Genomic DNA, 44,832 nt, shown 5'->3' on the forward strand with positions numbered 1-44,832 from the left:
TGCTTAGGCTTTCAATTAAATTATTACTTCATTACCTCCATGACGGTTTTATCACCCTTTCAGCCTAATTCATCCCGCAAATATGCAACGCCAAAATTTGTTTGTCATACAGTTTTTTTGCAAAAAAGTAGTACATATATACTAACTTTTGCTCACTATATTGAAGACTTACTCAGCCAAATCACAGAGATTGAATTTGATTTAGAACTATTTGCAAAAGAGTGATCGCATTCTCTTTCTCAATCACATCGGCGAGTCAGAGCTATCACCCAAGAAGGGCAGATTCAGGTTAAACCACAGCTACCGATGGACATTCTAGGCGTTTACATTCATCAGCCTGGAAAAATTCGTCATTCGTAATATTTCGACTGCGCTCAATACAAGTTCGTAATTCGTAATTTTTTAGACAAGTTTTAAGAATAAGGGTGTGAGAGATGAGTGTAGCAGGGATTACTTTAACGGGTGTTCAGATTGAAGGTAATTTGTTAGCAGCAGATATAACTGCCGAATTGCTGGCGGGTAATCTCAAAGGGTAAGCACCAGAGGATTTTGGTTTTAGTAAAAGCGACAAACTAGCAGATGAAATTGCGATCGCTTGGGGTGATGCTAAAGCTTATTGGACAGCATTTCAACGGCAATTAGACAGGTTAGATGCAGATGACACAGCCACCAGCGTTACCCGCGAACTGTGGGTAGTTCCCTTGCTACGAAGTCTCGGATATAACCCTGTTTATACGGCAAAAGCCGAAGTGGTGGAAGGACAAACATACGCGATTTCCCATCGTGCAGAACCTACCCTCATCGGAGTTTAGCGTTTCACCCATAAGACAACTCCATTGCTTTAAATTCTCTAAATACCTAAAGCGACTTCTAATAAAAAGCTGCATCTCTCAAAAAACACATTGGGTTAGGTGAGAAATAGGGGTGAGTTCTAAACCAAAAGCCTGAGCTTTTTTCTTAAGGTTATTAACTACCCGCTCTCGATAGCGTTGGTGATAAGCATCAACGCCAAGGTCAATGAATGTATCTCCAGAAGTCCAAAGTCGATAAAAAATACGTGCCAATTTATCAGCAGCAGCAGTAATAGCTTTGGCAGCGCCCATCTTGGCTTGCATAGGACGGTAATAAGCGCCTAAAGCTGAGTGGCTGCGGCAAAGAGTTTGAGCCGCCATGCAAAAAGCGTTGGCAGCGCGATTAACAACACAGCGAGTTTGAGAACTTTTAACCTTACCACCCGTCACCCGACTACCAGGGCATAAACCTAGCCAGGACGTGAAATGCTTGAGAGTAGGAAAACGAGTCGGATCTAATCCCAACTCAGACAACAAAATCAATACAGTCAAAGCACCAAAGCCCTGAACTTGTGTAAAATCAACGCCACTAATACGGTACAAGTGAGTAGGCAAATCAAATTGGGGAGCGTTCCCTGGTTGCTTTTTACCCCGGCGTTTGGGTTTAGTTAATTGCTTTTTTGTCAGATCAACTTTATCAGCAAATCAAGCCAAGCATTACTCAATTTGGGCAACATTCGGGCGAATACTGCACCATTGATAAGACGGTTTTTGCTGTCACAATACTACTTTAGTGTAATATTTATTGGATTTAAAACTTTCAAGTGCCTGTGTTTCTTCTATATTTTGCTAGTGCGTAGCCGCGCTAGTTAGAGGCTCACATCTTTGGGATAACGAAGAGCTTACCTTTAATGGAAATGACCACAATGCCATCAGTGAGAAGTAAAGGTAATTGCGTTTTATCAAGAGGGCGCAGGAAAAGGGGATAAATCTAGCTTGGAGACTGGTTTTCGCAGCGCTTTGACAACCCCTAAATCTTGATTCTCTTTTGCAGCGAAATACTTAACAGGGTCAAGGGCTGTACCTTTGTCGTAGGCAACACTAAAATGGTACAAACCCCGAAAAATCATCTCTAAAGAAATACGGTCAAAAGGTAAGGATAATTCGTCTGCAACCGCATCTCCCAAATCTACTAATACTGCATAAAATAACCAAGTAGCCTATACTTGTAACTTTACACCATTAATAGAACCAGTCTACAAGTAAGACAATGCCTGCGTTCGTCGAAGACGTTGGCGCAGCCATCGCCTATTTTTTAGGATACAACGAGTTTGAAAACACGTCCTAGCCCTACCTACGTAATCATAGGGCTTTTAGGCTTGGACTTTTGCAACAAGACAGTGGTGCAAGATCTGAGAATAGCAACCGCGACGTGAGGTTATCCCTACCCTGACGTCTGCTGAACTGCCCTCTCGGCGGCAGAGAAACCGAGCTTTGAATGAGTGCCATCACAAAACGGCTTCATGGTTGAACCGCCACAGCGGCACAGCGCAAGCGTCTCCTGGTTGGAGTGGAACTGCTTCCCTTTTGCATCTGTGACTTCGACTAAACCCGTGACTAAGAAGGGTCCGTTATCAAGTGCGGTGATCTTCGTTGTAGAAGCCATGATTATTTCCTTTGAAAACTTAGTTTTAAGACATTCCATTAGTTACTATAAGCGACTCATTTAAAATGTAAAGTAGGTACTTAAAAGTAACCAAAACACGTTTGAGAAACTACTTATGTCATTGCCAGAAAAATCTACCATCTGCTTAAAATTGGGTAACGGGGCGTGAGTAGTAATGGATACTGTTGGCGAAGTCAAAAAACCCTGCTGTCTAGGTGGGTAAGTTTAACGATAAGGGACTTCCAGAAATTAAAATATACAGTAAAAAAGAATGATAATCATTACAAGAGGAAGGGAGAGGCTGCCTGCGGCAGCTTCTCCCTTCCTCTTTTTGTAGTACAGGACTTAGGCAACTGGCACAGGCGATCGCTAAATTTTGGTACATGCGTATTAGCATAACTGATGCAACTGGTACAGGGCGCTCGCTCTTTAGTAGTACATTAGTATTATAAGAAAGAATTTCAGTGATCGGCTTAAGTTTAAATTAGTAATACTAATCAATTGTGTAAAGTTGACTGAAAAATTTTCTGAGAAAATTAATAGATAGTGCATCAAAAAAAGTGGTTTAGCAATGAGATTTACTAAACTTAACTATTGCCAATACTTACTAAGCAGTCAAATTAATTATACTCTCACAAATTCGGCAGAGCAGAAGCGAGCAGATTAGTCATGATCAAATTAACCGCTATCTCAAGATTGATTTGCTAACGCCAAGGTTGCTTTGGGATAATGTTAAAGATATCATCCAAGTTAGTGATAACGCATATTTAGTTTTTGATCATACAGTAATTGATCAACGATATGCCATAGAAACAAGACTTACGCAACTGGCACCATTACTTGTGCCAGTTGCGTAAGTCATGAGTTAATTTGACTGCTCAGTAAATATTGACAATAGTTAAGTTTAGGAAATTTCATCAATAACCAAATTTTTGTACCTTCGATCAATTTTCTCAGAAAATTTTCAACAACAAGATACGTCATTGATTATTATTAATTCGAGTAACGCTAATAAAACACATTCTCGCCAGTTCAATACTTATGTATTAGTGATTAGCGATCGCGCTGTGTCAGTTGCGTAAGTCCTGAATGTTAAAGCAACTTGTGTAATGACAATCACCCCCTTAAAACTTTTCAGACATCCTCTGAGGATAAAGGGCAGGGGGCAGAGAGCAGGGGAGAGAACTCCCTAAGCTGAAGGGGTGACAAATAGGCTAGAAAGCAGACTGGATAAGAGTCATAGCACGTAGACCTTTATGGAAATAAGCTAGTTTACCAGGCTTTAAACGCATGAATTCATGAGCTAAATCAGCCCAAAATTCCATTGCACCCACCCACAAACAGCCATATAAACCAACCCAAAAGGCACTATGTCGGCGGTGCGTAGGCGTAGCCCGCCGAAGGCATCGCTTTAGTTCCTGGAGACGACCAATATATTTTTGTAGTCCCATGTTGCGAGAGTTACGACCAACTAAGATGGCACAAGTATAACCAATAGCAATTAATAAAATCAGTGCGATTAAGCGTTTACCATCAGCATAAGTAGATTCAAGATTATAGCCACCAGTCTTGCAATCTTTGAACATCGCTTCAATACCACTTCGCAACTTAAATACTTTAATGGCATCTTTGAGGCTGTCAAGGTTCGTGAGTAAAAACCAACCAGCAGGCTCCAGTTGTCCACGATATTTCCGCTTATAATATCCAACTAGATTAAATTTAGCAAAACCCTTCTGTTTGGTAAATTGAATACCCTCTAGAAAAAACGAAATCCCTGGATTTAATCCTAAAGATTGCAAGCGTTGGTATGGCTGATGTTCTTGTCGAATATAAGTGCCAAGATTCGCCGTAGCACAAAGTTAATTCTCTTGCTCTGTAACCAATTCGCTTTTTTGTGCTATTAAACTCTCTATCCCCTAGCACCAATATTTGATATCCTTGAAATAATCTTAACAATGGGCGAATTAACTTTTTCTGCTCACAAAGATTTCTACATCCTCTTTTTGGTAACAATAGCCAATAAACAGGGATAGCTCTTTTTTGTTCTATCAGACTAATGACAAATACATTTTCACAACGCCACTGTGTTCTATCAATGGCAAATATCAGTTGTTTCTTTGGCAGTTTTCGGCTGTTTTTTACCCATCGTTTGATTAATGGAAACCAGAGATATTGAATTGATAACTGTGGCAACAATAAAAATCTTTGCATACTTCGTCGCCGACTTTCAAATTTTTTGTAGGGGGAAACACTGTTGCTAGCTTCTCAATTGTTACAGTTTTGTGAAATTGCAACAGCATAATCAAGATTTCTAGCATTTTGTACTGTGTCGGTGTCAGTAGCTTTTGAAAGCAGTTTTGGTAGAATTTAGGTAACATTATCGTTTGATAGGTCTTGTTGAGAATACCTGACCTATCTTTTGTTACCCCAAAACGGTCACACTCTTCTGTTTTCTCGCCTTTTGCCCCTTTGTCACCCCGTCAACTTCCGAATATGTCTTTGATCGCTTACTGGGTCTGTACGATTGGAGTCTGAAAAAAGTCTTAAAATATCACTTTACCACGATGATTTTATCTGTCGTTCTATTCGCGGTGACAGTTGGGTTGTTAGTGGTAGTTCCCAAAGGCTTTATTCCTAGCCAAGATACCGGACAAATTACAGGCATTACCCAAGCAGCCCAGGATGCATCCTTTGATAATCTTGTCCAGCATCAGCAGACAGTTGCTAACCTGATCCGCCAAGACCCGAACGTAGATGCAGTCAACTCCAATATCGGAGCGGGAGCGAGTGCTAATGGCAGTGGAGCCGCAGTTGCAGCCAATTCCGGGAGTTTATTTATTCGCTTAAAACCGCGATCACAGCGCCAACTTGGGGCTGAGGAAATCATTCAAAATTTGCGAACCAAACTCGCCACTGTTCCAGGCATCCAAGTATTCTTACAAAATCCCCCAGCGATACCTATTGGCGCTCAACAAAGCACAGGACTTTATCAATTAGCACTCCAGAGTTCTGATGTCAAACCCTTGCAGGAGTATGTTCCTCAACTTGTTGCTAAAGTTATTTTCCAGTAAGTTATGGTTCTTTTTTTTCCATAAATTATTTCTCGGATCTATCTGGTTTCTGATTTTTGGTTACTAAATGTTCTGGAGAATTCATACCACTTATTCGCCCTAACGCTCTGTCCTGCGGGCAACCAGACTCCATGATTACAACGAAATTGATACAACGTAAGCTAAGTTATATTCAGCTATTTTTCTAGTAAATTGGCTACTTTCACCAGATAAACTATCAGCCAGTACTAATTCAATATTAAACTCTAATTCAACTAGCTCTGTAATAATTTCTGACGTAAGCTCTATTTTTGTTCTATATTTATCTGACTCTTTTAATCTTCCTTTTGGTTTAAATATTTTTACAATTAATGGAAACGTTATGTTAGAGTAAACTCCATAAGCATTGACTGAAACTATCCCATTATCTATTTTTTCCACACTTACCAAATATTGTCTAGCTACATAATCAGTTTTTTTACCTTTCTTCCTATCTCCGGTTTCATCTATTACTAGCGTAATTGCATTTCCATTTAACACTCTCTTGATTTTATTTAATTTTCGGATTTTTAATTCATTTACTGACCAATCTGAATTTGCTATAAAATGAACTAAAGACTGAGTAGAGTTTATACTTACTACTGGGAGCAATTTCTGGTAATGATTTTCTTTTGATTGGCGAGATTATTCCTAAGTGCAAATATTTGAAGCACTGATAATTTCTCACTTATTTAAAGAAATCTTGAGATTCTGTACAATATTCATCTACGATCTGTGCTTGGCAGCAGCGCTTCACTATTGCAACTGTTGGGTGGGCATAAGAAAGCCAAATGTTTCAAGTATTTGTAATTCTACATCCATTGCCCTGCTTACCTCAAGAGAGTTTTTTCTTTTAATCCTTTTATTTAGAATACTCGGAAAGTGACACAAGAGGGATATTAATTTGCGTTCGCCCTGTGCCAGTTGCGTAAGTCCTGTTAGTAATACTTCTGCTGGTTTAGGTTTTGCGAATTCATCTGTCACCAAAAATTTTCTCAAATCTCTGTTAAAAATCTCAGTTGAAACAATTGTTTTCAAAGTTCATCTATGTCGAAAGACAGAATTTTTTCTTTTAGATATATACCATTGATGGGTTGAAAAATTAAAAGCCGATGAAATAAAGTAAAGCGTCCAAGTAAAAACTATCTCAATATTTTTTAATTGAGCGCTTTGGTATAAATTGTTCACAATGTAGAAATAGAAACAAATAGCGTATGGATCTTGGTCTTAAAGATAAAGTCGTTGTAGTTACTGGAGTTGATTCCGGCATTGGAAAAATGACGGCTAAACTGTTTACTGGTGAGGGTACAAAAGTTACTATTATCGATAAGACTTCAGAAACTCTTCAACTGGCGGCTGAGGAGTTAAAAAAGTCAGGAGAAATATTTACGGTTCAGGCAGACCTCACCCAGCCTAGAGAAGTTGATCTGCCAAAGAGCAAATACTTGAGTGCTTTGGAATAGTTCACATTCTTGTCAATGCAGCAGGAATTACAGGTGCTACAGGAGATTTACTGGAGTTAGCGCGTGTAGATGAAACCAGCACCACAAAGCAAAAGTAAAAAGTCAAAAGAATTATATTCCAAGCTTTTGCACCATTTGAAATGGTACGTTTATTTCCGCCGTGTTGTACTAGTACTCGACCAACTCAATAATCATGGGTGAAAGCAAGCTGTTCTTGAGCAGGGAGAGAGTTGTTATATCAATTGGTAATAAAGGGATGTAAGACCTTGCAGCCGTACCAAGATTGTATCTAGTTTTTCAACTTCGAATCTGTAACTGGATTTGAAAGAATTGGTATAACTATTATTCTTAATTTAAAAGCTGATTATGAAACAGATAGAAGGAGTTGTTGCCAAAATCACCAATCTAAAAGATGGTGAAATGCTACAGGTGTCTGTCGGCGAGACAGAAGTTTTGCTAAGTCGTATCGATGGAAAGTATTATGCTGTCGGCGCACACTGCACTCATTATAAAGCATCACTGGCACAGGGGGTGCTGAGTGAACATCATGTTGTTTGCCCTTGGCACAATGCCTATTTTAACGTGACAACTGGCGACCAACTAGAGCCACCTGGCTTGGATGATTTAGATCGCTATGAAGTACGCATTGAAGGTGAAAACGTTATTGTCAGCGTACCAGAGCAAACAACAGGATTCCGATCGCCTGCAATGGCGCAATTTGACCCCAACGTTGATGGACGCACATTTGTCATCTTAGGTGCAGGGGCGGCGGGTGTCCATGCTGCAGAAACTTTGCGAGTGGCTGGATATCAAGGGCGAATCGTGATGATTACTCAGGATGACAAGCTACCCTATGATCGCACCAAGCTCACAAAAGACTACTTCATTGGTAAAACATCCTCTGAGGAAATGCCCCTGCGATCGCCCAATTTCTACAAAGAATACAGTATTGAAGTGCTGTTGAATAAGCGAGTTGAACGGGTGGAAACAACGGCAAAAGCGATCACCTTTACCGATAGCGCCAGCAGTAGCGACGCAGGAACGTCTGGTGATTCATTAACTTATGATGCTTTATTGGTAGCAACAGGAGGAAAACCACGCCAGCTAGATATTCCAGGTGCGGACTTAGAAAATATTGTGACATTACGTAGTTTTAATGATACTGATTATATTTTGACAAGTATTAAGGAAAAAGGACAAGCGGTAGTCATTGGTTCGAGTTTTATCGGCATGGAAACCGCAGCTGGGTTGTGTCAGCACGGCTTACAAGTAACTGTGATCTCGCCGGATTCTGTACCTTTTAAGAAAACCCTGGGCGAGGAAATTGGCAAACTATTTCAGCAAGTCCATGAAGAAAACGGCGTTTGCTTTAAGTTTGAAAGAAAAGCGGTGCAATTTGAAGGTAACGGTAAAGTAGAAACTGTAGTTTTAGATAATGGCGATCGCTTAAAAGCAGATATAGTAATTGTCGGAATTGGTGTACAGCCCGTAACAGACTTTCTTGAGGGTGTCGATTTGCATCCCAAAGATAGTAGTGTTGTTGTTGATGAATACTTGTGTGCAGCTGATGGCATATATGCCGCAGGCGATATTGCCTGTTATCCCGATTGGCGTACCAGCAAATCAATTCGCGTTGAACATTGGCGAGTTGCAGCTCAGCAAGGGCGAATTGCAGCTCATAACATGGCAGGTAAAGCAGTCAAATTTAGAGGGCTTCCTTTGTTTTGGACGATGCAATTTAAGTTTCCGTTGCGCTACATCGGACACGCCCAAAGTTGGGATGAAATAATTGTCGATGGAGATTTGCAAAAACAAGAATTCATTGCTTTCTACGTCCAAAAAAATAAAGTCTTAGCAGTTGCAACTAGCCATAAAGATACGGAAACAGCAGCTATCTCAGAATTGATGCGCTTGAACCAGATGCCAACTGTTGAGGAATTACGAAGCGGTATAATCGATTTGATTCAAAAACAGCCTGAAGCTAATAATCAGCACTAGCTTTGTAGTCAGTGCTTTAGTACTTAATTCAGTACTTTAGTGCTGATAACAAATCAGCCAGACCAATAAATTTGAGATCAAAATAATTTGCAACCTATTACATCTATAGCAATCCTAAATCAATCATGAGAAAACACCATACTCATTCAGCTTTGGTAAGTCAAAAATTTGACAATGAATTGTTAGCTCAAACAACGCCTTGATTACAGTAAAAGAATGACAGAAAAAATAAAACTCTCTAATAAATCGTTTTGCTTGTAGCCAAATATCTTCTACAGGATTCTGTTGTGGTGGCTCAAGAGTGGGCAGGTAAAAGAACAGCAGGAACTAGAAAAACGCTCGGGTAGAGACACTTCAACGGTGACAAGATGGTTACAGAAATATCGATTAGGTGGACTTTCTAGGTTATTGGAAATTAAGAAAGCACCAGGTGCCAACCGAAAAATAAATGATGATGTGATCGCCGCACTCAAAATTGAGTTGGAAACAGGAAAAGGGTTTAGTAGTTATGGTGCGATAGTAGAATGGTTAAAAAAAGAACATGGACTTGAGATTGAGTATGGAACGGTTTTTATCAATTTTAGATGAGGCTGCATAGAAGAATTTCCTTGCTAGGCATGGAGTTTCAACTGTTTTCTTCTATGCATCTTCATAGATAATTAGTATTATCGCATGTAACTTTCTAGAAAAAGCCTGAAACATACTTACTAAACTTGATATAAATCTTTCTGAGGAGGGACGAACTTACTCAAACTTTACGAGAATATTGAAAAAGTCAGTTTGCTTGTGATAACCGATAAAACCTGTAGTCTGGAGTTAATAATAATGGCCGATGTAACAAATATAGCGACTAAGCTTGCTGATCTAAAGCTTTTTCAGAATGTTTTGTTGGAAAGTGAACAAAAATTAATAGCACAGACGGACGACAATACGATTTGCCAGCGGCTCGAAGGAATGATAAACAGCGACCGCGAAAATCTTGGCATCATCGAAGCAGCTATTTCTAGATACGGCAACGCAGCAGAACCTCGCAACATTACTCAACAACATGCCCAGAAGGTAAGCCAAATGATGAGCGGCTCTGAGCTAACTCTGTATGACAAGTACTTACAGCTTGAGTTGCTAAAGCATCAACAGACAATGACTGGGCTGGTTTTACACAAGGTTGCCCAGTCCTTGAATGATGAGCTTCAAGATTTGATGGAACCGCTCAACCGAGTTAATTTTGAAAATCGCGCTCACCAAGAGATTCTTAAAGGCGTTCTTTACTTCGTCGGAACGCGAGAGATAGCCGGTAAAGAACCTGACATGGGTCTGTGGGCTAGCATTGAACAGGGAATTGCAGCCCTTAAGGGTGCTGTAAGCAGCGCGGTAAGCTAGTAGCAATGAGTGGCAGAGGGCGCGTCATTCATGGGAGCGTAATTGATTCAGATGATTTATGCTACATCGAAGCATACTTTTCAATAGTGAATCATCTCTAACTCAAAACAATTATCATCATTAAGGGGATCTCAAATTTGTTGATTGAAACCTTTAATTACGCGACAGCTTTTTTTATAATGAACATCGTTGTAACAATAATGAATGCACGCTTGTAAACGTGAAGCCTAGTCAGAACCATCGGTGATAAGTTAAGATAAAGAGCATTTTGTCAATCAGTTAAAATACTCAAAATCTTTGTAAAGATAATGATAATCGTGTGGGGGGAGAAGGTGAGGCGGCGAGCGATGCTCGTCGCCTCACCTTCAATTTGATTATCATTATTTTTAAGGTCTTTTACAAATTAAAATAGGGTATGAAACAGTATTGTAACGAGAAAATAACTTTGTCAAAAGTGGACTGAATTCTTAAGTAAATTCAAGTTCGCAAACGAGGTAATGAAAAATTTGGTTTACCGCCATGCCAAAGCGACCAAAACAAAACTCTGACCACGCACACCGACATAATACTCCTACTATAGATAATGAAGCGATCTCCAAACATTTAGAAGCTTTATTAACCCTAGCTATTTTTGCTCAACAAAAATATTATAAACAGTTAGGATGTCGAGACATAATTTTCAATTGAGGTTGTAATGTTGCCACTTGTGAAGTGGGGTCTATTAGATGGACAGATGCGCGTGGGCATAAAATGCGTGCATTACGTGGTGATATGCCATTACTAACTTTGTTTAAAAAGCTTGCTAAATTAAAAGTAGAGATTTCTCGCCAGTATTTGAACAGGATGGAGACAAACACAGAAGTCAAAAGCGCTTCTCCAGAGCTTGTCAGTGACTTATGTCAAGTATTTGGCTATACCTTAGCTGAATTACTGTGTTTAAAATCAACTAAAATTGTGCAATTAGGGGTTGATATTTGCGACTTTTAGTTGCAAAAAAGATTGTAAGGGAAAGCGAACTGCCTACCCCCGAACGCAAAAAGGGATCGCAAACTAATTCAACGAACCAAAACTGAAGTGCCGCTATTTAAAGTAGCCGAAGCTAAAACCGGAGTAGCCGAAAGAAAACTTCTAACGCTGGAGCCGGCGGGGAGATGCCGATGACCTAACTAACGTGAGTTTGGGTTAAGCCAGAAGCTCAAAAGCTTATTCTATAAGGATTGAACAAAACTCTGACTGATCGAGGAAACGATTAAAATGGAATCATTTTGTCAATAAGGTTCACAAATGAGACTAATCTCAACAACATGCCTTATAGAGAATAGATTCAAACTAAGCTTCAGACCGAATAACAATAAGTCAAGGCTTTTGAGGATTTCTTATCCGGAACTCAGGTTAACTAAGTCTGAAAACTGATTGTAAAAAATCAACATTCCAGAATCAAGGCGATCACTACTTCAGAAGTATGCGGTTGCCTTTTTACTTCATAAGACTGCACAGAGGTCAACCGCTCAATACCTTCTCTACAGCCTTGTATTGTGAATTCTTGCTAGACAATAACTGAAATTTAGAAATATGAGGCTACGCCAAAGCAATTTGAGAGCGTTGCGGTAAACCACAACGTTATTTACACAAAACAAAAGGCGATCGCTATGTCTAGCAAACTCTGTGATCGCCTTTTTACCCCAAGTTAGAGGTATTTATAATAATGACACAAGTTTCAACCCTTGCGCCAACAAAAGATCCGTTGACGACCTACGATTGCCAAATCATTGTAACCATCGTGAATAAGTCCGATTATTCCCACGATTGCCAGCCCAAAAATGTGGTGACGATTTGGATTAACTCGGATGATATCGTCTGGGTAAAGCCACAGCTTTGTTCGATACCACAAAGAACCGTTCAAACCTGCAGTAGCAGAGGTGAAAGAGGCTATTGTAGCGCTCTTCAAAGTTATGCCTGTGGAAGAAATGCCGGGAGTTCGTTGGGAGTTGGTAGCAGCATAAGTAAAAGGTGGGTTTTCATACCCGCCACATAAGCAATCTTTGTAAAATAAAACACATTTTACGCATTTACAGTAATTGAAAATGATAATTATTATGAAAAGTGTATATTTTATTTTCTGGAAGTCCCTTATTGAAATAACTCATGAAACCCGTTATTATATTTCATCTTTAAGTGAAACTGCTCAAGAATTAGCTGAACGAATTAGAGGATATTGGGGTGTTGAAAATAAAGTCCACTATGTTCGAGATGTTACCCAAGGCGAAAATAAATCTACAATTCGTACTACCCCTCTTCCTCAAAATTTTGGGATCGCTCGCAATTTTACACTCAATTTATACCGTGATCAGATGTTTAAAAATATAGCACAAGCCCAACGACTCTGCTCTTTTGGTTTAGACACACTCAAACAACTTTTTAGAATGAAATAGCCCTGGCTTAGTTACAACTTATTTTAATAACATTCCTATTTAGGGATGTGATTTCTCATGAGTTTTACTATGAGTTATAGAATAAATTTTATGAGTTTCAGAGCCGATGAGACAACTAATATTAAAAGTAATTCGGTGCAATGTTATATCTAATGCAACACAACCTTCTTCAGTCAGAAAATTTGCATCAAAACCAAAAATCTGATGAGTTAGTTTCTTAGGAGAATTTTATGGTGGACTCAATTTACATTAATGCTGGTGGAGGAGCGATCAGAAGCTATGGTGCGGATGCCTACTACAGTGGCGGTCAAAAAAATGTTGTACTTAAGTAAAAGCACTTTTTGATAACTAGCAACTTTTCTCAAAACTCATTTAGGATTTCTACAGGAAGTAGTATATGGATATTTTGGTAGATAACTTGTTCATTGAGCCGGACTATGCTCCAGAATCTCAAAGGATTCCAGGATATCTGATCCGCAGTACAGCAAGAGCGAATGTAGAAGATTTACAAAATATCAAAGAAGATAATACACGCCCAACCATTCAAACAATAATTGATCTCCTTTATGCAAAAAGTAAAAATTGCCCGAAAAATTCTGACCAACTAGGAGTAGTAATTGCTATTCATGGGTACAACACAGGAGGTGCAAATAGTGATTTAAATATATTACCCGTTACCAATGAGGCGATCACAGATGGAATTTGGAAAAACTATCAACAACTTTGTAAGTATGTCAACAGTAATGCCTTAATTTCTCAAAAGTCAGATAGTTTAATGTTTCTTGGTTATCGCTGGCCTTCGGAAACTATTACAGGTCAAAATATTATTACTTCTCTAAGTACTTTACCCTTTCTACTCAAGGTTCTACTATGGGGAAGCTTAATTATGACAATCGCATCAGTGTTATTGTTTTTCTGGTTCTCTTCCCCAATGTTTGTTGTTCCGGTTGTTTTGGGAACATTCGGTTTTAGCATTGTTTTCAGCCTGATTATTTTGCGTGTAATTGTATATTTTCGTGATTCTTATCGAGCAATCAACTACGGAGTCAACGATCTGGTTGAACTGATTCGCCAACTAGATAAAGGTTTGATAGAGCGCTGCTTTGGAGAAGTTAAATCAAAAGAGAAGGCTCAAAACTATTGGAAACAACACCCAATAAAACTCTCGTTCATTGGGCATAGTCTAGGTAGTCAGGTAACTACACAAGCAGTCCGAATTCTCTCTGATGTCTTTGACTCTGATTCTGTAGGAAACATAAATAATAATAAAGATGGGAAAAGACCTTCTTCGCGAATTGGGCAGGTTTTTAGTTTAGGTCGTTTAATTCTTGTTGCACCAGATATTCCTGTACTGACAATTACTTCTGGAAGATCCAATTTCTTACGCTCATCGTTACGAAGATTTGAAGAGGCGTATCTATTCAGTAACGAAGGGGATTTAGCCCTACGTCTTGCTTCTACGGCTGCTAATTACTTTTCCTTTCCAGCAAAGACCCGAACACAAGGGTATCGGCTAGGTAATGTGACTGTTCGTTCCAATAGCTATCACAGCAGTAAGTTAAACAAGGTAGCAAGGCAATCGCAGAGTGAGTATGGAATTGTCAACTGGAAGGATCAGAACTTACGCAAGCCATTATCTGAGATTAGTTCATTACTTAATTATTTAGAAATTAATGTCTTGAACAAAGTGCGAAGCCAGGGATTAGATCCAGCTAACCAAGAATATCATTCCACAGTTGCCACAGCAATTAAAGATCAGGATCAGGAGTCGTTAGCTGATTTATTTACTTACTTTGATTGTACAGAATACAAAGACCTAACAGATTATGCTAATGTACCCAATCACAATCGCTACGTCATGATTCTAGACAAACAAACCTCGCCCTTAACTTTTTTTGAGTACCTGCAACTCGGTTGGGCATATTTTCGTAGGAATACACCAGATGTCCACGGTGGCTATTTTTGGGGAAAATTTAGTCAGCAGTTAATTTTTCAACTGGCCTTTGTTGGCTTCCAGGAGTTTCTGGAGTTTCTGCTGGTTACCCCACCAAAAGATATGGGAATTGAAGAACTGCAACCACCGGAACTTGAGGATAAGATTGTTTGGGCGAATAACCTTCAAATAGGGGCAGTTTCTGACAGACTACGTACTGAACAAAGGCAGATTGCGCTCAACTATCTCTCATGGGTCATTGAGAAAAAACAAATCCAAGCAGTATTATCACCAGAACGTTACCATATTGATGTCATGGGGGAAAAACGCGAAAAAATTCGCTCTGAAATTACCTCAAAAAAATGACAATAGTAGAAATGACAAAAGTTACAATAGCACTGCTAGCGAAAGTACTACTATATTTGTAAAATCAAGTATGATCTGAGTCCAAACCTGCAATTCCTTACTGCAGCTATTCTTTGTGAAACTTTTGCATGTTTTATGGTAAATGTTCAGCGGGTACAAAAAACAGAAAAATAGCCCCCAAAATAAATTAATAAAATTAGGCAGCTCTCAATAACTCAAAATCATCAGAACAAGTAATAACTTATGGATGCAAAGAGAGCGCAGTATTAGCAATAGAGCAGTAATAACAGCTTGAGTCATAAACTCTAAAATATTATGCTTTTGAGATTTGAGTGTTGTAACTACAGTTAACATCCGGGTAACAAAAATACTACCACCTTGAGTCTGAGAACCAAAACTGGTACGTCTCCAAATTACGGTAGGACGAACAGTTCTTTTTACACAATTGTTAGTCGGTTCAACACCAACAGTTGCTACAAACAGTGCAAGTCAATTGATGCAAACGATGCTTGATGACTATGGGACTGATATGAGGAATTTCTATTACTTAATTTATTAGATTGGGATGGTCATTTTTGATCATCTCTCCTACTTCCTTGAACTGTTACAAATTTTGAATGTAATAAAATTTACACAATTGAAAAACTAATTATCTTGTAAATAAACTTAAGTTCATCATTTTAGTATTTTATCAATCCTCCTTTAATAAAATGTAAACACTTACAAAGTGTTGAGAAATAAAGGATTAATGCCTAAAATCAATAACTCTTGTTTGTTTTTTCCTATTAATGCATAAGTTCTAGTTAAGAGTATTTAGTGAGGGGAGTGAATATGCTTTACCGCCATTTTTCTTTTTTGCTAAGTCTATGTGCTATTGCTGTACTTGAAGGTAATTTGCCTACTCAAGCTCAAACAACTCCTATTGTTCTTAATCCAACAACTTCACTGATAGAAAAGAAAGAAGGTAAAGGAACTCAAAGAGTCAAGTTATATTACTTTCGGAATGCAGAGGTTGTAAAGACAATACTTGACAAGGTGAAAAAAGACGAAAATTGGAGTCTCACAATAGAGCCATCAGGGACACCTTCTGACGAGATAATTCTCTATGGTACGAGTGCAGAAAGGAAATCTGCTTACCGAATCATTGCTGCAATTGATCTTCCTCGTCCCGGTATTATGATGCAGATGTGGGGAATCCAGATTTCCAGTAATGATCCCAAGAAATTAGCTCAAGTAATGGTGAGAGTACAGGAGGAAATTAATCAAACTCAACAGTTAGTGCGAGAAACATATGCTCAAGTTGAACAATACGCGAAATCTAATATATCTGAAAATGACTTTGATCGCGAGTTTAAAGCTCTTGTTAACGATCTAGGGTATACATCAGCCCTGAATTCCCATCGCCCTCTAGCTCTGACAGATATAGTCATACGTATGGTGGCAGCAGAAACGGCAAGCAGCCACGTGACAAAAGATATGGCAAATTACCTGATGCAATATTTTGAAAACGATGAACGGTATAAATACTATTTAACTGAAATCAGAAAACAAGGAAAACAGCCACTCGAAAGGTTTTTCTCTCTTCGTGGGCTGAAGCTAAACTGCAAGGTTGAAAACACTAAAAATTCTGCTATTATACCTCCTCAAAATTGTTGGAAAACAGGTTTTGAAGACAACTACGCCGAAGTGAGTCGCGATGTATTGCTTGATTTTGCGTTACATTATGGTCACTTTGTTAGCAAACCAGATCAGTTTAGCCCTTACTATCTTCAACAATCAGCCGATGTCTTGAATAATCGCTTACAAGATACTAGTGATGCCTTAAATAAAGACATCGAAGATTTTTTTGTTGTGCCTACTTTGCTCAAAATCCAAAAGATTGTGAGTGAATATAAGGGCGTAGAATATGCACAGGTGGGTAGGACTAGTGTAGCTAGTTTGAGTGGGATAACAACTAAGGTAACGTCGGATTCGGTTAGTGCTTTCGATGTAACTCCACCCTTGAGGCTTTCAGACTTGCTTACATCAGCTGACGAACTCACAGGTCAGGTTGACAAATTTATTCCACAAGTAAATACAGCGATGGGCAAAACGCCAACGCTTGGCTCTTTGCCGCTTGCTCGAGTTATAAGTCTAGTTGCTGCCTTGGGAGAGCAACAAGCTCAATTTCGTGAGTTGAAAACTGGAATTACATTGACATTAATTCCTAATGTGTTACGAAATATGAATTCTGCTGAACTCGAAGTTGATTTGACTATTGCCGACCCAGTATTTTCTGGTTCAGAACAGAAAGGATCACAAGAACCGCTATCACGTATCGGTCAACAGAAAGTGACAACCACGGTTTACACTAAGGCTGTGGATTTTTTTGCTCTCTCAACATTTTCTAACCAAAGTACATTAAGTGGGGGACGTGGTTACGTACCTATTATCGGCACGGTTTGGAGAGGTATTTTTGGTCAAGTGCCTGTATTGGGTGATTTGTTTAGTTGGAAAAGAGGCCCTAAGAATGTTCGTCATGAAAGCCTGCTATTGACGAACTCCTTCATTACACCTACAGCTATGGGAGTGGGTTTGCTATATCCATTGGAGAGCGGCAACTTTGATGATGACAAAAAATTCTGTGAGTTAAAGAGTCGGGTTGAAAAATATACACAGAATCGCATACTTGTGGAAAAAAGTGTTTGTAGTAACAATTATCGGCAATTAAATGTAAAACAGTAAGGTTCAAATACAGTAGTCAACAGGGAAGAGGGCTAAAAGCAAATATTCTAGTCACTGTTGTCAAGGGGATATTTGAATGGGAAAGTTTTTCGGCAAGAAATTACTGCTACCGTTTCCGAAATGCCAGTGGCATACCCTTGAGCATCAAAAGTCAGGGAGTCTACACAAGCTTGTAAAGCTGAAGCCAGGGGAGGTAAACATTCCTTTTCTGCTCTGTTTGTTGATATCTGTTGGTTCAACACTCGAAAACATTGACTTGTATCCGCTAAAGCAAAATTGCAGAGCCTTGTTGCCCGTTCTGTTGAGGTTACATTCCGCAAATCCAGAAAGCATTGACTGGTATAAGGTGTTGCTATGCGGCATAATTTTTCCGCCCGTTCCAAAGAGATAGAATCTCTTAATTCCTGAAAGCACTGACTTGTATAACCAGTTGCGTTACGGCACAATCGTGCAACTCGCTCCGTAGAGATATCTCTGCGTAAATCCTGAAAACATTGAGTTCTGACACTTAAGCCGTGTTTATAATTCCCTTCATTTGCTTCATTTGGTGATTCATATTGGTTCTGGGCGTGTACAGGTATACACACTGAAAATATGATGAATGACAAAATTATGGGAGTATGAACTAAACCAAAATCCAAGTTGAAAATTTTCATACTTTTTGTTTTATAAGTTAAAAAATAATAGCTATATCAAAACTGAAGGTAATTTTTATGAAAAGTTCCAGTGACAAAGCACAGTCAATAGATACAGAACTAGCCCTTTTAAGGTATTGTCAGTAGACCGAAAAGTTTTGCGATCGCTGTGCGAGGAATAGCTGACTAAGTGTTTTTTTTTAATTAGTCATTTTAAATATCAGTGTCAAATGGCTGAGTTAACCTCATAACATAAGTAATGCTAATAAATCAGCCAAGTGTAAGAGCAAATGTCGCACCAAAATATAGTTATGCGATTCTTGTAGAGAATTTTGTGAAAGAGTTTGTTTTGAAAAAGGGGGGGATGACCACCTGTATGTTGATACCGCAGTACTTCTATACCTGAAATCTTATAACGATGTACCCACTCCATGATTGTCTAAGGGTTGCGTCCTGTTTCCCGACCTACCTGTGTTGCGCTTTTTCCATTACATATCTCATACAGTGCCATTAAACATTAAAAACGTCTTTTATCCTGTAAGGTGTTTGAGAATTGCCAAAAATTATGCTTTTAGAATTATCAACGAAATTACAGAGGTTTCAATATTTAATTCACATTAAACGTAAGTATCTCACTAACAACGAAAAATTCTACAATCTTACCCGTAGATGAGAATATTCAGATGCTTGAAATCTGGAACAACTCGGAATTTCTTGAACAAGGTATATACTAGGACGTTACTGTCAGTTTTATTTGTCAATGCGTGAGTTCTAGCATTTTTAGAAGTTGCGATCGCTTCTACCCTGACTTCTGCATTCCCCTCAACTCGGCAGATTTGAATTGCTCTGATATTCCCTACCGCAGAGAAGTAAATTATTCCAGCCGCTCTCCACGGGTTTGATAGAGATGGGGATGGTGTGGGTTGTAAACGGTAATTATGTCAATACACGGCTTTCGGTTAAGTAGTTAAAATTTTTCACATAAATCAAGATTGTTCAATTGACTCCGAACCTGTAAAGATTGTGGGAATAGCCATTACCATCAACATTATTAAGTTAGCAACCCAAAACAACACAACAATCCCAAAACCCACCGATGTCAAAGAGGAAAATGTTAATTGCGTGAATCCGTCTAGCAGTTGGCATATTCGAAAAGCTGTGTAGAAAAAACCAATGGGTACAACAATACTTGGTACAAGGGAGCGACTAAAGACACCTTCACAAATCAGTTGTACGGCTACTATCAATAGGTAACTTCCCCAGAATACCCATGAAGATGGTTGCCTCCAAGAAAGAGCTAACAAGCATATAGGTAACAAAATTCCAGCAACTAAAGCTAACTTGACCCACCATCGCAAAAATTGTAATTGTGTCTGGTTAAACCCAATTTCTGCTGTAAAAGGTAAACGTCGAGCTTTCACGCCGAAACCATACGCAAGAGCTAGCACAATTGTAATCCCAATAAAAAGCGTCAGAATCAATCCATTATTAACTGTCATCTGCTCGAAAACACTAATTTTCACACTCCTAGTTTAATCTGGCTCTAACATCCTCTCCAGCTTTGGCTGCTAATAACGATGTTTCACCGTCCACTATATCCCTCTTCTGTCACTTTCCGAATTAAGCAAGTAATAAATCTTCGATAACCGCCCTTGGGTAAGATGACTTCTTTGATTCCTAATAATTGAGCATAGTTTTCGTTTGTTTGAGAGTAAACACCTCTGTCTCTAGTTACGACTTTTGGTGATGAACCAAAGTTTTCTACATGTTGGTTAAGACTTGATGTATAGCTATTGCTATAAAGGTTTGGAGTTTCGCACTCCTGACTAGTCTAAACTCCAGTGAGAACTGATCGCTACCTTGATCGCCAAAACCTGACACAAACCCAAAGTTCGTGAAATTTTGCAGCAGCTTGAGACGCTCGACTAAACGAATAAAATTGCTGCAACTCAACAATTTGTAATGTAAGATTCAAAGTGCGATCACTAAAAGATTTGGGAATTATAAAGGATATTAGACGCGGATATTCTGCACCATCTCTGCCAGCATCGGATTGTGCATAAAGACATCAAACCCGCCAATATTTTAATTGATCCTGATTCTAAACAAATTAAATTAATTGATTTCAGCATTGCTTCCTTACTGCCTCGTCAAACCCAGGAAATTCAAAGTCCCAACAATTTAGAAGGGACGCTGGCGTATCTTGCTCCCGAACAAACGGGGCGAATGAATCGCAGCATTGATTATCGCGCCGATTTCTATGCATTAGGCATCACCCTTTACCAACTGTTGAGCGGACGACTGCCGTTTGCAGCAGACGATCCTCTGGAGTTAGTGCATTGTCACATTGCCAAGGTTGCCATACCTGTCAATCAGGTGCAGGTGGATGTGCCGATAATTGTGGCAGCGATCGTTGCTAAACTGATGGAAAAAAACGCAGAAGACCGCTATCAGAGTGCGTTAGGACTCAAGCACGATTTAGAACAGTGTTTACAAGCGTGGAAAGCTACAGGTACGATCGCCGTTGCTTACAAGTTCTCGCACGATCGCGTCCAACAGGCTGAATACTTGCAGCAAGTTCGGACAAACCAAACCCAGTATAAGATTTGGGTAGATAATTGCCCAAAGAACTTTTTGCATAAATATCTACTCGTTGAAGCAGAACTGTATCGAATTCAAGGCGATCGCGTACAAGCAGCAGACTGTTATGATCGAGCAATTGCTACGGCAAAAGCCAATCAATTTACCCAGATTGAGGCGTTAGCAGCAGAATTCGCTGGACGGTTCTACTTAGCCTGAGGACGCGATCGCATCGCCCAAGACTACTTGCTAGATGCCTATGACGGCTATATCCGTTGGGGAGCTAAAGCCAAAACGCATGACTTAGAGCAGTGCTATCCTCATCTACTGCGCCCCATTCTTCAGCAAACTACTCAAAAAGATGTTAATCTAGTCCCATAATCTCCAATAACCCGAACAATTACAAACAATAACTTAAATGAACTTGATTTAAAGACTGTTATCAAAGCGTCCCTAGCTTTATCCAGTGAAATTATATTAGAGAAGCTGATTGCTAAATTAATGAAAATCATTGTTGAGAATGCAGGCGCTCAAACAGTAATTATAATTATCGAACGTGAGAGAAAATTGGTTATAGAAGCCGTAGAAGGAAGAAAAACTGATGTAAAAAGTATTAATCAAACTCTTGAAACTCAAGTTCCTATCTCAGCGATTAATTATGTTATCCGAACCTTAGAGAACGTTGTTTTAAACGATGCAGTAAGAGATCATTCATTTGGTAACGATCATATATTGTTAAAAAACGACCAAAATCTGTCCTCTGTATACCTTTAATTAAACAAGGAAAATTAATCCGTGTTCTTTATTTAGAAAATAATTTAACGACTCATGCTTTTAGTGATGATGGTTTGGAAGTTATCAAGCTTCTCTGTTCCCAAGCCGCTATCTCATTAGAAAATACTAACTTAGTTGCTAATCTAGCAAAAGCTAGAGAGAAATTAGAATATTACAATCAATCTTTAGAAGCAAAAGTTCAAAAACGAACTCAAGAGTTAAAAACTAAAAATAGAGACCTCAAAAATCAAGCTCATCAACTGAAAATCGCTCTAAAAACTCTTAAACAGACCCAAACTCAACTAATTCAATCCGAAAAAATGTCTTATTTGGGACAGCTAGTCGCGGGAATAGCTCATGAAATTAATAACCCCGTAAGCTTCATCCACGATAATACTGTTCATGCTCAAAACTATGTAGATGATTTATTAAGATGACTACAACTTTATTGGTCAGGACTTACGCAACTGGCACAGCGCGATCACTAAAGTGTAGTACATAAGTATTACGAAGTCTCAATTCTGAAAGCTTTGTATTCACAATAAAAATTGCTTGCTTTAAAGCTCTATTGAAATATTCATGAGAAAATAAGTAGAGGATGTATTAGATAAATGTTGCTCACGGTAATGAGATTTACTAAACTTAATTACTGCCAGTACTTGCTAAGTACAGCCCACCATAAAAAAGGGTCGGAAATCATGCCCTATCGGCTCTACTATTTTAGTAAAAACAACTATTAAATTTATTAGACAAATAGGCTTTACCACCGGAACCAAAATTTGGCTCAGGATTTCTTGGGACTTGCCCAGAGAAATGATACCTGAAAACTGGAATAATTACTGCCGCAATGGTCAATTTGTCTACTCCCACTACATTCTCTGCGGTAAAATCACCCAGCAAGGATTTCAACTCTACTGCTGTACTTATGGAGGTCGAGACAAACACGGCAACACTTGCTGGCGACTGACACCTAAACGATATGCTGATGGTTGGGCATTGGCATTTAAAATGTCATATCTTGGGATAAACAGGAATTGAAATCAGGTAAAATAGTTAAAATAAAAAAGTTTCCTTAAACTAAAAAAGTCAGACTGTTCCGGGTAACTGTCTCTCCCGATAGAACGGATTTAATTCGCAAAAACGATTTCTCTCAAGATTCTACGGATGTTGTACAACAAGTGTGTAAGATTCGATGGAAAGTTGAGGAGTAACACCTTTGAATTAAAACAGTTGCTGGTGTTTAATCATGTCAATGCCGTAAAGGCCGTATTCAAAGAAATCATGAAAGCCTCGCGCTATTTTAGTCTGGATTAGACTTAAAGATTTAGCTTATAGAACTGGTCAAACAATTTATCAAATTAAGCACGGACTCTTGTCAAATTATCTAGTTCAGCAATTAAAACGTCTAGATGTTCCTATGTTTATTGTCTAGTTGTTTGGCGCTCGGCGCGGCTGCGCCGCGCCATCGCTTGTGACAGTTGCGTAAGTCCTGCTCATGAAAATATGTCCTAATAGGACACAAAATGATCTGGGTGCGGACACATTTCACACAAACTCTAGTGAGGGAGAAATTTTATCCATCAACGAATATCAGCTACGACCTTTAATTGGGCTAGAATCGTCAGGGCAAAAAGAAGCATGGCAGCAGTCCGTAGAGGCAGGGGTTGTGATTCGTACAGTCTCTAAAACGCTCAAAATCTAAGCTCGATAAAGGTTTGGGTAATAGCGATGCCTACGCCGGCAAGCTACGCACCGCTTGTAATAAATGCGGGTACTGAACTTAACTTATTTAAGTTCGCCAAACAAAGAATGGGCAAACAAAGCGGCTTGAGTACGATCGCGTAAATTCAACCGACTCAGAATATTGGTAACATAATTCTTAACAGTGTTTTCTGAAAGAAACAGCGATTCGGCAATTTCACGATTATTAGCTCCAGAAGCAATTAACCGCAATACATCTAATTCTCTGGATGTAAGTTGCGCCAATTCTGGAGGAGTTTGCACAGACGGGACAGGTGCGGTAATCGGCATGAGTGCTTTTTCAAACAATCCCGGACCGAGTAGGGTTTGTCCCTTGTAGACGGATCGAATTGCTAACATTAGTTCATCAGGTTCAGTGTCCTTAAGTAAATAGCCCTTTGCACCCAGCCGCATCGCCTGGTAAACATACTCATCATCATCAAAGGTGGTCAGAACAAGAACCTTAATATCAGGATATTGTTGAGCGATCGCCTTTGTTGTAGCAACTCCATCCATTACAGGCATCCGAATATCCATTAGCACAATATCAGGTTGCAGTGCAGGAATCACCTCAAGTGCCCGTTGCCCATTTTCCGCCTCACCGATTACCTGCATCTGGGCATTCGACTCAAGCATACTCTTAAGTCCCTGGCGAATAAGATGCTGATCGTCAACTAATAAAATCCGAATCATAGCTAAAACAACAGCTTTGATAGTGGCAAAGAAACAGAAATACAGCAACCTGTTCCTAATTGACTGTGGAGATTTAACTCAGCGCCCAGTGCAACCGCTCGTTCTCGCATCCCTTGTAGCCCAAACCCGGTTGTATTTTGAGTGGGGTTAAACCCTTTTCCATTATCTTCGATTGACAGATGAATCATCCCAGCCTCAGCTAGTAGTCCAACAGTAACGCTCGTCGCCTCGGCATGTTTGCAAATATTTGTCAGCGATTCTTGCACAATCCGGTAAAGGGCTGTGTTTACTTCTGTTGGTAAAGTGTACGGTAGATCAATTTTACAGTCCGGTTCAATACCTGTGATTTGCTGAAAATCTGTCAGCAGCTTTTCAATGGCTGATTTAAGAGATTGTCCTTGCAAAGGATTTGAGCGCAAAACAGAAAGCGATCGCCGAATTTCCAGCAGCGCCTCAGCCCCCAATTCCTTTGCCTGTTTGAGAAATGTCAATGCTTTGTGATTATTTGATTCCCAGAATAACAAGGTGTTATTAATCTGAATAGTTTGGGCAACTAGAGTGTGTCCCAACCCATCATGAATTTCGCGGGCAATTCGGTTGCGTTCCTGCAAGGTTGCCTGATCTTCAATCCGTAGCGCATACTGACACAGTTGTTGATTGGTGATCTCTAATTGCTGATGGGCAATTTCTAACTGCTCTCGACTTTGGCGCTCTGCAAGCAGGGCATTAATTAATAATAAAGCGAATACTAACGTTAAGCTAAACAATAATATATTACTTAATCGCCAATCCCAAGACATGGCGATCAGCTTATCTGGGATAAACTTATCAGGTACAATCGGTCTTGACAAAAGCAGTGTTCCATAACAAAGCAGAGATAAACCCAAGACAAGCAACTGTCCCAATTGCTTAAATATCAGGCAACTCCGCATCACCAGTACCAGACACAGCAAGAAAACGGAGCGACTAGATAAGCTATGTTGAATTGTTGGTAGTAAAATTAAACCGAATTCTAAAGCTGTATAAAATAATTTTGTTTCCAGCTTCACCATTGGTAGTCTCAAGCCCATCAAGCTGAAAGTTGCGATCACAACAACTCGTAGCAGCAATGACCAGGACAACTCAAATGGTAGCACAACTTCCATGAACATTGCCGTGGCTAATAACAGCCACTCTAGGTAAAGCAACAGATGAAACGATGGGTAGGTCAAGCGAACCATAGAACTGTTCCAACTCAATGGTCTTTGTAACAAAACCATAGGTATTTTCACAATTTTAGGATGAAATTCTTCTTCCTATATAACGAATCTGTCTCTACTATCGATAGAGCCATTTCGACTGATTAATTATTTCTAAATTAGGAAAAAAGTCACAATAACTTGAGTACTTTTTTACTGGTCAGGTTAGGAATTCTAGCTCATGCACAAACCCATCCCAACTTTTAACATTAGCTGATATGAGTAAAGTAGTAACTTTTCAAACACCATTCAACAGTCATTAACCGAAATTGAGTCAGAACAGTCGGATTACATACAACAAAAACCAAAAAAGTAAATGATTAAAAAACAGATAATTTTACCAACTCTTTTACTTGCAACTATTCTGATTGGAGGAATGACAGGTTGCACCAGTTCTAAGTCCCCAGATGTATCTCAAGGGAACGACTCTGGGACAAAGGTATCTGATACCAACGCTTCTGCTCCCAACTCTCCTGGAAGGAATACGCAGCAGAGCGCCGAGAAACGCGAAGCAGTTCGCAAGCAAGTTGAGGCAGTTCTGACCCCCGATCAGGTAAAGCAATTGTCAACGAAATTACAACAAGGTGAAAGAATGCGTAAAGCAGTATTGAGCCTGAATCTCACGGCTGAACAAAAGACTAAAATTCAGGATATTTTTAAGACTGCCTATCCCCACCGTAAAGGACAATCCCAAGATAAATCCTAGTGCAACAAGTCAAAAGAAAGAATAATTATAAGGCAATAGATGGTAAATAGTTAAACTATGTTAAAGCAAAAATTGCTCCTGAAGATAGAACTTGCTGTTATCGCAACAATCCTGGCAGGAAGTAGTCTCTACGCTTCAAAAGCTCTAGGTAAACCCCAACCTAGCCCCCAAAGACTCGTGGATGAGGTGTGGCAAATCCTAGATAAAAATTATGTTGATGTTAGCTTTAACCATCAAGATTGGAAAGCAATTCGACAGCAGTATCTTAGCCGCTCCTATAGTTCCAACAAACAGGCTTATGGGGCGATTCAAGAAATGGTGGCTAAATTAGGCGATCGCTATACGGAGTTTTTCGACCCCCAGGAATTTCTTGCCTTAAATAAAGACCTTTCTGGCAACCTCAGTGGTGTCGGGTTGGAACTGGCACTGAATGAAAAAACTAAAGCCTTAACTGTTATCGCCCCGATTGAAGGAACGCCTGCTTTTAAGGCAGGTATTTTGCCAGACGATGTAATTGTCCAGATTAACGGTCAAATGACTCAGGGGATGAAAATTGAGGATGCCGTTAAGCGGATTCTGGGCCCAGTGGGAACCAAGGTAGTATTAACAATTCAACGGGGCAATCAATCACAAACTTTCAAGCTTACCCGCGCAAATATTGCTATCCATCCTGTAACTTACAACACGCAAACAACAGCAGTGGGTAAGATTGGTTATATTCGTTTACCAGAGTTTACGCAAACGGCTCCGCAAGAGATGCATCGGGCAATTCAAGCATTAGAAAAACAGCAGGTGCAGGGCTACGTTTTGGATCTGCGTTCCGACCCAGGTGGACTGCTGGATGCAAGTTTGCAAATTGCCAGTATGTGGTTGAAGCAAGGGGCAATAGTATCTTTGGTAAATCGAGACCAAGTTAAAGATAGCTACAATGCGTCGGGACATCCTCTTACCAACAAACCCTTAGTGATTCTAGTCGATAAGGGATCTGCTAGCGCCAGCGAAATTCTCTCAGGAGCATTGCAAGATGACAATCGCGCCAGGTTAGTAGGGACTCGCACCTTCGGTAAAGGTTTAGTTCAATCCGTAGAGCCACTTTCTGATGGTTCGGCACTGAAATTAACGATCGCTAAATATTACACACCCAAAGGTCGAGATATCAATCATGTCGGCATTGCACCCGATATTAATGTGGAATTAACTGAGGCACAACAGAAAGCATTGGTGCAAAATAGAACCTTGGGGACATTAGCTGATCCTCAGTATGCTAGGGCGGTTGCTGACCTAGGCAAATTGATTCAGTCCGATGCTAATCATCTAAGTTTACAACGTGGGCAATAAGTATAGGGATATTCTTAACAATATCTCCTATCGCCACTTTCAATCATGTCAACCCGCAAAGCTCAACGACTTCAAATTTGTGAACCAGTCCCAGGTCTGCAAATCCTGATTCAACTCAGTAACACTCCCCTAGTGCGGACAGTCATAGCTACTGTTACCCACCATCAGCTAGCGGTCGTCGGGGTTGTATTTGTTGTCACCTTGGTTTTTGCTATACGGGAAAACGCCCCCTGGCTGACAGTACCTAAACAGGTGGCGATTGAGTTCTTTTCTGCTGTATCCCAGTCCTTAGCTGCTTTATTGGGGGTGTTAATTGTTTTCCTGACGTTTAATAGTCAGTTAATCGCTCAAAGGCGGCATGAGGACTACTATACACTTCAGATTCAGATTGACCAACTCATTCGTTTAACTCAGTCTCTTCCCGCCGAACTCAGTAATTTTACTGAAACTTTAATAGCGCTAATTAACTATTTAGTTCCCTTGCATTTAAAAGATTTACCAATTTGGCCAACTAGCTCCCAGGTACTACCTTTGGATAAGCTTTTAGATAATTTCAAGAATGAATATGAATTGGTGCAAGTGCATCAAGAATGCTCCTTAGCTACCCATCTGTACCGACAACAAATTTTACTTGTTATCAATAACATTGAAGAAATTGTGGAGGGATTTTCTAGGCTTTATAATCGCATCCTAGAGATGAGCCGTTTCATTCTGGCGATCGTCAAGTTGTCCTTTCTCCTGGGAGTTTCGCTGCTGTTTTTGCTGTTATTTGGGATTATTGATTTGCAAAGGAAGTTTCCTGATCTCAGCCTCCCTGTAATAGTTTCTCTAGCAATTTGGGTGTTGATTGCTCTTTTGGAACTAGTGCTTGATACCTGGTTTATTTATAAAAACCTCTACGGCTCGTCAAGTCATTATCTGCGGTTTTTCCCTAATAAAAAATCCCCTAATTAATCGACAGAAGTTAATTTACTATAAGCAAATCAATATCCTCAGATAGCAAACCTAGTAATACAAGCAAAGCATCTTAATCTCTGATAAATTTCGCTTTTGGCTCGTCAAACTATCTCCTCCAATATTCAAATTGGGACAGAATAAAGATACACAATTACAAGATTTAATAAAAGATTACAAATATTTTGAGAAATGAAATTGGGATCAGGGAAGTTGAGGTGGTAAAGGATTTGGCTGTTTCTAATAAACTAAAATCCACTGGAGGTTCTGATGAACCATGAAATTTCTAACGATTTGACTGACAACAGTATAGAACCGGAGCTATCACGATCACCAAAAAAGCGATCGCCAAAAAAGATTAGTTTGGTAATTTTGGGGATGCTGTTGCTGGGTGGGCTAGTTTTTTTTGGTATCCATGCAGGTACAGCCAAGTCAGACAAAACTGAAAAATCTGGCCGGAATCGGCAGCAAGTGACACCTGTAACTGTGGCAATGGTGACACAAAAAACGGTTCCAGTACAATTGCAAGCGATCGGTAATGTGCAATCGGGGTCTACAGTATCAATTACGCCCGAAGCTAGTGGACGAATCATTGGAGTTTATTTCAAGAAAGGCCAAGACGTAAAAAAGGGACAACTTTTGTTTACCCTAGATGACCGATCGCAAACTGCTGCAATCCAGCAAGCTCAAGGAATTGTAGTCAAAGACCAAGCGCAGGTACAACAAGCAAGAGCGACATTAGCCAGAGACTTGGGTCAAGTAGACCAAGCTAGAGCGACCTTAGTCAAAGACCAAGCCTTGGTGCGACAAGCCCAGGCGACTTTAGCCAAGGATCAAGCCCAAGCACAATTTGCCCAAGGACAGAGCGATCGCTATGGTGCTTTGTACAAGAAGGGCGCGATCAGTTTAGATCAAGCACAGCAATATGTTTCCAATAGTAAATCGGCTACAGCAACCCTACAAGCAGATCGAGAAGCGATCGCTAATGCTCAAGCAGTTTTGAAAAGCGATCGAGTGGCGCTGACTAATGCCGGAGCAGTTGTCCAGGGCGATCAAGCAGCGATCGCTAATGCTCAAGCCGTAGTCCGTTCCGACCAAGGAGCATTGGACAATACTAAAGTGCAATTATCTTACGCCAAAATTTATGCGCCAATTGATGGTCGCGCTGGCAATATTCTGGTGACTCAGGGCAATGTGGTACAGGCCAACAGCACGACTCCACTAGTAACCATCACCCAAATTCGCCCGATTCAAGTTGCTTTTTCCATTCCCGAAGCAAATCTGCCCCAAGTACAAAAGTATATGCAGAATGACAAGCTGAAGGTAGATGTAACGTTCCCCGATGATCAAGCTCATCCTGTACCAGGTGTTTTGGCATTTGTCAATAATACGGTCGATAACACTACGGGGACAATTCAACTGATTGGCGACTTTGACAACACTCAGGGACACTTGTTTCCCGGTCAATTTGTCAACGCAACGCTAACGCTGACTGAAGAACCGAATGCAACGGTTGTTCCTTCCCAAGCCGTGCAGAATGGCCCGGATGGCCAGTTTGTCTTTGTAGTTAAGCCAGACATGACGGTGGAAAATGTTCCAGTTACAGTTAGCAGCACCATTGAGGGGCTAGATGTGGTTCAGAAAGGGCCGCAACCAGGCGATAAAATTGTCACCGATGGTCAAGCAAATCTAGTTTCGGGGAGCAAAATTCGCATCAAAACAGGCCGCAATGACTCAAATGCAGGTGAAAATTCCTCGAAGTCAAGAAGAGGAAGGGGGGCAGGGGGCAGGCAGCAGGGGGGAGAACGCCCCAACTCAGGCGGAGGTGATTCGTGAACCTCTCAGAACCATTTATCCGTCGCCCGATCATGACAACTCTGGTGATGGCGGCGATTTTAATCTTCGGTTTCATGAGTTATCGCTTGCTGCCAATTAGCGATTTACCAAGTGTGGATTATCCCACAATTCAGGTAAGTGCCGCTCGACCGGGAGCCAGCCCTGAAACGATGGCAGCATCGGTTGCCCGTCCCCTAGAGAAGCAATTTTCCAGCATTGCTGGACTCGATTCGCTCAACTCAACTAGCACTCTGGGACAGACTCAAATTACCCTGCAATTTAACCTGAGTCGGAATATTGATGATGCGGCGCAGGATGTGGAAGCAGCGATATCGGGAGCATCGGGGCAAATTGCGACGGATTTACCCAATCCTCCTACATACAGCAAGGTTAACCCCGCTGATCAACCGATTCTTTACCTTTATCTGGACTCTCCTACTCTGCCCCTTTCCCAGGTAGACAATTATGCCGAGACTTATTTGGCGCAAAAACTATCTACAATCAATGGGGTAGCACAGGTAGCTGTTTACGGTTCCCAAAAGTATGCGGCTCGAATTCAACTTGATCCGCAGCAATTGGCAACACGGCAAATTGGGCTAGATCAGGTGGCGACGGCAATTCAACAGGGTAACGTCGATTTGCCTACCGGTAGTCTTTCGGGAAATCATAAGAATTTTACAGTCCAGACTAATGGACAACTTCAGGATGCGGCTGCTTATCGCCAGCTGATTGTGTCTTACAAAGATGGAATGCCCATTTATCTCAATCAACTGGGGCGGATCATTGACAGTGTAGAAAATGACAAGGTAGCAAGCTGGTACAACAATACCCGCGCGATTATTCTCACCATTCAAAGACAGCCTGGAACCAATACGGTGCAGGTCGTAGACACGATTAAGAAATTGCTTCCGAATTTGCGAGGCCAGATTCCGGCATCCGTGGAAATTGGGGTTCTCTATGATGCGTCTCAGTCGATTCGAGATTCAGTGGATGATGTCAGATTTACGTTGATTTTGACCATTGGTTTAGTTATCTTAGTAATTTTCCTATTTTTGCGGAATCTTTCGGCCACAGTGATTCCCAGTTTGGCATTACCCGTTTCGCTAATTGGCACCTTTGCAGTGATGTATTTGCTGCATTACTCACTAGATAACCTGTCGTTGATGGCGTTGACCCTTTCGGTGGGCTTCGTTGTGGATGATGCGATCGTTATGCTGGAAAATATCGTCCGTCACATGGAAATGGGGGAACGTCCCTTAGAAGCGGCGTTAAATGGGTCGAGAGAAATTGGTTTCACAATTTTATCCATGACCCTTTCTTTGGTTGCAGTCTTCATCCCGATGTTGTTTATGAGTGAAGTACTGGGACGATTATTTCATGAATTTGCTGTGACGATCGCAGTTGCAATTCTCGTATCTGGTTTTGTGTCTTTGACTTTGACTCCAATGTTGTGTAGCCGTTTTCTGCGTCCTGTGGATCATGCCCATCAAAGTCGGTTATATCAAGCTTCCGAATATGTCTTTGATCGCTTCCTGGCTCTCTACGATTGGAGTCTAAAAAAAGTCTTAAAATATCACTTTACCACGATGATTTTATCTGTCGTTCTATTCGCGGTGACAGTTGGGTTGTTAGTGGTAGTTCCCAAAGGCTTTATTCCTAGCCAAGATACCGGACAAATTACAGGCATTACCCAAGCAGCCCAGGATGCATCCTTTGATAATCTTGTCCAGCATCAGCAGACAGTTGCTAATCTGATCCGCCAAGACCCGAACGTAGATGCAGTTAACTCCAATATCGGAGCGGGAGCGAGTGCTAATGGCAGTGGAGCCGCAGTTGCAGCCAATTCTGGAAGTTTGTTTATTCGGTTAAAACCGCGATCACAGCGCCAACTTGGGGCTGAGGAAATCATTCAAAATTTGCGAACCAAACTCGCCACTGTTCCAGGCATCCAAGTATTTTTACAAAATCCCCCAGCGATTCCGATTGGCGCTCAACAAAGTACAGGACTTTATCAGCTAGCACTCCAGAGTTCTGATGTCAAACCCTTGCAGGAGTATGTTCCTCAACTTGTTGCGAAGATGAAGACCTTGACAGAACTCCAGGATGTCAACAGCGATTTACAGTTTGCTTCCCAAATTCAAATCGACATTGATCGCGATAAAGCTTCAACTTATGGGATTACCGCCGAGCAAATCGAAAATACTCTGAGAAATGCTTATGGCTCCTACCAAGTGTCAACCATCTATGCAGCGACAAATGAGTATCAAGTGATTCTGGAATTAGCACCGCAGTATCAGGAGGATATCAATGCTTTGTTGACATTGTACATTAACTCCAGTACTGGAGTAGCAGTTCCTCTGAAGACATTTGCCAAACTATCTCAGGGAGTCAGCCCGTTAATGGTCAATCATAACGGTCGGATGAACGCCGCCACCATTTCCTTTAACCTTGCCCCTGGTGTGTCCTTGGGAAATGCCAACCAAGAGATTGAAAAACTGATTGATCAGGTAATTCCTGCCAGCATTAGCACCAACTTTAAGGGCGCAAGCCAGGTATTTCAAAGTTCGCTGCCGAGTTTGGGTTTACTGTTAGCGATCGCTGTTTTAGTAATTTATCTAATTTTGGGTGTTCTCTATGAGGATTTCATTCACCCGATTACGATTCTTTCCGGTTTGCCTTCAGCAGGTTTTGGTGCATTGTTAACGCTGATAATATTCCATGTCGAACTGAATGTTTACTCCTTCATCGGCATAATTCTCTTAGTGGGCATCGTCAAGAAAAACGGGATCATGATGGTGGACTTTGCAATTGAAGCCCAGCGAAATGAATCGAAAAAGCCATCTGAGGCGATTTATCAAGCCTGCTTAGTGCGCTTCCGCCCGATTATGATGACGACAATGGCAGCACTCATGGGAACTTTACCAATAGCGATCGGATTTGGGGCTGGCTCAGAATCCCGCCGTCCTCTAGGTATTGCAGTTGTAGGCGGACTGGTGTTTTCTCAGATATTGACCCTGTATTTAACTCCCGTGTTTTATATCTACATGGAATCATGGCGGAAGAAGCTTAGTCAAGTTAAGTTCCGTCGAGTCTTCTCATTTACAGGAGGGCGATCATGATGGTTTCTTCCTTTGTGTTCTTTGCGTTCTTTGCGGTTCGTTAAAAAATTGAATTTGAAAAAGAGTTAAGTCTTAACCCAAGCGTATTGCATTATTTTTAGCGATCGCATCCACCACATTTCTGGGAGAACAAAACTCATGAACCTTTCAGAACTCTTCATCCGTCGTCCAGTCATGACCACTTTGGTAATGATGGGTATCCTCATCTTCGGTCTCATGAGTTATCTACTGTTACCCATTAGTGCCTTACCCAACGTTGAATATCCTTTTATATCTGTCTCTGCTAGTCTCCCTGGTGCTACCCCAGAAACAATGTCATCTTCGGTCGCCGCACCCCTAGAAAGACAGTTTACTGAAATTGCCGGACTCAATTCATTTAATTCCACCAGTTCAACTGGCAGCACCAACATTTCCCTACAATTTGACTTTAGCCGCAGAGTGGAGGATGCCGCAAAAGATGTACAGGCAGCCATCTCAGCCGCAGCAGGACAACTGCCCCCCGGAATGCCTCACCCACCCACCTACCGCAAAGTTAACCCGTCTGTCTCACCAGTTCTCTTCCTCTATATGTATTCTGAGACACAGCCAATCTCGACAGTAGACGAATACGCAGAGGTAACAGTTGGTCAGCCAATCTCGATGATCAATGGTGTTGCTCAGGTACAGGTTTTTGGTCAACAGCAATATGCAGTCCGCGTCCAGCTTGACCCGCGAGAGTTGGCATCAAGGGGAATTGGTCTAACCCAGGTGAAAACTGCAATTCAACAGGGAAATGTTAAATTACCAATCGGCAGTCTCTCTGGCCCTTACAAAAGTTATACGATTCAGGCGAACGGTCAACTCACCGATGCTGCCAGCTATCGCCAGTTGATTGTAACTTACAAGAATGGTGCGCCTGTGCGGCTTCAGGATTTGGGGCAGGTGATTGACAGTGAACAAAACGTCAAAGTCTCAAATTTGTATAGCGATGACAAGGTAACAAACCGCCATTCCGTTGTTCTCGCCGTGCAGCCGCAGCCGGGAGCCAACACTGTAAATATCGTTGATGCCATCCAGAAACTTTTACCTTCACTCCGCGAACAAGTTCCCAAATCGATTGAGATGGGAATTATGTACGATCGCTCCCAAACAATCCGAGCCTCTGTCAGCGATGTAAAGTTTACTTTGGTTCTCTCGGTTTGTCTAGTTGTCTTGGTGATTTTCTTATTCTTGCGTGACATAACTGCAACGCTAATTCCCAGTTTGGCGCTACCTGTAGCGATTATTGGCACTTTTGCTGTAATGTATCTCTCAGGCTTCTCCCTAGACAACCTCTCCCTCATGGCATTGACCCTTTCCGTGGGCTTTGTCGTGGATGATGCGATCGTGGTGTTGGAAAATATCGTCCGTTATCGAGAAATGGGCGAATCTCCCTTAGACGCGGCATTGAAGGGATCAAAAGAAATCAGCTTCACAATTTTGTCAATGACCCTCTCCCTAGTGGCGGTGTTCATCCCGATCATGTTTATGAGTGGAATAATCGGTAAATTATTTCATGAATTTGCCGTGACGATCGCTGTGGCAATTTTGGTTTCGGGTTTTGTTTCCCTCAGTCTCACGCCAATGTTGTGCAGTCGCTTTTTAAGTTCATCCCATCAGCAAAGACCAAATCTGCTGTATCGTGTCTCAGAATTGGTATTTGATTTACTCCTGCGGGGATATGATTGGACCCTCAAACCCGTCTTAAAATACCGCCTGATGACACTCATTGGTTCTGGCATTTTGCTGGTAATGACCGTCTATTTGTTCATCATCGTTCCTAAAGGATTTATTCCTACGGAAGACACTGGACAACTGATGGCGAACACCAAAGGAGCGCAAGATATTTCTTTTGATGATATGCGGCGTCACCAGCAAACGGTTGTTGACATTATTCGTAAAGACCCCAACATTGAAGCAGTTGACTCGATTGTGGGTGCAAGTGGCCCGAACGCATCGGTCAACTCCGGGCGAATTACGATTCGGCTCAAGCCACGTTCTCAACGTCAACTGAGTGCTGACCAAATCATTCAAGAACTAACCCCCAAGTTGAGACGTACAACTGGAATTAAAACATTCCTCCGCTCTCCACCAGCCATTCCCATTGGTGGACAACAAACTAATTCTACTTATCAGTTCACGTTGCAGAGCTTGAGTTTACAAGACTTGCGCCAATACGTTCCTAAACTTGTGGATAAAGTCAAAACCTTACCAGGACTCCGGGACGTTGACAGCGATTTACAACTCAGCACTCCCCAAATCCAAGTTCAAATTGACCACAACAAAGCTGCAACCCTTGGGATTACCGCCCAAGAAGTTGAACAAACCCTTAGCGCAGCCTATGGTTCCAGCCAGGTTTCCACTATTTATACCCCAAATGACCAATTTTATGTAATTTTAGAAGTGAAACCAGAGTTTCAGCGAGATCCCAGTGCCTTATCGATGCTTTATGTGCAATCGAGTACTGGAAAACAGGTTCCCCTGAGTGCGATCGCTAATATCACCCAGAATGTCGGACCCCTGACTGTGACTCACGTTGCTCAACTCCCCTCTGCAACTATCTCTTTTGACACTCTACCAGGAACGTCTCTAAGTCAGGCTACAGATGCCATCAAGCAAGCAGCTAGTGAGATGCTACCCTCAACAATTACCCCTAGCTTTCAGGGTTCAGCCCAAACCTTCCAACAGTCCTTCAACGATCTAGGCGTACTGTTGTTGGTATCTATTTTAGTAATCTATCTAATTCTCGGTATCCTCTATGAGGATTTCATTCACCCGATCACAATTCTTTCCGGTTTGCCTTCGGCGGGTTTTGGGGCATTACTGACGCTGCTGATTTTCCAAGTTGATTTAAATCTTTACTCTTTCATCGGTATCATTCTGCTAGTGGGCATTGTCAAGAAAAACGGCATTATGCTAGTGGACTTTGCCATTGAAGCGCAGCGAAAGGAAGGGAAAAATTCCTTTGATGCCATCTATGCCGCTTGCTTGATTCGCTTCCGTCCAATTATGATGACGACGATGGCAGCTTTAATTGGGACACTCCCGATTGCCTTGGGGACGGGAGTAGGTTCAGAAGCGCGTCGTCCTCTGGGTATTGCGATCGTTGGTGGATTACTGTTCTCTCAGATATTGACTCTCTATCTGACTCCGGTGTTTTACACTTACATGGAGGCATGGCGGAAAAAGCTTAGTATACAACAATACCTTCGCCAAAAATAGAAGTAGCCTAGCTTTTGCCTAAATAGCGTTAGAGAGCCAGTACAGTAGAAAATATTGACAAATTAAGCTGATTGTGGAGTAGTAATACCAATTCACTAAAACTGTGATAAGTAGCTGGGTGGGAAAATTTATCGTTGAGAGAAGGCAGGAGGCAGGAGGCAAGAGGCAAGAGGGTTTTAGCCGAATGGCACTAAGAAAAGGAAAAACCTTTGCGCTTAGTGAGTGTGGGAGGGGTGGGAAGAGGGAAAAGCATAAATTCTCTTTCCCTGCACACTCCCCACACTCAAAAGCCTTATAACAATGGATTTGCCGTTATCTTAGTGCCATTCATTCATGACCCGCGTGTTCTTTGGCCAGATACTCTATCAGTGGCAAAAGATGGTTATCTTTACTTCACAGCTAATCAGCTGCATCGTCAAGCCAGATATCACCAAGGAAAAGACCTGCGCCAGAAACCTTATAGTCTGTTCCGAACTCGAATCGATGCCCAACCAGTTGCTTTGCTGCCAAAATAGCTGTCTTTATTTTATCGTTCTCATGCCTCAAAAGTACTACTTACCGTAACTACTGGCTGTATGCTGTTGTGAATTGCTAGGGATGCATCTGTATCTAACAATGCCTATCTACTTGTTTTTTAACAAGACGAAAGCGTTTTATGCAAAGAAAATAGCACAAGGGTGATCGTACAAAGTAGACAACTTACCCCATCCACTCTACGCAATCAGGCGCAGATGAAATCAACTGACCAAATTTCTGTGCGTCAACGTCCTCAAACTCTAGCACAACACCCCAGCGCTCATCACTCGTAAGTGTACTGAGAAATTCTTTAGAAGTTTTACTTAGTTTCAACTTTTACAACTGCTGACATTCCCGGAGTAAATCGAGATTCGTAACCTTGAATACTTGAGCGATCAAACAGAATCTTGACGGGAATTTCATGTAGTGAATTACCAGAAGCTGAATTGCTCGTCAGATTATCTTGTGACATAAAAGCGATACTATCTACCTTGCCTTGAAACTGCCGATTAGCAAAGGCTGAAACTGTAATTTTTACCTTTTGCTCTGGCTGTATTTTTTCTAACTGCTTTTCAGGAAAATAAGCAATAATCCAAGGATGTGGTTGTATTATTGATAAAAGAGTTTGCCCTGGAAGCACCTGCTGTCCTATCTGTACATTTTTATTCCCAACTACTCCACCGATCAAAGTCGCAATGTTAGTATAGTTCAACTCCAGTTGTGCTTTTGTTACCTCTAGCTGCTTTTGAGCCAAAGTAGCGTTAGCTACCTTATATTGTTGCTCGTTTATCTTCTTTTGCTGATTTAGGACTTGTAGTTGTAAAGTTCTTTTTTTTCTGAAAGCTTGTTGTTGTATTTGAGCCTTTTTATTTTCAGTAACTGGTTGTAGTGATGGAATCTCAATAGCAATTTGGGGAATTTTCTCTTGTGCCAATGCTGCTTGCTGTTTAGCTAATTCTAAAGATGCTTTTGCCCGTGCCAAAGATAATTGATAGTTACTTTTATCAAGTTTCACTAATACCATGCCTGGAGATATCGTTTGGTTATCATTGAATGTAATTTCAGTGACTATTCCTGATACACGACTAATCACAGGGTTAATCTCTGCGCTAACATAAGCATTATCAGTTTCTAGATATTTTTGCATATATTGCCATTGCTCATAAGCATAATTAGCTATATAAACTGCAATTACACTAAACAACACTCCCAATCCTGTAAGTAGTAGCAGATGCCGAACCCAAGGAGGTGATAATCTTTCCTTAAAAGCATTGTTTGATTCACTAGAAGTGTTAGTTGGCTCCTGTTGTGACACAAAGGGAGTTTTTTGTTCTGATAATTTAGTAACTTGTTGGGACTGCTGTAAAAAATTTTTAAGTTTCATCAGTGATATTTATGTAATTCCAGATTTCAGTATAAATATTGGCACTCCTAAAGAGTCTGTTTACAGAATAGAGCAAATATTACTTAAATGCATAATTGCTCTTAAGAAAGCTTCATCGTCAGCTTCAGAACCCCTTAAATTGGCGCTGCCAAGGTTGCGATCGCCACAATTGATGCCATCCATTCTACCCAATTGGTACCTAAAAGTTTAAAATTACAATGCAACGGACTGACGCAAGATCCTATTGGTGCATCAAAGACCTCGGCAGTCGCCCACCGATTTGAGACGTTATGCAGATGTTGCTCCCGGTATATGTATGGACAAAGATCAACTAAAGCGGGTTTTGACGGAGCGGATGGCAATCGGCCCTGGTCAGCTGTGGTTTAATCCCACATTCCGCACTTCAATAAGTAGTATAAACAAACTATATTACCAGTCAATTCAAAACGAGAATTTTTGACAATAAAGTAACTATCGAAAATAAATTATGTACGCCAAAAAATCAGCTTTTTTATTATATTAAAAAAGCTAGTTATCCAACAATATTTAATTAAAATTATTTAATCAGTGAGCAAAAATCAAACCACGTAATCGTGAATTAGAAATTTTACAATTCCGACAATAAATAATATTTTTTACAAGCAGTAGGTAGGAATTGCAAGATATGACAACATGACTCTGTTAAGTTAAGAATTTGTTGAAATCCTTGTGTAATCAGAATGTGAATCCCTTGAAAGCATTGAAATATCCAGCGCAAAGTAGGGACTTCTGTGGGTTTATTAAGTTGATTTCTAACTATAGTTTTTTGATTTTTTAACGACATTATTAATTGTCTTTATCCCAAATTATAAACCAACAAACATAATGACATTAATATCATCATTATCTCATGCTTTAGCAGCCAAATGTGATTGTAAAGCTGGTTGTCCAAGATGCCTGTATTCAACAGCTTGTCCACAGCATAATCAACCATTGCATAAAGATGTGGATTTGTTTTTATTGAATGCAATTAGCCAAGCGAAGCAGAATACCTAAAACCCATATTGACGTAAGCAGCAAAGTTAAAAAAGATAATATAAAGTCTATTGTCAAAGCTAGGCGTCTTTGCAGCAAAGGTGGTTGGCATCCACTTGGTGAAGATCGGCAACGCCTAAAAGAGTTTTGATTTGCGATTTCTTTAAGTGTAGAAGTGCAATCAAACTTTCTAATGTTTGATAGAGTGATATTTTGTCGAAGGCTGTTCATCTCTATGTCGTCCCAGGTATCGCTCCCCCAATCGCTGCATCCAGACCTACCGCTCACGGCTCTTGCGCCCATGCAAGATGTGACAAACCTCTGGTTTATGAAGGTGATTGCCCACTACGGCAGTCCTGACTACTTCTTCACTGAGTATTTTCGGGTGAATGATACCTCACGGCTCAATCGTAGCATTCTAACAGCAATCACCGAAAATGACACCGGTCGCCCCGTTTTTGCTCAAATGATTGGCGAAAGCATAAAAGACTTAGTAAGAACAGCAAAGGAACTCTGTAAGTATAATATCGCTGGAGTTGACTTGAACATGGGTTGTCCAGCACCTAGAATCTATCGCAAAAATGTTGGGGGTGGATTGCTGCTCTCACCAGAAAAAGTGGAGCGAATTTTGGGAGAACTGCGTTCTGCTGTGAATGATCGTCCTTTAACAGTCAAGATGCGCTTAGGCTTTGAAAATACTGATAACTTTTATTCTATTCTAGATATAATCAATCGCCACAGCATTGATTTACTGAGTTTACATGGTCGCACAGTGAAAGATATGTACCACGGAACAGTGAAATATGATTTGATTGCCTCCGCGGTCAAACGGGTCGATTGCCCAGTACTTGCCAATGGCAACATCAACTCTGCTTTTACTGCTGTTAAAGTGCTTTCTCAAACGGGTGCGGCGGGTATAATGGTGGGACGCTGGGCGATTGGGAATCCTTGGCTTTTCAATCAAATTCGCCAGGCTTTGCGCTTTGAAACGATCACGCCTGTTCCTTTAGTAGAGGTACGCAACTATATTGATCGTTTATGGCAAACCCCCGCAGCAGCAACTATGCCAGAGCGAGCACGTATAGGCTACCTGAAAATGTTCCTCAACTACATTGCCCTAAACGTTGACGCTGAAGGTGATTTTCTGCGGCTGATGCGACAGACCTCTACCGAGGTAGAAATGTTTAACCTCTGTGATCGTGTTCTCCTTGCCGATTTGACGAAAACTTTAGCCCTAAGACCCTTAAGGAGCCTGTAACTGTGGACAAGAAATCTGAAGTAGATGCAACGATCGCTTTGTTTGTTGATTTAGCGAAAAAACAAGCAAAGAATTTTTGTGCATATTTGAATAAGCATCGAAGTCGGATTATCAATTACGGCTACTGTCAGGCAGAACAAATTTACTCTATTGGTTCTGGATCTGTGGAGTCTGCTATTAAACAAATCGGTCTGATGTTGAAACTTTCTATCTAGTATTCAGTGGAATCCTGCCAATGTGCCGTCTATACTACAACTTTGCTGTGCCTACCTCAATGGTCAACTTGCTATCTAATGTTTTTGCAAAAATGGGATGCTCCCCACGTAAATCGTCGTCTAAAGATATTTAAAATTTTGTCTGATAGATATCGAAATTGTCAGTGACATTTTGGCTTAAGGTCTAATTTAATTGCGGGAATTTATAATCACTTAGCCATATAAATCAATTAAAAAATCAAATTTTTCAAATACTTTCAGTAATTAATCAATAACTGAAATAACGTTTGCTGCAATTTTTTAGTTAGCGATAAGCGAAGCCATGCCGTAGGCTTATCGCCTGATAATACTTGCTCGAAACAATTTATAAACTCTTACCAAAAACTGAAATTAGAACAACCCCTACTCATACCACAAAATATTTATGCAAGAGTTCTAAAGTTTATTTCTCGAGTGAACGAACTGCGCGATCGCAATCCTCGTTGTTGCGATCGCAGTTAACCAACTAGAATTAATCTGAAGGTTTTGCCTATTTTCAAGATCAATGACCCTTATAAAAGTTTTCCTAGAGTCGTTTCAACATTTTGAACTAGGCAATCCCGATGCCACCTGTTACACCATAAACTTCTCCAGTGATATAGCTGCCTTCTTGGGAAGCAAGCAACACATACACAGGAGCAATTTCCACAGGCTGACCGGGTCTTCCGAGCGGAACTTCAGAACCAAATTTCTCGATCTTGTCCTGGGTCTGACCACCACTTGGCTGTAGCGGTGTCCAGAATGGACCGGGTGCGACTGCATTAACACGCACTCCCTTCTCGATCATCTGTTTGGCTAGAGATTTGCTGAAATTCTCAATGCCCGCTTTAGTCATCGCATAATCAAGCAGACTCGCTGAAGGTTGATATGCCTGAATCGAAGTCGTGTTAATAATTGATGCTCCAGGCTTAAGATGTGGAACGGCTGCTTTAGTAATCCAAAATAGCGCGTAGAGGTTTGTCTTCATCACTTTATCGAAATGCTCAGTCGTAATGTCGCTAATTGAGGGGTAAGATGTCTGTGCGCCAGCATTGTTCACCAGAATATCTAAACCGTTCAAAGATTGCACTGCATCTGTCACCAGCTTTTGGCAAAAATGCTCATCGGTGATGTCACCCGGAAGCGCAACCGCTTTGCGCCCTGATTGTTCAATCAATTGGATCACCTCTATTGCATCAGCCTCTTCGCTCTTAAGATAGGCGATCGCAACATCAGCACCTTCCCGCGCAAATGCGATCGCAACAGCGCGGCCGATACCAGAATCGGCTCCGGTGACTAATGCCTTCCGACCTACAAGCTTTCCACTTCCAATGTAGCTCTGCTCACCGTGATCCGGTTGGGGCTGCATCTTTTGAGCAAGTCCTGGTACGGGCTGCGGTTGTTGAGGAAAGGGCGGAGCCGGATATTGCTGCCGAGGGTCTTGCATCTCTAATCGATTGTCTTTCATCACTTGGTTGTTTTGATAGTTTTTCCAATTCAAGACTCAAGTATCAAGCATTAAGGAGAACGATTCCTCATCCTTTGAGCAGAATAATGTTCCTGACTTACCCGTTAAGTTGTAAAAAGCTTACGGGCAAAGGATTTAAAAAACAGCACAGCATATACGGTACAGTCAGAGAAATCGGGTGCTGTCATATGACAAGCAATGGTGGACTGGTTGAAAAAATTTTGCAATCTTTGAACTGGGAGATAAGCCTGACGGCATGGCTACACTTACCGCCGATTATAGGATTTTACGTTATTATTGTTATCGTTGGCATGTAGAGGAATACCACAAAATTTTTAAATCGGGCTGCCAGGTGGAACATGAGAGTGGTGTATAGCATATTGGCTTAAAAATTTGACGGCTCTATCAGAATAAATGGCAATAACCGACTCAGAAATCCTTGAAGAAGTTATTAAGTGCTTAATAGAAAATTTTTATCTTGAAACTCAAGGAGTATGTGAGCAACAGACTTTATTTGAGATTCTGACTTCTGCTGTCAGCAATGGAGATAGTATTGAGAACACTGCTAAATTATTAAACAATGTTCCTACAGCCAATGATATTAAATATCATCTTAAGAAAATCAATAATTTTGAAGAATTAGAGGCGTAAGTTAATTTTACATTGAAAAGCCGAATTTCTTTATGAGTAAAAAAAGGTTGTTTAAAAATAGCGATTAATTTAAATTTAATTTTTTAGTTAAATACTTTGTTTAGGTTGCTCACAAGATCAGAACAAATTTAGATTACATCTATCAAGATTATCAAAAAAATATTTGGAATTGAAAATAGTTATCGACTGAAAAACATTTATCGAATTAAAACGAATAATAAAAATCCAGCTTTGAGATTACTATTCGTGGGTATACCTTTTCTTTTAGTTAATATTTTGGTAAATCTACTTTGGCTCAGAATCAGTCGTAAAAGGAAAGGTAGTTGATTAATTTATCGCACACTTTTTGTGCTCAAACAGATGTTAGCCTTTTTATCTCAAGCCCTACAGCGTAATTGGATACAAAGGAATAATACAAAGGTGATTCATTTAAAAGTGGTGTTGCCAATCTGTTCGACTCAAGCGATAAACAAAGCACTCATCGTCACTGAATCGTCGATATTCGATAAATTGAAAGCCAAGACGTTCATAAAAGCGGTGAGCGCGAGTATTACTAGCCAGTGGATCAATGATTACAGCCGTCACAGAAGAGTCTGCGAAACATCGGGTAATTGCTAGCTGCATCATTTTTGTGCCATAACCTTTGCCCAAATCAGCTGCTTCTCCGATCCAAATATCAATGGCACGAAGATTGGCTGCGATATCGCCCCAATAGTGACTTTCCTCTCGTGCAGGATCTATAATTTGGATAAATCCGATGGGACGACCTTCGATCTCAGCAATCAATTGCTCCCTCCAATCAGGATTATGATTTAGTTCCACCTCCCACCCCCAGTCATCATTAGGGTCTGAAGCAATCACATGAGGTTGATCGTCCCAATGTCGCAGTAAATCTAAATCAGCAAAGCTAGCATGGCGTAAGTTCATCTTCGTTGCATTCGCTGACGATATATTGTAGGCGATTCGCCGAACTTAATATAATACCAATACGGTTGGTATTTATCCAATAGCTAATGTTCTGAAATTTTTATATTATCGTTATTTTCAGTTTAATTTTCATCCTACAGTCCCATCAAGAGTAATTTTTGAGCGCATAATAAATCTCTCTTGAGAGTATCACTGAGAGCCGATTCAAACGCAATAAACAAGCTGCTGATAACACTTTAGGATCAGGCAATGCAATAAAACAGCGATCGCACTCCATAAAGATAGAGGAAAAACCAGGCTCAAGCAGCTTCCTGATTGTAGTTTCCAGGCATCAATAATTTTTTTAATTCATATCGGTAGTACTTTGTCAAGACAATTTAGATGCGTTCCCCCTGCATATCTCGTACAGTGCCATTAAACCTTCACGAGTCTGAGCATGATTTGCTTTCAATGCAACACTCTCAAGAGAGAGCCACTATCATTCCAGCAATCACATTCTACTTTAAGCATCCCTGTTTCATTCTCTATACCCACTTCTTTACAGTAATATGTTTTCTAGGAAAACTCCAGTTTTCAAGATGGATGAGGTTTATCTCTGGTTTTGGGGTTAGATAGCCTTGAACTTCTATACTGGCGCGATCGCCTTCTGCCCCAATTTCGAGTGTGACTTTTACCCCTTGGTTCAA

The 44,832-nt window shown here is 40.7% G+C and carries 38 protein-coding genes and 9 pseudogenes; 30 read left to right on the forward strand and 17 right to left on the reverse strand.

The features are described 5' to 3' along the window. Window positions 1–225, forward strand: a 225-nt coding sequence (locus V7L20_RS15470; RefSeq protein ID WP_334744936.1) for a hypothetical protein, incomplete at its 5' end; no start/stop codon positions are given. Between the two features lie 665 nt (window positions 226–890). On the opposite strand, the gene V7L20_RS15475 is transcribed toward V7L20_RS15470, so the two are convergent. From V7L20_RS15475 to V7L20_RS32645, 3 genes and pseudogenes are all read right to left on the reverse strand, one after another. Further along, entirely contained in the window at window positions 891–1,406 is a 516-nt protein-coding gene (locus tag V7L20_RS15475) for an IS110 family transposase (protein WP_334744937.1), read from the reverse strand. Between the two features lie 359 nt (window positions 1,407–1,765). After that, window positions 1,766–2,110, reverse strand: a pseudogene (locus tag V7L20_RS15480) (IS4 family transposase); the annotation flags it as partial. Between the two features lie 125 nt (window positions 2,111–2,235). Next, a complete protein-coding gene (locus V7L20_RS32645; RefSeq protein WP_442943555.1) occupies window positions 2,236–2,496 on the reverse strand; it encodes a CDGSH iron-sulfur domain-containing protein in 261 nt (86 codons plus the stop codon). Between the two features lie 532 nt (window positions 2,497–3,028). Between V7L20_RS32645 and V7L20_RS32650 the strand changes: the two are divergent. Further along, window positions 3,029–3,269, forward strand: a pseudogene (locus V7L20_RS32650) (IS701 family transposase); the annotation flags it as partial. A 402-nt stretch (window positions 3,270–3,671) separates the two neighbouring features. On the opposite strand, the gene V7L20_RS15485 reads toward V7L20_RS32650, so the two are convergent. Next, a complete protein-coding gene (locus V7L20_RS15485) occupies window positions 3,672–4,256 on the reverse strand; it encodes a hypothetical protein (RefSeq protein ID WP_334744938.1) in 585 nt (194 codons plus the stop codon). Between the two features lie 615 nt (window positions 4,257–4,871). Here V7L20_RS15485 and V7L20_RS15490 point away from each other — a divergent pair. After that, window positions 4,872–5,528 (forward strand): efflux RND transporter permease subunit, encoded by a 657-nt coding sequence (locus V7L20_RS15490; RefSeq protein ID WP_334744971.1) that lies wholly within the window; start codon window positions 4,872–4,874, stop codon window positions 5,526–5,528. Window positions 5,529–5,569: 41 nt separating this feature from the next. Here the strand turns inward: V7L20_RS15490 and V7L20_RS15495 are convergent. Next, window positions 5,570–6,368 (reverse strand): annotated as a pseudogene (locus V7L20_RS15495) (IS701 family transposase); the annotation flags it as partial. 392 nt (window positions 6,369–6,760) lie between these two features. Here V7L20_RS15495 and V7L20_RS15500 point away from each other — a divergent pair. Further along, window positions 6,761–7,009, forward strand: coding sequence for an SDR family NAD(P)-dependent oxidoreductase (locus tag V7L20_RS15500; RefSeq protein ID WP_334744939.1), 249 nt, complete (start codon window positions 6,761–6,763; stop codon window positions 7,007–7,009). Between the two features lie 366 nt (window positions 7,010–7,375). Next, the gene (locus V7L20_RS15505) at window positions 7,376–9,007 is read left to right on the forward strand and encodes an FAD-dependent oxidoreductase (RefSeq protein ID WP_334744940.1); all 1,632 of its coding nucleotides are present in this window, start codon (window positions 7,376–7,378) and stop codon (window positions 9,005–9,007) included. 123 nt (window positions 9,008–9,130) lie between these two features. Here V7L20_RS15505 and V7L20_RS15510 read toward each other — a convergent pair. Further along, window positions 9,131–9,298, reverse strand: a pseudogene (locus V7L20_RS15510) (IS630 family transposase); the annotation flags it as partial. Between V7L20_RS15510 and V7L20_RS15515 the strand changes: the two are divergent. The 4 genes from V7L20_RS15515 to V7L20_RS15530 all read left to right on the forward strand — a co-directional run bounded on the left by V7L20_RS15515 (window position 9,293) and on the right by V7L20_RS15530 (window position 11,374). Further along, on the forward strand, window positions 9,293–9,595 hold the full coding sequence (locus V7L20_RS15515; RefSeq protein ID WP_334744941.1) for a helix-turn-helix domain-containing protein: 303 nt from the start codon (window positions 9,293–9,295) through the stop codon (window positions 9,593–9,595). The pseudogene V7L20_RS15510 and the gene V7L20_RS15515 sit on opposite strands and share 6 nt — an antisense overlap. 366 nt (window positions 9,596–9,961) lie before the next feature. Then, the gene (locus V7L20_RS15520; RefSeq protein ID WP_334744942.1) at window positions 9,962–10,387 is read left to right on the forward strand and encodes a hemerythrin HHE cation-binding protein; all 426 of its coding nucleotides are present in this window, start codon (window positions 9,962–9,964) and stop codon (window positions 10,385–10,387) included. 519 nt (window positions 10,388–10,906) lie between these two features. Beyond that, window positions 10,907–11,074 carry a hypothetical protein gene (locus tag V7L20_RS15525; RefSeq protein WP_334744943.1) on the forward strand — a complete coding sequence of 56 codons (168 nt, stop codon included), beginning with the start codon at window positions 10,907–10,909 and terminating at the stop codon, window positions 11,072–11,074. A gap of 63 nt (window positions 11,075–11,137) precedes the next feature. Next, window positions 11,138–11,374 carry a helix-turn-helix transcriptional regulator gene (locus tag V7L20_RS15530; RefSeq protein WP_334744944.1) on the forward strand — a complete coding sequence of 79 codons (237 nt, stop codon included), beginning with the start codon at window positions 11,138–11,140 and terminating at the stop codon, window positions 11,372–11,374. A gap of 730 nt (window positions 11,375–12,104) precedes the next feature. Here V7L20_RS15530 and V7L20_RS15535 read toward each other — a convergent pair. After that, complete coding sequence (locus V7L20_RS15535) at window positions 12,105–12,335, reverse strand: hypothetical protein (RefSeq protein ID WP_334744945.1); 231 nt, start codon at window positions 12,333–12,335, stop codon at window positions 12,105–12,107. Between the two features lie 148 nt (window positions 12,336–12,483). Between V7L20_RS15535 and V7L20_RS15540 the strand changes: the two genes are divergently transcribed. The 3 genes from V7L20_RS15540 to V7L20_RS15555 all read left to right on the forward strand — a co-directional run bounded on the left by V7L20_RS15540 (window position 12,484) and on the right by V7L20_RS15555 (window position 17,842). Next, entirely contained in the window at window positions 12,484–12,819 is a 336-nt protein-coding gene (locus V7L20_RS15540) for a hypothetical protein (protein WP_334744946.1), read from the forward strand. A 397-nt stretch (window positions 12,820–13,216) separates the two neighbouring features. Then, window positions 13,217–15,118 carry a hypothetical protein gene (locus V7L20_RS15545; RefSeq protein WP_334744947.1) on the forward strand — a complete coding sequence of 634 codons (1,902 nt, stop codon included), beginning with the start codon at window positions 13,217–13,219 and terminating at the stop codon, window positions 15,116–15,118. 831 nt (window positions 15,119–15,949) lie between these two features. After that, window positions 15,950–17,842 (forward strand): hypothetical protein, encoded by a 1,893-nt coding sequence (locus V7L20_RS15555; RefSeq protein WP_334744948.1) that lies wholly within the window; start codon window positions 15,950–15,952, stop codon window positions 17,840–17,842. Between the two features lie 47 nt (window positions 17,843–17,889). Here the strand turns inward: V7L20_RS15555 and V7L20_RS15560 are convergent, their stop codons facing one another. The 3 genes and pseudogenes from V7L20_RS15560 to V7L20_RS15570 form a co-directional block, all read right to left on the reverse strand. Continuing rightward, window positions 17,890–18,498 carry a hypothetical protein gene (locus V7L20_RS15560; RefSeq protein ID WP_334744949.1) on the reverse strand — a complete coding sequence of 203 codons (609 nt, stop codon included), beginning with the start codon at window positions 18,496–18,498 and terminating at the stop codon, window positions 17,890–17,892. A 965-nt stretch (window positions 18,499–19,463) separates the two neighbouring features. Beyond that, window positions 19,464–20,000: a hypothetical protein gene (locus V7L20_RS15565; protein WP_334744950.1), complete on the reverse strand. Its 537-nt coding sequence runs from the start codon at window positions 19,998–20,000 to the stop codon at window positions 19,464–19,466. Between the two features lie 116 nt (window positions 20,001–20,116). After that, window positions 20,117–20,257 (reverse strand): annotated as a pseudogene (locus tag V7L20_RS15570) (ISNCY family transposase); the annotation flags it as partial. A gap of 242 nt (window positions 20,258–20,499) precedes the next feature. Here V7L20_RS15570 and V7L20_RS32655 point away from each other — a divergent pair. The 6 genes and pseudogenes from V7L20_RS32655 to V7L20_RS15595 form a co-directional block, all read left to right on the forward strand. Continuing rightward, window positions 20,500–20,997 (forward strand): annotated as a pseudogene (locus tag V7L20_RS32655) (serine/threonine protein kinase); the annotation flags it as partial. Between the two features lie 561 nt (window positions 20,998–21,558). After that, window positions 21,559–21,831, forward strand: a complete 273-nt coding sequence (locus tag V7L20_RS15580; RefSeq protein WP_334744951.1) for a hypothetical protein — start codon at window positions 21,559–21,561, stop codon at window positions 21,829–21,831. Between the two features lie 74 nt (window positions 21,832–21,905). After that, complete coding sequence (locus V7L20_RS15585) at window positions 21,906–22,268, forward strand: hypothetical protein (RefSeq protein ID WP_334744952.1); 363 nt, start codon at window positions 21,906–21,908, stop codon at window positions 22,266–22,268. 376 nt (window positions 22,269–22,644) lie between these two features. Further along, entirely contained in the window at window positions 22,645–22,869 is a 225-nt protein-coding gene (locus V7L20_RS15590) for a hypothetical protein (protein WP_334744953.1), read from the forward strand. Further along, a pseudogene (locus V7L20_RS32660) lies at window positions 22,845–23,263 on the forward strand (IS701 family transposase); the annotation flags it as partial. The gene V7L20_RS15590 and the pseudogene V7L20_RS32660, both read left to right, overlap by 25 nt. Window positions 23,264–23,326: 63 nt before the next feature. Continuing rightward, a complete protein-coding gene (locus V7L20_RS15595) occupies window positions 23,327–23,533 on the forward strand; it encodes a hypothetical protein (protein ID WP_334744954.1) in 207 nt (68 codons plus the stop codon). Between the two features lie 83 nt (window positions 23,534–23,616). On the opposite strand, the gene V7L20_RS15600 is transcribed toward V7L20_RS15595, so the two are convergent. Beyond that, on the reverse strand, window positions 23,617–24,264 hold the full coding sequence (locus tag V7L20_RS15600; protein WP_334744955.1) for a response regulator transcription factor: 648 nt from the start codon (window positions 24,262–24,264) through the stop codon (window positions 23,617–23,619). A gap of 2 nt (window positions 24,265–24,266) precedes the next feature. After that, a complete protein-coding gene (locus V7L20_RS15605) occupies window positions 24,267–25,484 on the reverse strand; it encodes a sensor histidine kinase (RefSeq protein ID WP_334744956.1) in 1,218 nt (405 codons plus the stop codon). Window positions 25,485–25,818: 334 nt separating this feature from the next. On the opposite strand from V7L20_RS15605, the gene V7L20_RS15610 reads away from it, so the two are divergent. The 7 genes from V7L20_RS15610 (at window position 25,819) to V7L20_RS15640 (ending at window position 37,210) form a co-directional block, all read left to right on the forward strand. After that, on the forward strand, window positions 25,819–26,208 hold the full coding sequence (locus V7L20_RS15610; protein ID WP_334744957.1) for a hypothetical protein: 390 nt from the start codon (window positions 25,819–25,821) through the stop codon (window positions 26,206–26,208). Window positions 26,209–26,265: 57 nt separating this feature from the next. Further along, window positions 26,266–27,546 (forward strand): S41 family peptidase, encoded by a 1,281-nt coding sequence (locus tag V7L20_RS15615; protein WP_334744958.1) that lies wholly within the window; start codon window positions 26,266–26,268, stop codon window positions 27,544–27,546. A 45-nt stretch (window positions 27,547–27,591) separates the two neighbouring features. Then, entirely contained in the window at window positions 27,592–28,500 is a 909-nt protein-coding gene (locus V7L20_RS15620) for a hypothetical protein (RefSeq protein WP_334744959.1), read from the forward strand. 270 nt (window positions 28,501–28,770) lie between these two features. Then, window positions 28,771–30,336, forward strand: a complete 1,566-nt coding sequence (locus V7L20_RS15625; protein WP_334744960.1) for an efflux RND transporter periplasmic adaptor subunit — start codon at window positions 28,771–28,773, stop codon at window positions 30,334–30,336. Further along, a complete protein-coding gene (locus tag V7L20_RS15630) occupies window positions 30,333–33,455 on the forward strand; it encodes an efflux RND transporter permease subunit (RefSeq protein WP_334744961.1) in 3,123 nt (1,040 codons plus the stop codon). The genes V7L20_RS15625 and V7L20_RS15630 overlap by 4 nt, the downstream gene beginning before the upstream one ends. Window positions 33,456–33,593: 138 nt before the next feature. After that, complete coding sequence (locus V7L20_RS15635) at window positions 33,594–36,695, forward strand: efflux RND transporter permease subunit (RefSeq protein ID WP_334744962.1); 3,102 nt, start codon at window positions 33,594–33,596, stop codon at window positions 36,693–36,695. A gap of 233 nt (window positions 36,696–36,928) precedes the next feature. Beyond that, window positions 36,929–37,210, forward strand: a complete 282-nt coding sequence (locus V7L20_RS15640; RefSeq protein WP_334744963.1) for a hypothetical protein — start codon at window positions 36,929–36,931, stop codon at window positions 37,208–37,210. 320 nt (window positions 37,211–37,530) lie between these two features. Here the strand turns inward: V7L20_RS15640 and V7L20_RS15645 are convergent, their stop codons facing one another. Further along, a complete protein-coding gene (locus V7L20_RS15645) occupies window positions 37,531–38,595 on the reverse strand; it encodes an HlyD family secretion protein (RefSeq protein WP_334744964.1) in 1,065 nt (354 codons plus the stop codon). A gap of 60 nt (window positions 38,596–38,655) precedes the next feature. Then, window positions 38,656–38,778 (reverse strand): hypothetical protein, encoded by a 123-nt coding sequence (locus V7L20_RS15650; RefSeq protein WP_334744965.1) that lies wholly within the window; start codon window positions 38,776–38,778, stop codon window positions 38,656–38,658. 64 nt (window positions 38,779–38,842) lie between these two features. Here V7L20_RS15650 and V7L20_RS15655 point away from each other — a divergent pair, with 64 nt between their 5' ends. Next, complete coding sequence (locus tag V7L20_RS15655) at window positions 38,843–39,055, forward strand: hypothetical protein (RefSeq protein ID WP_334744966.1); 213 nt, start codon at window positions 38,843–38,845, stop codon at window positions 39,053–39,055. 147 nt (window positions 39,056–39,202) lie between these two features. On the opposite strand, the pseudogene V7L20_RS32665 reads toward V7L20_RS15655, so the two are convergent. Then, window positions 39,203–39,484: pseudogene (locus tag V7L20_RS32665) on the reverse strand (IS1634 family transposase); the annotation flags it as partial. Window positions 39,485–39,844: 360 nt separating this feature from the next. Between V7L20_RS32665 and V7L20_RS15660 the strand changes: the two are divergent. Continuing rightward, window positions 39,845–40,867 (forward strand): tRNA-dihydrouridine synthase family protein, encoded by a 1,023-nt coding sequence (locus tag V7L20_RS15660; protein WP_334744967.1) that lies wholly within the window; start codon window positions 39,845–39,847, stop codon window positions 40,865–40,867. Window positions 40,868–40,869: 2 nt separating this feature from the next. Further along, entirely contained in the window at window positions 40,870–41,082 is a 213-nt protein-coding gene (locus V7L20_RS15665; RefSeq protein WP_442943556.1) for a hypothetical protein, read from the forward strand. A gap of 589 nt (window positions 41,083–41,671) precedes the next feature. Here the strand turns inward: V7L20_RS15665 and V7L20_RS15670 are convergent. After that, window positions 41,672–42,568, reverse strand: coding sequence for an SDR family oxidoreductase (locus tag V7L20_RS15670; protein WP_334744968.1), 897 nt, complete (start codon window positions 42,566–42,568; stop codon window positions 41,672–41,674). A 414-nt stretch (window positions 42,569–42,982) separates the two neighbouring features. On the opposite strand from V7L20_RS15670, the gene V7L20_RS15675 reads away from it, so the two are divergent. Together V7L20_RS15675 and V7L20_RS32670 are read left to right on the forward strand one after the other, a co-directional pair. Next, a complete protein-coding gene (locus V7L20_RS15675) occupies window positions 42,983–43,219 on the forward strand; it encodes a hypothetical protein (protein WP_334744969.1) in 237 nt (78 codons plus the stop codon). A gap of 104 nt (window positions 43,220–43,323) precedes the next feature. Further along, window positions 43,324–43,618, forward strand: a pseudogene (locus tag V7L20_RS32670) (ISH3 family transposase); the annotation flags it as partial. Between the two features lie 30 nt (window positions 43,619–43,648). On the opposite strand, the gene V7L20_RS15680 reads toward V7L20_RS32670, so the two are convergent. Next, complete coding sequence (locus V7L20_RS15680; protein WP_334744970.1) at window positions 43,649–44,146, reverse strand: GNAT family N-acetyltransferase; 498 nt, start codon at window positions 44,144–44,146, stop codon at window positions 43,649–43,651. Between the last annotated feature and the right edge of the window lie 686 nt (window positions 44,147–44,832).

Origin of the sequence: Nostoc sp., assembly GCF_036916735.1 — a bacterium.
Lineage (GTDB): Bacteria > Cyanobacteriota > Cyanobacteriia > Cyanobacteriales > Nostocaceae > Nostoc.

Excerpts from the sequence above, each read along its gene's own strand:
- V7L20_RS32645 (WP_442943555.1), bottom strand. The coding sequence starts at position 2,496 with ATGGAATGTCTTAAAACTAAGTTTTCAAAGGAAATAATCATGGCTTCT.
- V7L20_RS15500 (WP_334744939.1), top strand. The coding sequence starts at position 6,761 with ATGGATCTTGGTCTTAAAGATAAAGTCGTTGTAGTTACTGGAGTTGAT.
- V7L20_RS15505 (WP_334744940.1), top strand. The coding sequence starts at position 7,376 with ATGAAACAGATAGAAGGAGTTGTTGCCAAAATCACCAATCTAAAAGAT.
- V7L20_RS15520 (WP_334744942.1), top strand. The coding sequence starts at position 9,962 with ATGATAAACAGCGACCGCGAAAATCTTGGCATCATCGAAGCAGCTATT.
- V7L20_RS15525 (WP_334744943.1), top strand. The coding sequence starts at position 10,907 with ATGCCAAAGCGACCAAAACAAAACTCTGACCACGCACACCGACATAAT.
- V7L20_RS15530 (WP_334744944.1), top strand. The coding sequence starts at position 11,138 with ATGCGTGCATTACGTGGTGATATGCCATTACTAACTTTGTTTAAAAAG.
- V7L20_RS15540 (WP_334744946.1), top strand. The coding sequence starts at position 12,484 with ATGAAAAGTGTATATTTTATTTTCTGGAAGTCCCTTATTGAAATAACT.
- V7L20_RS15545 (WP_334744947.1), top strand. The coding sequence starts at position 13,217 with ATGGATATTTTGGTAGATAACTTGTTCATTGAGCCGGACTATGCTCCA.
- V7L20_RS15555 (WP_334744948.1), top strand. The coding sequence starts at position 15,950 with ATGCTTTACCGCCATTTTTCTTTTTTGCTAAGTCTATGTGCTATTGCT.
- V7L20_RS15560 (WP_334744949.1), bottom strand. The coding sequence starts at position 18,498 with ATGAAAATTTTCAACTTGGATTTTGGTTTAGTTCATACTCCCATAATT.
- V7L20_RS15580 (WP_334744951.1), top strand. The coding sequence starts at position 21,559 with ATGAAAATCATTGTTGAGAATGCAGGCGCTCAAACAGTAATTATAATT.
- V7L20_RS15590 (WP_334744953.1), top strand. The coding sequence starts at position 22,645 with ATGATACCTGAAAACTGGAATAATTACTGCCGCAATGGTCAATTTGTC.
- V7L20_RS15595 (WP_334744954.1), top strand. The coding sequence starts at position 23,327 with ATGAAAATATGTCCTAATAGGACACAAAATGATCTGGGTGCGGACACA.
- V7L20_RS15600 (WP_334744955.1), bottom strand. The coding sequence starts at position 24,264 with ATGATTCGGATTTTATTAGTTGACGATCAGCATCTTATTCGCCAGGGA.
- V7L20_RS15605 (WP_334744956.1), bottom strand. The coding sequence starts at position 25,484 with ATGGTTCGCTTGACCTACCCATCGTTTCATCTGTTGCTTTACCTAGAG.
- V7L20_RS15610 (WP_334744957.1), top strand. The coding sequence starts at position 25,819 with ATGATTAAAAAACAGATAATTTTACCAACTCTTTTACTTGCAACTATT.
- V7L20_RS15615 (WP_334744958.1), top strand. The coding sequence starts at position 26,266 with ATGTTAAAGCAAAAATTGCTCCTGAAGATAGAACTTGCTGTTATCGCA.
- V7L20_RS15620 (WP_334744959.1), top strand. The coding sequence starts at position 27,592 with ATGTCAACCCGCAAAGCTCAACGACTTCAAATTTGTGAACCAGTCCCA.
- V7L20_RS15625 (WP_334744960.1), top strand. The coding sequence starts at position 28,771 with ATGAACCATGAAATTTCTAACGATTTGACTGACAACAGTATAGAACCG.
- V7L20_RS15635 (WP_334744962.1), top strand. The coding sequence starts at position 33,594 with ATGAACCTTTCAGAACTCTTCATCCGTCGTCCAGTCATGACCACTTTG.
- V7L20_RS15645 (WP_334744964.1), bottom strand. The coding sequence starts at position 38,595 with ATGAAACTTAAAAATTTTTTACAGCAGTCCCAACAAGTTACTAAATTA.
- V7L20_RS15650 (WP_334744965.1), bottom strand. The coding sequence starts at position 38,778 with ATGGATGGCATCAATTGTGGCGATCGCAACCTTGGCAGCGCCAATTTA.
- V7L20_RS15660 (WP_334744967.1), top strand. The coding sequence starts at position 39,845 with ATGTCGTCCCAGGTATCGCTCCCCCAATCGCTGCATCCAGACCTACCG.
- V7L20_RS15670 (WP_334744968.1), bottom strand. The coding sequence starts at position 42,568 with ATGAAAGACAATCGATTAGAGATGCAAGACCCTCGGCAGCAATATCCG.
- V7L20_RS15675 (WP_334744969.1), top strand. The coding sequence starts at position 42,983 with ATGGCAATAACCGACTCAGAAATCCTTGAAGAAGTTATTAAGTGCTTA.
- V7L20_RS15680 (WP_334744970.1), bottom strand. The coding sequence starts at position 44,146 with ATGAACTTACGCCATGCTAGCTTTGCTGATTTAGATTTACTGCGACAT.